General features: G+C 41.3%; 51 protein-coding genes, 1 tRNA gene and 2 pseudogenes (1 of these 54 only partly in view). 28 read left to right on the plus strand and 26 right to left on the minus strand.

Features of this window, described 5'->3' with window-relative positions; translation table 11 throughout:
* Positions 1-1,963: the 3' portion of a DMT family transporter gene (locus tag V7K45_RS10715; protein WP_335003130.1), read on the plus strand. 23 nt of this gene lie to the left of the window's left edge; only the last 1,963 of its 1,986 coding nucleotides appear in the window; its start codon lies beyond the left edge, outside the window; it ends in the stop codon at positions 1,961-1,963.
* 95 nt (positions 1,964-2,058) lie between these two features.
* Here the strand turns inward: V7K45_RS10715 and V7K45_RS10720 are convergent, their stop codons facing one another.
* From V7K45_RS10720 to V7K45_RS10730, 3 genes are all read right to left on the minus strand, one after another.
* On the minus strand, positions 2,059-3,621 hold the full coding sequence (locus V7K45_RS10720) for an ArnT family glycosyltransferase (protein WP_442941978.1): 1,563 nt from the start codon (positions 3,619-3,621) through the stop codon (positions 2,059-2,061).
* Positions 3,622-3,805: 184 nt separating this feature from the next.
* The gene (locus V7K45_RS10725; RefSeq protein ID WP_335003132.1) at positions 3,806-4,354 is read right to left on the minus strand and encodes a Uma2 family endonuclease; all 549 of its coding nucleotides are present in this window, start codon (positions 4,352-4,354) and stop codon (positions 3,806-3,808) included.
* A 426-nt stretch (positions 4,355-4,780) separates the two neighbouring features.
* Positions 4,781-6,163 (minus strand): DUF2252 domain-containing protein, encoded by a 1,383-nt coding sequence (locus V7K45_RS10730; protein WP_335003135.1) that lies wholly within the window; start codon positions 6,161-6,163, stop codon positions 4,781-4,783.
* Between the two features lie 176 nt (positions 6,164-6,339).
* Here V7K45_RS10730 and V7K45_RS10735 point away from each other — a divergent pair, with 176 nt between their 5' ends.
* Positions 6,340-7,020 carry a RibD family protein gene (locus tag V7K45_RS10735; protein ID WP_335003137.1) on the plus strand — a complete coding sequence of 227 codons (681 nt, stop codon included), beginning with the start codon at positions 6,340-6,342 and terminating at the stop codon, positions 7,018-7,020.
* A gap of 110 nt (positions 7,021-7,130) precedes the next feature.
* On the opposite strand, the gene V7K45_RS10740 is transcribed toward V7K45_RS10735, so the two are convergent.
* From V7K45_RS10740 to V7K45_RS10760, 5 genes are all read right to left on the minus strand, one after another.
* Entirely contained in the window at positions 7,131-7,481 is a 351-nt protein-coding gene (locus V7K45_RS10740) for a histidine triad nucleotide-binding protein (RefSeq protein ID WP_335003139.1), read from the minus strand.
* A 307-nt stretch (positions 7,482-7,788) separates the two neighbouring features.
* Positions 7,789-7,862, minus strand: a tRNA-Pro gene (locus tag V7K45_RS10745).
* A 50-nt stretch (positions 7,863-7,912) separates the two neighbouring features.
* A complete protein-coding gene (locus V7K45_RS10750; protein WP_335003141.1) occupies positions 7,913-8,278 on the minus strand; it encodes a DUF1818 family protein in 366 nt (121 codons plus the stop codon).
* Positions 8,279-8,340: 62 nt separating this feature from the next.
* Entirely contained in the window at positions 8,341-8,988 is a 648-nt protein-coding gene (locus tag V7K45_RS10755) for a hypothetical protein (RefSeq protein WP_335003143.1), read from the minus strand.
* A gap of 82 nt (positions 8,989-9,070) precedes the next feature.
* The gene (locus V7K45_RS10760) at positions 9,071-9,307 is read right to left on the minus strand and encodes a DNA-directed RNA polymerase subunit omega (RefSeq protein WP_094351515.1); all 237 of its coding nucleotides are present in this window, start codon (positions 9,305-9,307) and stop codon (positions 9,071-9,073) included.
* A gap of 150 nt (positions 9,308-9,457) precedes the next feature.
* Here V7K45_RS10760 and V7K45_RS10765 point away from each other — a divergent pair, with 150 nt between their 5' ends.
* The gene (locus tag V7K45_RS10765) at positions 9,458-9,877 is read left to right on the plus strand and encodes a fasciclin domain-containing protein (RefSeq protein WP_335003145.1); all 420 of its coding nucleotides are present in this window, start codon (positions 9,458-9,460) and stop codon (positions 9,875-9,877) included.
* 178 nt (positions 9,878-10,055) lie between these two features.
* Here V7K45_RS10765 and V7K45_RS10770 read toward each other — a convergent pair whose 3' ends face one another.
* Positions 10,056-11,522, minus strand: coding sequence for a glycoside hydrolase family 13 protein (locus V7K45_RS10770; protein ID WP_335003147.1), 1,467 nt, complete (start codon positions 11,520-11,522; stop codon positions 10,056-10,058).
* A gap of 641 nt (positions 11,523-12,163) precedes the next feature.
* Here V7K45_RS10770 and V7K45_RS10775 point away from each other — a divergent pair.
* Both V7K45_RS10775 and V7K45_RS10780 read left to right on the plus strand, forming a co-directional pair.
* Complete coding sequence (locus tag V7K45_RS10775) at positions 12,164-13,891, plus strand: S8 family peptidase (RefSeq protein WP_335003149.1); 1,728 nt, start codon at positions 12,164-12,166, stop codon at positions 13,889-13,891.
* A gap of 113 nt (positions 13,892-14,004) precedes the next feature.
* The gene (locus tag V7K45_RS10780) at positions 14,005-14,304 is read left to right on the plus strand and encodes a hypothetical protein (protein ID WP_335003360.1); all 300 of its coding nucleotides are present in this window, start codon (positions 14,005-14,007) and stop codon (positions 14,302-14,304) included.
* Between the two features lie 43 nt (positions 14,305-14,347).
* Here the strand turns inward: V7K45_RS10780 and V7K45_RS10785 are convergent, their stop codons facing one another.
* Positions 14,348-14,719 (minus strand): CU044_2847 family protein, encoded by a 372-nt coding sequence (locus tag V7K45_RS10785; RefSeq protein WP_335003151.1) that lies wholly within the window; start codon positions 14,717-14,719, stop codon positions 14,348-14,350.
* A 146-nt stretch (positions 14,720-14,865) separates the two neighbouring features.
* Here V7K45_RS10785 and V7K45_RS10790 point away from each other — a divergent pair, with 146 nt between their 5' ends.
* The 6 genes from V7K45_RS10790 to V7K45_RS10815 all read left to right on the plus strand — a co-directional run bounded on the left by V7K45_RS10790 (position 14,866) and on the right by V7K45_RS10815 (position 21,771).
* Positions 14,866-16,011 (plus strand): caspase family protein, encoded by a 1,146-nt coding sequence (locus V7K45_RS10790; RefSeq protein ID WP_335003153.1) that lies wholly within the window; start codon positions 14,866-14,868, stop codon positions 16,009-16,011.
* Between the two features lie 2 nt (positions 16,012-16,013).
* Entirely contained in the window at positions 16,014-17,702 is a 1,689-nt protein-coding gene (locus V7K45_RS10795) for a WD40 repeat domain-containing protein (protein WP_335003155.1), read from the plus strand.
* A 70-nt stretch (positions 17,703-17,772) separates the two neighbouring features.
* On the plus strand, positions 17,773-18,105 hold the full coding sequence (locus tag V7K45_RS10800; protein WP_335003157.1) for a hypothetical protein: 333 nt from the start codon (positions 17,773-17,775) through the stop codon (positions 18,103-18,105).
* A 562-nt stretch (positions 18,106-18,667) separates the two neighbouring features.
* A complete protein-coding gene (locus V7K45_RS10805; protein WP_292809625.1) occupies positions 18,668-19,957 on the plus strand; it encodes a glucose-1-phosphate adenylyltransferase in 1,290 nt (429 codons plus the stop codon).
* 158 nt (positions 19,958-20,115) lie between these two features.
* On the plus strand, positions 20,116-20,643 hold the full coding sequence (locus V7K45_RS10810) for an AAA family ATPase (RefSeq protein WP_335003362.1): 528 nt from the start codon (positions 20,116-20,118) through the stop codon (positions 20,641-20,643).
* A gap of 114 nt (positions 20,644-20,757) precedes the next feature.
* Positions 20,758-21,771, plus strand: coding sequence for a DnaJ C-terminal domain-containing protein (locus tag V7K45_RS10815; RefSeq protein WP_335003159.1), 1,014 nt, complete (start codon positions 20,758-20,760; stop codon positions 21,769-21,771).
* Between the two features lie 394 nt (positions 21,772-22,165).
* On the opposite strand, the gene dprA is transcribed toward V7K45_RS10815, so the two are convergent.
* Positions 22,166-23,281: a DNA-processing protein DprA gene (gene dprA / locus V7K45_RS10820; RefSeq protein ID WP_335003364.1), complete on the minus strand. Its 1,116-nt coding sequence runs from the start codon at positions 23,279-23,281 to the stop codon at positions 22,166-22,168.
* A gap of 393 nt (positions 23,282-23,674) precedes the next feature.
* Here dprA and V7K45_RS10825 point away from each other — a divergent pair, with 393 nt between their 5' ends.
* The gene (locus V7K45_RS10825) at positions 23,675-24,754 is read left to right on the plus strand and encodes an alpha/beta hydrolase (protein ID WP_335003161.1); all 1,080 of its coding nucleotides are present in this window, start codon (positions 23,675-23,677) and stop codon (positions 24,752-24,754) included.
* A 98-nt stretch (positions 24,755-24,852) separates the two neighbouring features.
* Here V7K45_RS10825 and V7K45_RS10830 read toward each other — a convergent pair whose 3' ends face one another.
* The 3 genes from V7K45_RS10830 to V7K45_RS10840 all read right to left on the minus strand — a co-directional run bounded on the left by V7K45_RS10830 (position 24,853) and on the right by V7K45_RS10840 (position 27,354).
* Complete coding sequence (locus V7K45_RS10830) at positions 24,853-25,542, minus strand: ElyC/SanA/YdcF family protein (protein ID WP_335003162.1); 690 nt, start codon at positions 25,540-25,542, stop codon at positions 24,853-24,855.
* Positions 25,542-26,198: a DUF2301 domain-containing membrane protein gene (locus V7K45_RS10835; RefSeq protein WP_335003163.1), complete on the minus strand. Its 657-nt coding sequence runs from the start codon at positions 26,196-26,198 to the stop codon at positions 25,542-25,544. The genes V7K45_RS10830 and V7K45_RS10835 overlap by 1 nt, the downstream gene beginning before the upstream one ends.
* A 331-nt stretch (positions 26,199-26,529) precedes the next feature.
* Positions 26,530-27,354, minus strand: a complete 825-nt coding sequence (locus V7K45_RS10840) for an SAM hydrolase/SAM-dependent halogenase family protein (RefSeq protein WP_335003165.1) — start codon at positions 27,352-27,354, stop codon at positions 26,530-26,532.
* Positions 27,355-27,463: 109 nt separating this feature from the next.
* Between V7K45_RS10840 and pirA the strand changes: the two genes are divergently transcribed.
* Positions 27,464-27,619 carry an arginine synthesis PII-interacting regulator PirA gene (gene pirA, locus V7K45_RS10845; RefSeq protein ID WP_292738868.1) on the plus strand — a complete coding sequence of 52 codons (156 nt, stop codon included), beginning with the start codon at positions 27,464-27,466 and terminating at the stop codon, positions 27,617-27,619.
* Positions 27,620-27,757: 138 nt separating this feature from the next.
* Here pirA and V7K45_RS10850 read toward each other — a convergent pair whose 3' ends face one another.
* Positions 27,758-28,486 (minus strand): Uma2 family endonuclease, encoded by a 729-nt coding sequence (locus tag V7K45_RS10850; RefSeq protein WP_335003167.1) that lies wholly within the window; start codon positions 28,484-28,486, stop codon positions 27,758-27,760.
* Positions 28,487-28,997: 511 nt separating this feature from the next.
* Between V7K45_RS10850 and crtD the strand changes: the two genes are divergently transcribed.
* The 3 genes from crtD to V7K45_RS10865 all read left to right on the plus strand — a co-directional run bounded on the left by crtD (position 28,998) and on the right by V7K45_RS10865 (position 32,593).
* Positions 28,998-30,512: a C-3',4' desaturase CrtD gene (crtD, locus tag V7K45_RS10855; protein ID WP_335003169.1), complete on the plus strand. Its 1,515-nt coding sequence runs from the start codon at positions 28,998-29,000 to the stop codon at positions 30,510-30,512.
* 202 nt (positions 30,513-30,714) lie between these two features.
* Complete coding sequence (locus tag V7K45_RS10860; RefSeq protein ID WP_335003171.1) at positions 30,715-31,821, plus strand: saccharopine dehydrogenase family protein; 1,107 nt, start codon at positions 30,715-30,717, stop codon at positions 31,819-31,821.
* A 382-nt stretch (positions 31,822-32,203) separates the two neighbouring features.
* The gene (locus V7K45_RS10865; protein ID WP_335003173.1) at positions 32,204-32,593 is read left to right on the plus strand and encodes a hypothetical protein; all 390 of its coding nucleotides are present in this window, start codon (positions 32,204-32,206) and stop codon (positions 32,591-32,593) included.
* Positions 32,594-32,732: 139 nt separating this feature from the next.
* On the opposite strand, the gene V7K45_RS10870 is transcribed toward V7K45_RS10865, so the two are convergent.
* Positions 32,733-34,028, minus strand: a complete 1,296-nt coding sequence (locus V7K45_RS10870; RefSeq protein ID WP_335003175.1) for a cation:proton antiporter — start codon at positions 34,026-34,028, stop codon at positions 32,733-32,735.
* A gap of 798 nt (positions 34,029-34,826) precedes the next feature.
* Here V7K45_RS10870 and V7K45_RS10875 point away from each other — a divergent pair.
* Together V7K45_RS10875 and V7K45_RS10880 are read left to right on the plus strand one after the other, a co-directional pair.
* Positions 34,827-35,096, plus strand: a complete 270-nt coding sequence (locus V7K45_RS10875) for a hypothetical protein (protein ID WP_069069307.1) — start codon at positions 34,827-34,829, stop codon at positions 35,094-35,096.
* Positions 35,097-35,635: 539 nt separating this feature from the next.
* The gene (locus V7K45_RS10880; protein WP_104909380.1) at positions 35,636-36,007 is read left to right on the plus strand and encodes a hypothetical protein; all 372 of its coding nucleotides are present in this window, start codon (positions 35,636-35,638) and stop codon (positions 36,005-36,007) included.
* Positions 36,008-36,081: 74 nt separating this feature from the next.
* Here V7K45_RS10880 and V7K45_RS10885 read toward each other — a convergent pair whose 3' ends face one another.
* From V7K45_RS10885 to V7K45_RS10900, 4 genes are all read right to left on the minus strand, one after another.
* Positions 36,082-37,221, minus strand: coding sequence for a glycosyltransferase (locus tag V7K45_RS10885; protein ID WP_335003177.1), 1,140 nt, complete (start codon positions 37,219-37,221; stop codon positions 36,082-36,084).
* Positions 37,222-37,284: 63 nt separating this feature from the next.
* A complete protein-coding gene (locus tag V7K45_RS10890; protein WP_335003179.1) occupies positions 37,285-38,454 on the minus strand; it encodes a glycosyltransferase family 4 protein in 1,170 nt (389 codons plus the stop codon).
* Between the two features lie 693 nt (positions 38,455-39,147).
* Positions 39,148-40,287, minus strand: coding sequence for an amidohydrolase family protein (locus V7K45_RS10895; protein WP_335003181.1), 1,140 nt, complete (start codon positions 40,285-40,287; stop codon positions 39,148-39,150).
* A 27-nt stretch (positions 40,288-40,314) separates the two neighbouring features.
* Positions 40,315-41,664 (minus strand): glutamine synthetase family protein, encoded by a 1,350-nt coding sequence (locus V7K45_RS10900; protein ID WP_335003183.1) that lies wholly within the window; start codon positions 41,662-41,664, stop codon positions 40,315-40,317.
* A gap of 172 nt (positions 41,665-41,836) precedes the next feature.
* Between V7K45_RS10900 and V7K45_RS10905 the strand changes: the two genes are divergently transcribed.
* The 3 genes and pseudogenes from V7K45_RS10905 to V7K45_RS32955 form a co-directional block, all read left to right on the plus strand.
* Entirely contained in the window at positions 41,837-44,197 is a 2,361-nt protein-coding gene (locus V7K45_RS10905; protein WP_335003185.1) for a hypothetical protein, read from the plus strand.
* A gap of 235 nt (positions 44,198-44,432) precedes the next feature.
* A pseudogene (locus tag V7K45_RS10910) lies at positions 44,433-44,829 on the plus strand (IS982 family transposase); the annotation flags it as partial.
* A pseudogene (locus V7K45_RS32955) lies at positions 44,825-45,010 on the plus strand (transposase); the annotation flags it as partial. The pseudogenes V7K45_RS10910 and V7K45_RS32955, both read left to right, overlap by 5 nt.
* A gap of 218 nt (positions 45,011-45,228) precedes the next feature.
* Here V7K45_RS32955 and V7K45_RS10920 read toward each other — a convergent pair.
* Positions 45,229-45,513, minus strand: coding sequence for a DUF2470 domain-containing protein (locus V7K45_RS10920; RefSeq protein WP_335003189.1), 285 nt, complete (start codon positions 45,511-45,513; stop codon positions 45,229-45,231).
* Between the two features lie 270 nt (positions 45,514-45,783).
* On the opposite strand from V7K45_RS10920, the gene V7K45_RS10925 reads away from it, so the two are divergent.
* Complete coding sequence (locus V7K45_RS10925) at positions 45,784-46,539, plus strand: metallophosphoesterase family protein (protein WP_335003191.1); 756 nt, start codon at positions 45,784-45,786, stop codon at positions 46,537-46,539.
* Between the two features lie 118 nt (positions 46,540-46,657).
* Here the strand turns inward: V7K45_RS10925 and V7K45_RS10930 are convergent, their stop codons facing one another.
* On the minus strand, positions 46,658-47,521 hold the full coding sequence (locus V7K45_RS10930; RefSeq protein ID WP_335003193.1) for a M48 family metallopeptidase: 864 nt from the start codon (positions 47,519-47,521) through the stop codon (positions 46,658-46,660).
* A 486-nt stretch (positions 47,522-48,007) separates the two neighbouring features.
* Between V7K45_RS10930 and V7K45_RS10935 the strand changes: the two genes are divergently transcribed.
* Positions 48,008-48,541 carry a DUF4330 domain-containing protein gene (locus V7K45_RS10935; protein WP_335003195.1) on the plus strand — a complete coding sequence of 178 codons (534 nt, stop codon included), beginning with the start codon at positions 48,008-48,010 and terminating at the stop codon, positions 48,539-48,541.
* Positions 48,542-48,667: 126 nt separating this feature from the next.
* Here the strand turns inward: V7K45_RS10935 and V7K45_RS10940 are convergent, their stop codons facing one another.
* Positions 48,668-49,564: an alpha/beta fold hydrolase gene (locus V7K45_RS10940; protein ID WP_335003197.1), complete on the minus strand. Its 897-nt coding sequence runs from the start codon at positions 49,562-49,564 to the stop codon at positions 48,668-48,670.
* A 615-nt stretch (positions 49,565-50,179) separates the two neighbouring features.
* Between V7K45_RS10940 and V7K45_RS10945 the strand changes: the two genes are divergently transcribed.
* Together V7K45_RS10945 and V7K45_RS10950 are read left to right on the plus strand one after the other, a co-directional pair.
* Positions 50,180-50,764 carry a hypothetical protein gene (locus tag V7K45_RS10945; RefSeq protein WP_335003199.1) on the plus strand — a complete coding sequence of 195 codons (585 nt, stop codon included), beginning with the start codon at positions 50,180-50,182 and terminating at the stop codon, positions 50,762-50,764.
* Between the two features lie 154 nt (positions 50,765-50,918).
* Positions 50,919-51,692: an armadillo-type fold-containing protein gene (locus tag V7K45_RS10950; RefSeq protein ID WP_335003201.1), complete on the plus strand. Its 774-nt coding sequence runs from the start codon at positions 50,919-50,921 to the stop codon at positions 51,690-51,692.
* A 182-nt stretch (positions 51,693-51,874) separates the two neighbouring features.
* Here V7K45_RS10950 and ftsE read toward each other — a convergent pair whose 3' ends face one another.
* A complete protein-coding gene (gene ftsE / locus V7K45_RS10955) occupies positions 51,875-52,618 on the minus strand; it encodes a cell division ATP-binding protein FtsE (RefSeq protein ID WP_335003203.1) in 744 nt (247 codons plus the stop codon).
* A gap of 263 nt (positions 52,619-52,881) precedes the next feature.
* The gene (locus V7K45_RS10960; protein ID WP_335003205.1) at positions 52,882-53,637 is read right to left on the minus strand and encodes a WecB/TagA/CpsF family glycosyltransferase; all 756 of its coding nucleotides are present in this window, start codon (positions 53,635-53,637) and stop codon (positions 52,882-52,884) included.
* Between the two features lie 423 nt (positions 53,638-54,060).
* Here V7K45_RS10960 and V7K45_RS10965 point away from each other — a divergent pair, with 423 nt between their 5' ends.
* From V7K45_RS10965 to V7K45_RS10975, 3 genes are all read left to right on the plus strand, one after another.
* Positions 54,061-54,780: a response regulator transcription factor gene (locus tag V7K45_RS10965; protein WP_194046450.1), complete on the plus strand. Its 720-nt coding sequence runs from the start codon at positions 54,061-54,063 to the stop codon at positions 54,778-54,780.
* Between the two features lie 163 nt (positions 54,781-54,943).
* Complete coding sequence (locus V7K45_RS10970; protein ID WP_335003209.1) at positions 54,944-56,617, plus strand: SpoIIE family protein phosphatase; 1,674 nt, start codon at positions 54,944-54,946, stop codon at positions 56,615-56,617.
* Between the two features lie 3 nt (positions 56,618-56,620).
* On the plus strand, positions 56,621-57,046 hold the full coding sequence (locus V7K45_RS10975) for an ATP-binding protein (RefSeq protein WP_094351551.1): 426 nt from the start codon (positions 56,621-56,623) through the stop codon (positions 57,044-57,046).
* Positions 57,047-57,185: 139 nt separating this feature from the next.
* Here the strand turns inward: V7K45_RS10975 and V7K45_RS10980 are convergent, their stop codons facing one another.
* On the minus strand, positions 57,186-57,617 hold the full coding sequence (locus tag V7K45_RS10980) for a ketosteroid isomerase family protein (protein ID WP_335003211.1): 432 nt from the start codon (positions 57,615-57,617) through the stop codon (positions 57,186-57,188).
* Between the last annotated feature and the right edge of the window lie 54 nt (positions 57,618-57,671).

Here is a 57,671-nt window from a genome sequence, read left to right on the forward strand (position 1 = left end):
GATAGCGATCGCTGCATTATTTCTAGGTGTAGGTGCCATATCTTTTGGCTCTATTTTTATGAAATTGAGCGAAATTGAACTCAGCCCCAGTGCAACTGTATTTAATCGCTTTTGGCTTGCTAGTGTGGCCTTCTCGATCTGGCATGGATACAAAGCAATACGGCAACGATTTTCCGTAGATAAACCTGTAGAACAGCAGTCTTACACCAGTCAGGATATGTTGCTATTACTAGGTGCTGGTATTCTTTGGGCTGCTACTTTAGTTTTGTTGGCTTGGTCGCTGACTCAAACTAGTGTTGCGATTTCTAGTGTGTTGCATAATCTCGCTCCCATATTTACTAGTTTAGGGGTATGGCTGCTATTTCGTAAGGGTTTTGAAAAGCAATTCCTGATTGGTATGGTCATCGCCCTTGGGGGAGCGATCGCTATTGAATTTGAGGAGTTGCAAATTGCTACAGATGAGGTTCAAGGCAGCTTGGCTGCGATCGTTTCGGCGGTTTTATTGAGTGCATACCTGCTGATCGTAGAAAAATTACGAACCAAATTTTCTCCAGCTACAATTCAATTGTGGATCTGTGCGATCGCGGCTCTAGCAATCTTCCCTATACTTTTGTTTACTCAAGATCGGCTTTTCCCCTCTACAGTCAGTGGGTGGGTGTGGGTAATTTTTCTGGCGCTGGTTTGCCAAGTTTTAGGTCATGGGCTTTTGACCTATAGCCTTGCTAGATTTTCCTCTGTGGTTGTCTCCTTGGTGCATCTGTTAGAGCCAGTATTTAGCGGCATTTTCGCTCTGGTAATTTTTTCAGAAAAATTAACTTTCTCCAATTGGATAGGTTTCACTATAGTTTTAATGGGTTTATACTTAGCCGTATCTAGCCAAGCTGCTATTAATTACCCGTTCCAGGAATCAGTCAACAATATAGTTAACACTTTCGTTAAAAGTATGACGATTAAACTGTCATTACTAAAGCAACAATTCTCCGAAACACCAGCTTTATTAGGAACTGTTTCATTATTGTTTGCCTTAATTCCCATATCCTTAGCACCATCTTTGACTAAATTGTGTCAACAAGAAATTGGTGCAAATGCTGTAGTATTTCATCGCAGTTGGATTGCAACAGTTGTCTTTGGTTTGTGGAATGGACTTGAGGCTTTCCGCTACCAACAGTCTATTGAAGGAGGCAGGAGTCAGGAGGCAGGGGGCAGTATTACTCCTGCCTTACTTGATAACCAATCCATAAAACAGAAGCTTTTTACAAGTCAAGAAGTGTGGCTATTGTTGGCAATGGGAACCTCGGCTGGAACCTATCTTCTATTATGGGCTTGGTCGCTGAGTCAAACTAGTGTTGCCAATGTGGCTTTACTGTCCAATTTGAATTCTTTATTTGTTGCTTTGGCTGGGTATTTATTATTCGGTCGGCGTTTCGACAATAGATTCGTGATTGGTCTAGTCATCGCTTTGGGGGGAGCGATCGCATTTGAACTCAATAAGGTACAATTTGCAACCGATCAAATATTAGGTGATGCATTAGCATTGCTAACTGCGGTTTTCATGGCTACGTGTATGCTGCTGATAGAAAGACTCCGAACCAGATTTAGCACTGCAACTATCATGCTGTGGCGATGTGGAGTGACAACCATGTTTCTATTACCAGTCCTCCCATTCCTCGAAGATAGACTATTCCCCTATTCCTGGATGGGTTGGTTTTTCATAATTTTCCAAGCTCTCTTTTGCCAAGTTTTGGGTCAGGGACTTTTAGCTTATAGCCTTAGCAGAATCTCTTCAGGCGTTGTCGCCGTCACGCTTCTTTTAGAACCAGTTCTAGCTTCCATTTTTGCTTGGTTTATTTTTGCAGAACAAGTAGGTTTATTTGACTGGGCGACTTTTGCCGTAGTTTTAATGGGTATCTATCTAGCCCAATCTAGTCAATCCATTGTTCAAGTAACAAACGAAGGATCGTAGCAGCGCTGATTTATCCAAAGTTGAATTTTAGAGAATATGTCTCTAAAGGATAAATTCATTCAGATGAAAAAAGTAAAATATTTTACATATTTAAGTTATGGTGAAATCAGTGTAAATCCTTGAGCCGAACCCATAATTTTACTACCGATTAAATTGATTTGCTGCAAAGCCCCATTGTCTAATAGCAAATAAGATTTATTAGATAACATTTGTTGTAAAGTTGGGACAGTTGCAGGAGTTACTTTACAATCGCAGTAAAAGTCTAAACTGGGACGCCCATAAGCAAAAGAAGTATAAATTTGTGTTCCTGTTGAAACATTTGCCCGAATTAATTGTGCTACTGGTTTAACTGGAAAAGCTTCATTTAATTCCCAGATCCATGATTGCGAACTCATTAACAGTACTAAAACTAAGTACATTCCAGAAAATAACACTGGAATAAAGTTGCGATCGCGTTGTCTAATTAGCCATGCTGCAATGCTCATACTTATTGCCAAAACAATGCTCATAACTATTAAAATAGGCTCTTTCTTTGCAAGAATAAAGTAAACAAAACCTCCTAAACCAGCAATAGCAATAATAGCTATAAATATTGTCAAACTTCGCACCTTAAAATGATCGTACTGCCAAATCTCGCTAAGTTTAGCACCAATTGCCAAAGCTAAAAATGGATACACAGGCATAACATACCAAGGCAGTTTAGTTCTCATTAAAGAGATAGCTGCTAAGTAAATAATTGTGCCAATAAGAATTAAGCGACCCCAGGTAGTATGACGTTTTTTCCAAGCTAGATAAAAACCTCCTGGTAAAAATAGTAGCCAAGGAAAACTATACTTAATTAACTCAATTAAATAATACCAAGGTGGCCCACTATGACCTTCAACAGATTGTGTCAGGCGATCGAAAGTTTGTGTTTGAAAGTTTACTTGGAAGAAAGTTTCGCCATAATGTTGCCATTGAGCCACAAACCAAGCGATCGCAGGTGCATTTCCTAAAAATATTCCCACTAATAAATAGGGACTTGTTAATAAAGCAAACTGCCGATCTGCAATCAGGAATAAAAAAGCGATCGCCCCTAGCGGCAAAACTATCATTCCTTTCGTGAGAGCGATTAACCCTAGACAAAATCCCACACCGAGAGCATATCGACGATTCTGACGTGCTTTTAGCAAACAAAACAGCAGCAGCAAGAAAAAGGTAATAGTTGTACCATCTAGCATTGCTAGCCTTCCGTGACGCACTACAGGCAACATCGTCAGGTAAACTAAAGCGCTAAACAGAGCTGGTAAACTTTGGTTAAAAAGCAAACATCCTACCAAGTAAAGCAAAGGCACTCCCAAGGCAGTTAATACTGCACCCGGTAGACGCGTTGTCCACTCATTCACACCTCCAATCGAGTAAGTCCAAGCAATTAACAAGTGCATCAGGGGTGGCTTATTATGATAAGGTTGTCCTCCCAAGGTGGGGTAAAGCCAATGCATTGAACCAAGCGGGGCACGCCAAATTTCACGGGCAACCTGTGCCACAGTACCTTCATCCCAATCTCGCAAAGGGGAGTTTCCTAAAAATATCAGCCATAGAAATAGAGATATTACCAGTATGCTAAATAACCATTCTTTTTCTCGGAATAGACGCATATTTAAAATCGGGATAATCATCTCAAACCTCACTAATTGTTAGATGATTTCCATCAGAAATCATTGCTAAATTTTGTAAGTATCTTGGATGAAGATTTGAGATTTTCTTCTCCTGAAATAGATACTCAGGCTGATAATACTCGGAATCCAATCGTAAATCTGATGGAAGTTGTGAGTAATTAACAATGCTCCAAACTGCCAAAGTTCAACCCTCCTTTTCTCGATCTGCGATCGCATAAGCGATGATTTGGGCATTTTCTACATCCACTACCCAGTATTCAGCAACGCCTAATTCTTCGTAGAGCGTAGACGCGAAGCGGCTTGTCGCCAGACATCGCTTTGTACCCAAGTCATCCAGCAAAGATGTTTTCGCAATCTCAATCACTAAATCTGGTGCAGGATAGCGATCGAGGTTGACAATTCCTGTACCAGCTGGGATAGTTTGGGCACGTTCTCTTAGGTAATACGCTACATCAGGCTGACAGTCCTGAACACCAGTTTTACGAAAGGTGGTTGTGTCTAAACCTGTCGCTAGAATCCCCTTAATGGTCGCAAATAAAGTTACAGCAAAAATAATTATCACATGGTCTTTACCATGAGCAAAACTAACTGGTGGCATCTCCAGCCTCATGTGCCCCTTATAGTAGTAACTCTTTGCCTTCTCGTTGAGCAAGTTAGCGATCGCTTGCTCATACTCCCGCCAAGAAGCACAAATCCATGTATCTGTCGGTAACTGGGTCTGAGTTTCACTCATCGTCTAACCCTTCTGCCAGTAAGCTATATCTCTTGTAACTCAAATTCTAAACTTCTGGCTCAACTCTTTAACCTCTGAAGTGCAACCTTTGAGTTCTGAGGCTGGATGATGAGGGTTAAAAGGCGATCGCTCTCAACATACTCCGCCAAAATGGTCATACTTCCATCACTACTGCTCAAAGATTTCTCTCTCATGATATTGACAAACTCTTATCCCTTGTGGAATGAAACAGCCCTGCCCTTTTTAAGGGAGGGGTTGGGTGGGGTGTTAGGGACTTTTGCAAGAGGTCGAATGTTTCTAGTAGTCTGCCAACCCAAAAATGCTAGGTGGAGGTTGGGTAAAGGGAAAAGGGAAAAGGTTAAGGAATTTAAACCCTTTACCCCTTCCCCCTTCCCCTTTACCCCGCAAAGTTCACTTGGCGAACTACTAGTAGAGTTTTACCCCTTGTTTATAAGCATCTAGAAAACTCCTGTAGTCATATTCGACTTGAGTTGCATAGTCCACTGCAAAGTTAAAAATTTCGTCTTTGAATACAGCTTTATTACCACTCACAATATCAGTCACTTCTTTGTCAACACTGATAGGAATAATCGCAGCATCATAGTCTCGATCGGAGATTGCATGGTTTTTGGCAACCACCTTCCCTGCGTACCCCATCGCATCCATGAATTTTGACTTGGTGGTTAACAACTTATAGTCAAAGTCCACTTGGTAGGGTGATTTTTCACGCACCATAAAGGGGATGCTACTGACAGTAGTATAGCCAACCAAGGGATCGAGATTGGATGACATCGCTTTCGTAGTGATTGTCACCCTTGCCCCTTCTTGGTTTCCGTAGACTGAACTCGGCAGCAAACCTGGAACTGCGATCGCAACTGCGCTACTGCCTTCCTGCTTCATCTCTAAAATGCGATCGTCGTCGGTTGCTGAACTTGGCCCCTCAATCAGCAAGTAATATCGGTACTTCCCAAGACTACCAACACCTGAGCTTAATTTAAGCCGAATATCTTTGAGAGTATAGTAACTGTCATTGTAGCGCTTACTGATAGGAATTGAGGCGATATAGCTGCTCATAGCCTCAGCAATATCAGAATAGGTGCTGCTGGATATAGGCTGGAGTTTTGAGGCTGTCTTGAAGACGCGATTGTTACTGTTATTTAGCACTGTGTACTTTTTTAAAAGCTTAGAACGGCTCTTATCTGATGCATTTTGAATCAAATCTTTGACTACACCGCTCGTATTGCTCGATTCTAAACGGTATGACAGTTCATCATTGCTTCCCTTAAAGTCGTTCATCTTATTGAGGTAAGCATCCAAGAAATTTCGCACAACATCCTCAGCATCAGTTGAATTAAAACCATTCTCTTTAGCTACCAACAGAATGGAGACTGCCATCCGTCGCAAGTCCCAAACGTAAGGGCCGAGATAGCCTTCATCAAAGTCGGTGGTGTCAAAAACGTTGTTGTCTTTGCTATCTCTTATCCTTCCAAGATTTTGCAGATGCATATCTCCTTCTAACCAGACGGCTGAGGTTGAAGAGTTTACAAATCCTGAACTTGGTAAGGTCTGCATATCACGATAAAAAATGTGAGCCGTTCCCCGATAAAAGGTGAAAAAGCTATCTTTCGCTGTCATCTTTTGCATTTTCGTTGCCAGTTCTTGAGGCAATTGAGAAGCAAAGGGATGATTATATTGGTAAATTTCATTCACCACCCAAGTCGAACGGGGAGTTGCAGCTTCAACTGGAGATGCAAACCCCAAAATTAAAATTAAGACAAATACGAAGATTGCAGATATGTGGTTAGGCATGATAGTTTCTGAGGCGTAAAAAACTCTTGTGTAGAGAGAATCATTCAACAACAGTTTTTTACCACCTTGAGCCATAGTTCACAAAGTAATTTAAAGCACAACGCAACAACTATTCACTCTCAAGTATGGAGAGGATTCAAAAAGGTAAAATTATAAAGAATCGTTACAAAATAATCATGTCAGCTATCCAAACAACCGTAGTTCTTGCCATGACGGCCGATGGAAAAATTAGTGCCGTAGATCCGAAAGCGCCCCGTGAACCCGATGTAGTCGATCTAGCACACTTGGAATATCAAGCCTCCCTTGCCGATCTTTTGCTGGTAGGAGCAGGGACAATTCGGGCTGAGGGGGGAGCCTTTACAATTCGCAATCGCGAACTGTTAGCAGCGCGTGAGGTTCGGGGTCAGTCTCCTCAGCCGATTACTTGTGTTGTTTCAGGTTCCCTAGACTTATCGCCGGACTTGCCTTTTTTGAGTCAGGACATTGAGCGATGGATATTTACCACACGCACTGCTTTAGAGCGCAGTTCTGATACAACAACTTTGCAAAAACTGGCTGAATTAATTGATTTGGGAGATACAGACCTGGACTGGGATCGGGCCTACACCTTGATGGCAGAGCGGGGTATTCACAAAGTCGTTGCTTTGGGAGGTGGCTCTTTAACAGCTGCTCTAGTTAAGGCAGGGCGAATTGACGATTGGTGGTTGACCATTTGGCCGATCATTTTTGGGGGAAAGCACGCCCCTAGCCCAGTGGAGGGAGAGGGTTTTCTTCCCAATGCTGCTCCTCATCTAGAACTCATAGAAACTCGTCAGGTTGGAAGTGATTTGTTTTTACACTACCGCACAGTCAAGTGAAAACGCGCTACCAGAATTAAGCACTATGAGCGTTGATATTAAAAAGCAGTGGAGCAGGGGAGCAGAGGAGAAGTTGCAGTAAGCTTTTCCCCTCTGCCTCCTGCCTCGCATCAACCAGGGGGCCAATCCAACTGCCGTCCTCCCAAAATATGCAAATGTAAGTGATCGACTGTTTGACCGCCGTCATCACCAGCATTGATCACAACTCGATAACCATTTTTTAGTCCAACTTCTTCGGCAACACGTTTAGCAGTTAACAAAAGATGCCCCAACACAGCATGATCTTCAGATTCAGCCTCAGCTAGTGTCGCAATGGGTTTTTTGGGAATGACGAGGATATGAACGGGCGCTTGGGGATGGATGTCTTTGAATGCTAGGGCTAAATTATCCTCATAAACAATATCAGCGGGAATTTCCCGACGAATGATTTTGCTGAAAATCGTTTCTGTACTTTCACTCATGCCAATTTACCTACTAATCTGCTAGAGATTTTATATTAAGTCCGCCTAATTACTTATCACTGACAAAATTTGATTGTGCGGGTATACCCCCAATACTTTTCGGATAAACCCAACAATCTCTTTTTTGATCTGGGGAAAGGTTAAGGGGTAAGGGGTAAAGGTAAATTCAAACCTTTTCCCTTTCCCCCAAAACCCGAAAAGTATTGGGTATACCCCTATTTACTGTTCGGTTCGGTTTTTTCAGGTAAAAGCTATGAAAAAACCTGCTAACCTTTTAAAAAGACTAGCAGGTATGGCTTATCATCAATCGGAGCGGCGGGATTCGAACCCACGACCTCCACTACCCCAAAGTGGCGCGCTACCAAGCTGCGCTACGCCCCGGTCAGAATTCCTATCATATAGCAAAACTGTAGGATAATCAAGAGGCAATTTTAAAAAACCTTAAGCATCCCACTAGCTTGTAGTAAATTTGGAACAGCAGAAGCATTCCATTTACCTTCTACACATCGCCCTGTATTCAAGATGAAGCGCAGACTGTAATCATTAGGATAGCCTTCTACTTCCATCCATAATAAATCGCTTTCGGCTTCACAAGTAATTTTTTCCTCTTCCATCAATTCAGTTGCAAGTTGCTTCATGGTGTCTGCTAGCTGTGCTAGTAGACGACAAAAATCATTTAACTCGGCTTCGGTTAACTCAATTGCCCAATCATCTGTACCAACTAAACCTTTAAACTCAGATGTATCGGGGTTCCAGCCAATACGCCAACCCGATCCGGTTTTGACAACGCGTTCCATAGTTTAGTTTTTTAAACGCAGAGGTACGCAGAGGTACGCAGAGGGGCGCAAAGGAAATTTTATCATTTTAGTAGTTCAGCACCTCCTCGTTGCGGTGGCTGTGGGCTAGTTGATGTAGTTGGACTAGGCGCGGTGTTGGAATTGGGGGGTACGGTGTTTTGGGAAGTAGGATTAAATATATTGACTAAGACTTGTACTAGGGCATCTCGCTGGCTGCGGGTGAGGCTCTTGATGGCTCTGCGATCGCCTTCTATCGGATTTTCCCGTAGTGAGTCATTCCCTGGATAGGTAGTATCATACATAATTTCATTTACACCCAGGTAATCAGCTAAAGTCAGCTTCCAATCTAAGCGATAAATGGGGGCCCGCCCTTTGGTATAAATGTGATATCTAATTAGGCGATTTGCTAAGGTGTTGGTTTCGGCAACTTTCCCATTTTCTTTGCTGATATACTTATTTTCCCGTGGGAAATCTGGCAATTGCTGATAAACTAGCTGCCAAACATCGCTAGGAGTGACTCTCTGAGCAGAAGCAGGTTGGATACTAAATAAATTTCTATGTATTGATTTATCCGCTCCTGAACCTAAAACAATTACACTCACTAGTATTAAGGTAAACAGTAGTGGTGTTAGCGGGAGCAGGGCGTTTCGCTTGTACTGAGTTGTGAGTTTTGAGAAAATTGATTTAAACAGAAATTTTTTCTTTTTCATAGAACAATATTTTGGGCGTTGCTGAGTGAAAAGATGAATTTGCCTGATTCAGAATTCAGCACTCAGCACTCAGCACTAAATCTTATAGTTCGCCGATAATTTCTGGTTGAGTTAATTCATCGGACATTTCGATTATTGCTCTTAGCACTGGCTTCATCATCGCATCTTCGTTACTTTCAAAGTCTTCGTAACGCCGACGTTTAGCACGATTTGCTACCTGAACCGTAATGCGGTATCGATTTGAGGCTGCACTAATCAGATCCTCAGCACGGTGCATAATTTGAGATTGAGTTGTCTCGAACTTAGAACGCTTTAGCATAATCAGTGGTTCTTAGGGTCATTCTCCAGTGTAACAGTACTAAATCAGTCTACTGCTGTCTGTTAAATCGCCAGCAACCTCTCTATTGATAGAGGCTAAGATATTTTAGTCACTTTATAAGTAACTTGTAGTATTAAATAACGCACCCTCATGGCTGACCTTGTGGAAACTGCGATCGCAGCGGGTAATTTCAATACCCTAATAAAGGCTGCTAAAGCTGTAAATTTCATCGAAACTTTGAAAAGCCCTGGTTCTTTCACGCTCTTTGCACCAACTGACGAAGCTTTTGCCAATCTGCCAGAGGGAACTTTAGACTCGCTACTACAAGATATCCCCAAGCTCCAGAAAATTGTGGCGTATCATATCGCTAGTGGGGATGTTAGGTCTGATGATTTGTTACAGATTAACGAGGCAGAGACGCTTGAAGGGTCAATTGTAGCCATTGAATCTGCCGACGGTAAATTTAAGGTAAATAACGCCAATGTCCTCAAAACAGATATTCTGGCAGACAATGGCGTGATCCATGTTATTGATGCAGTGTTAATGCCTGCAATGGTGGCAGGGAAATAAGGGCAGAGGGGCAGAGGGGAAAAACTGATTGCAACTTCTCTCCTACTCAAGACTTGTCGGGTTTTGGGGAAAAGGGACTCTTGTTAAAGGGGAAAAAACCTTATATATCGAGCCTTCCAATCCTTTTCCCCTTACCCTTTTCCCTTTAACCGAGCAGTATTGCTCCCCCTGCTTCCCCTCAGCCCCCAGTCCCCAGAATGCACCCACTGCGTGCGGGAATAGTCAATGACAACTGCTGAGTTTCTCCTTCACTATTCCACTCAACTTCAGCAGTGCCATATAAAAGTTTGTTGGGTTGAGTATGCAAAGTAGCGATATCTGCATTCGCTGTTGCCAAACTTGTGCCAGCGTTGAGGGCAATTATTAATTCTTCTGTCCCCAAAGTTCGCGCAAAGATATAAAGTTGTCCTTGAGCAAAGAGAACTTGATAATCACCTGTACGCAAAGCTGGGTAAGTGTGGCGGAGGGCAATTAATTGGCGGTGAGTATTAAAAATTTCTTGATTCCAGTTATTCTCTAAAGGAAAACCACGACGTGAGTCGGGATCTATAGCACCAGGTAAACCAACTTCATCACCATAGTAGATGCTGGGGGCGCCGGGAAAGGTGAGTAGCAGTAGAGTTGACAATTCTATACTGGCTATATCGCCGCCTGCAATGGTCATCAATCGGGCTGTATCGTGACTTGCGAGCAAATTGAGTTGAGTTAGCTGAATTTCCCAAGGGTAAAGTTGCAGTACTTCTTGGATTTTGGTGCCGTACTCGGCAGCAAATAAGGGTGGATAAGGTTGATAGTCGCGGCTTTGAACTTGTTCTAAGACTACGCGATCGCCTGCTGCAAAGGCAATTGTCGGCCCGGCAAATAGATAATTCATCACGCCGTCAAATTGCGTCCCATCCAACCACTCGCGGGAATCTCCCCACACTTCGCCCACAATGTAAGCTTCGGGATTGATGGCTTTGACGCGATCGCGAAATTCCTGCCAAAAACCAGGAGTTTTGATTTCAAATGGTACATCCAATCGCCAACCGTCGATGCCGAATTTAATCCAATATTCGGCAATTTCCATAATGTATTCTCGTACTTCTGGATTGTCGTGGTTAAATTCTGGTAAAGCCCGATTTCCCGCCCAACCCACGTAGTTGGCAGGAAATTCCCCATTATATGGTGAAAGGGGCCAGCCTTCTATTTTGAACCAATTTACCCAAGGTGAATGGGGGCCATTTTCTAAAACGTCGTGGAAAAAGAAAAAGCCCCGGCTGGAATGGTTAAATACCCCATCCAGAACGACTTTGATATTCCGTTGATGGGCTGCATCGAGCAATTCCTTAAAAGCTTCGTTGCCCCCTAACATCGGGTCAACTTGGTAATAATCGTGGGTATGATAGCGGTGATTGCTGGCGGATTGAAAAATGGGTGTGAAATAAATCGCGTTAATCCCTAAATTCTGGATGTAATCTAAACCCTCCATAATGCCCCATAAATCGCCACCTTTATAGCCTTGCAGGGTTGGCATAGAGTCCCAATCTTCCCAACGGGCTTCCTGCAATAACCGTTTGCGCGGCTGCTTGCTTCTGGCAAAACGATCTGGGAAAATTTGGTAGAAAACAGCGTGCTTCACCCAGTCTGGTGTTTGAATTTGCATGAATAACTTTTTGTATGTTTAGAAGCGATCGTTGCAAATATTAGCTTCTTTATGGCTCTTACTTATGATAGAGAATCTGTCATTTCTCAGTATTCATTAGTGATTTAGCCTTTTTCATGCTGTTTTATACGCAAATGTTATCAGTCTTAACTATTTTGCCTACAATTTGTTTTAGTTTTTAACAGTTCATCTACACAGACTCGTCACTGATTGCATTCTGAGTCTTCAATTATTCTTTAATAATTTTATTTATTACTTAATTATTCTTAATTTCCTTTTCTTCGCTTTGTCCGTAATTATTTCGGCAGACAATGGATTAGTTTAATAGCTTCATAAAAATTACCTGTTACCTCAGATTTAGGTAATTCTTAGATGCAACCGATTGAAGATATCTCAGGAACCACAGAAAATTACTATGAGGGAGACGTAATTTCAGAATATGAGTTATGAATTAGCAATTGTCTTAGGAATAACTCCTACCTCCTAAGCTTATTTGATGTTATCTATAAAATAAATAGATAACTATAGTCGCATCAAATAATCGAAGCTAAAAAGCTACATAGTCTGCGTTAATCCTAGAGCGACTTACCTGCTAGAATCACTACTTTGTTGACAGCAACTCAATTTAATTTAAGGTAAAAATGAGACACGAAAAACTTTCTCCTGGACTACTTTTGGCCTATCAAGACTATCAAAATGAAGGAGATCGAGCTTTAGTTACACATAAGCGATCGCTTGGCATCATTGCTCACAAAAGTCCGGTTAAGCCCACTAAGAGCGTCGTTTTTATCTACTGCGAGCCTGATGCAGACTTAAGTTATCTATCACAATATAATATTGAAGTCAATCAAAACTCTGGGAGTGTGCGGACAGCATTCTTACCAATAGATAGTTTAGATGTCTTATCTGAAGAAGATGTGATTCGGCGGATTAAGCCATCACGCAAACTTCATTTGAGGATGGATACTGCAATGGGCACAGTCAAACTGCCGGAATTTAAGAATCAAACCGGACTGACTGGAAAAGGAGTAATCATCGGCATTATAGACAGTGGCATCGATCCGAAACACCCCGCCTTTGCTGGACGAATTTTACACATTTGGGATCAAACACTGCCAGGGCCAGGAGTCACAGAGGGCGGCTATGGGGCTGAATTTACGGGAGCGCAACTGACAGTTTCTCAAGATACTGGCGGTCATGGTACTCACGTTGCTGGCATTGCCGCTGGTGCTGATGCTAGTTATGGCGGTGTCGCACCAGAAGCAGAATTAGTTGTCGTCAGGTCAGATTTACAGGATGCCCACATTGCAGATGGTGTGCGTTATATTTTCCGAGTTGCTAGGGAGTTGGGACGCCCAGCAGTGGTAAATCTCAGCTTGGGCGGACACGCTGATGCTCATGATGGTAGCGACTCCTTATCCAAAGTTATCGATGCCGAAACTGGCCCTGGAAGAATTGTTTGCTGTGCAGCGGGTAACGAAGGAAACGATAACATTCATGGACAAGCGACCATACCCAGTGGACGCACTCGTGGTATGCGCTTTAATGTTCCTTTGAATCAAGTAGGCATAGTTTGGTTAAATGCTTGGTATTCCAAAGATAGCGAATTAGAAGTATCTGTGCGGAGTCCTAACGGTTTTGTCACTCCCTTCCAAAAAATCATTACTCAGGGTAATGCCGCCCAAGATTACCAATTACCAGATGCACGGGTGCAATTAGCGACACCAGCACCAGATCAAGCCAACGGCGACCATAATTTCTTTGTGCAAATACGCGGTATTGACCCCTCGCCAGTCATGGGAGGTATTTGGCAGCTGCGAGTCCGCAACACTTCTTCAACTGACACATGTTTAAATGTGTGGACACTAGATGATAGTTCATCAGTCTTTTTTACAGGTAAAAGTGTGAAAGATGCGTTAAAAATTGGTTCGCCGGGAGCCGCTAGCAGTGCAATTACAGTTGCCGCCTATACTACTAAAACTAAGTACATAGATATTGATGGCCAAGTGCGAGAAATGGGCTTAGAATTGGATACTATTTCGGAATTTAGTAGTGAAGGGCCTCTACGCAATGATGGACAGAAACCCGATGTAGCAGCACCAGGAGCGATGATTGTTTCCACACTTTCCGCCGATGCAAATTTTGACCGCTCATCGATGATTAATTCCAAGTTTGTGGTTCAGGCTGGTACGAGCATGGCGACACCGTTTATAAGTGGGTTAGTAGCACTGCTGTTGCAGCGAGATCCTAAACTCGATCCGGCTGCTGTGAAAGACTTATTACGTAAAAATAGTGCAATTCCCGGCAAACCCGCAGGCATATTTGATGATAAATGGGGTTATGGAGTAATTAACGCTTTGAATCTGTAATTAGACTGAAAAAGGCGGATATTATTTCTGTACAAGGGTAGGTAACAACAACCTATAAATTTGATAGCTTAGGGTAGGCAGAAATGTCTACCCTATTTACCAAGGAATTGCTGATGAATTATCAGAAACTAGATGCCGCTCTTGCTACAGCGCTAAATGATGTTCAAAATTCAGAAGAAACTAGTTTGGCAGTTTTTATCCATACTGAACCAATTTTAAACTCTGCTGCAACTGCTGTTTTAGAAAGCTTTGGTGTCAGTGGTGTTAGCAGTGGCAAAGATATTTTCACAGCAACACTTTCACCAAATGCCATTTCCCAGTTATCAGAGCAACCTTGGGTGAAGTATTTGAAGCGATCGCAGCAATTACATTTGGTTAATAGGAGAATAAATACACCAAAGTTGGGCGTTTAGTAGGCATTACCTACCCTTGCACTGTACAGATAATTTTTTGCTGTTACTGTGAATCAGGTTTTGGTTTTTCTGGAAACTTACACTTCACTTGAATTTCCAGATTACTTTCAGCAGAGCCTTCGGTAATGTAAGGAATGCCGGCCTTCCCACCCAGCTTAATACCAAATTTAAGACTTACCTCTTCAATCTCAGCAGTATTGAAGTCTTTAAAAGCACTAAGAGCATAGATAGTATAAGATCGAATCATTTGCCGAGCTTGTTGCATCCGAGCGATCGCATCTGTTCGTACATCCTTGTATTCTATGCCATCATCCTCTTCCTCAATTTCCGAAGTTATTTCGGTGGCTATGACGTTAATCTCAATCTGCTCAATCTCCCCGTCTGCTTGGAAAAAGAGTTGTTGTACTTCTGACATAAGCTACCTCGGTTAAAGTTTTGTAACGTATCTGAATAAATTTCAGTTTACTTGCGGAAAAATAACAGATGGTGTTGTTATTAGCAACACAGCCATCATTGTGTCTGTCAAAATTATCTCGCATTTACCAACCCAAGGTGTGTTAAATGGCACGATATGCGCTTGTTATTGGCATCGCCGAGTATGTCAGCCCATCATTACCGCGTTTGTCGAAGACTACAAATGATGCTGAGGCGATCGCGCAACTTCTAGAACAATATGGTGATTTCCAGTCTGTACAAAGACTACCACAGCGCTGGAACAAAGATAAAAACGGCTATGAAATGGCAACGCAAAAAGTTACTGGCGCTCAACTTGGCCAAGATTTGAGAAATTTTTTACTAGAGCAAGCTGCTAATAATGAAGCGCTAATTTATTTTAGCGGACATGGTTTTACCATTTCCGATAATTTGGGACAACAAAAAGGATATTTGGCAAGTTCCGATTGTCAGATTGAATTTAAGGACAATGAAAATGTTGAACAAAAATATGGTATTCCTCTGGATAGCCTTAACGACTTAATTCGAGATTCGCAATTGAGTAGTTTAGTGATGCTACTCGATTGCTGTCATAGCGGCTATTTTCTAGAAAGACAGTTAATAGAAAGAACTCTTAACGCTTTTAGTTCGCAAAAAGATTATTACTTAATTACAGCTTGTCGTGGCTTTGAACGCGCCGGAGTAATTAAGAGTGAAGAATATAGTATTTTCACAGGTGCAGTTGTTAAGGGATTGGCAATAGAAAATGTAGGTAGTAGTAGGCGAATTAGTGGCGATCGCTTGTTTGATTTTGTCAGCAATGAACTTAAAGGCTCGGTACAGGAGCCGATTCGGATGGGTTGGGGACGTTCCATTACTCTGGTTACTTATCCCCAATTAGATATTCCCACAGGCGAAAAAGTTGCTTTCAATCAGGAAAATCCTTATCGGGGACTTTATGCCTTTGAATCAGAGCAAGCGCAGTATTTTTGTGGACGAGACGAAGCAGTTCGCACCCTAATTTCGCGTTTAGCAGAGAGTCGATTTTTGGCTTTAATTGGCTATTCAGGTAGTGGTAAATCTTCTTTAGTCAAAGCGGGTTTGTTACCGCAACTGAAAGGCGATCGCCTTCCTGGAAGCAGTGAATGGGCGATCACATCTTTTACACCAGGAGAACATCCTTTAGGTAAACTAGTTGATATTTTGACTCGACAACAGCAGCAAAATAAACCGCATCTATTTCAGATTCCCCACAACAACTGCAACGGGTTGTAGGATTGCTGGCAGGTTCTCAACAACGTTTAATTATTACTGATGAAAATACGATTGAAGTTGCTCATGAAGCACTTTTATCTGAATGGAAATTATTAAATACTTGGATTGCTGAAAATCTAGAAAATATTCGTCTCAGTCGCTCTTTAGAGCAAGATTGTCAGGAATGGCAACAAAGGTTTGATAAATCGGATGATGCACTGTTGGCAGGTGCAAACTTGGCCGTAATTTCTGAGTGGGTGAATAAGACTCAGCCAAGACTTACGCCATTAGAAGCAGAATTTTTACATAAGAGTTTGGAGAGACGCGATAGAGAAATTCAAACAGAATTAGAGCAAGCAAAAAAACTTCAACGAGAAGCAGAAGCCAAAGCCAAAGCTGAATTACAAAGAACTAGATTTGCGATCGCTTCTGCAATACTTATAGCCTTATGTGGGGGATTGGGATTTTTTGCATGGAAACTTAGCATAAAGAATAGCCTGAAGGATAAGTTCGTTTCTGGAGCATTAATTACATCACCTGAGCTACTTTTGCAAACAGGGAATCAGCTTGAGGCGATGATAGCAAGTATACAATCACTTAAGCAATTCCAAGATTTCGGCATAGATAGCGCTGACACACTCAAGCGACTCAAATCAGTAATTGATGGGGTACAGGAGCGTAATCGTTTAGAGGGACATCTAGATTCTGTCACCAGTGTAAGTGTCAGTCCTAGAGAGCCACTTATCGTTTCTGGCAGTAAAGATAAAACTGTGAGACTTTGGAAACTAGATGGTACTCCAGTTAAAACCCCTGCACCTATGAAACATGATGCTGCTGTCTGGAGTGTGAATTTTAGTCCTGACGGTAAGTATATAGTGTCTGGTGGTGATGATAAAAAAGTTAAACTCTGGAAGAAAGATGGTACTTTCCTCGATTATCTTAGAGAAGATAAAAATATCTATTTTGTCAATTTTAGTCCTGATAATAAAATAATTTCTACTACGGAAGATGGCACTGTAAGGTTATGGGAATATAATTCATCAAAAATTATACAAAAACCTTATAAAACCATCCTAGGAAATGGCAAAGATAGAATTTGGAGTGCAGAATTTAGTCATAATAATAGTGGTGAAAACATTGTTACTGCTTCCGATGATGGAAAAATTAGAATATTCAGCAAAGATGGTACTCTTGTTTCTACTTTACGAGGACATACTGCATCAGTAAGTTATGCAGCTTTTGGTCTTAATAACGATACTATTATTTCCTCTAGTTACGATAATACGGTTAGAATATGGCAAAGGCAAAATGACAAAAAAACGTGGTCAGATATAAAAAATATAGATGCTAATAATCCTTACAAAGTCAAGTTTAGCCCAGACTATACAACGATTGCTGCTACTAATATTGACGGAAATATACAACTATGGAAAGATGCTCAAATGACTCAACAATATTTTATAGGAAGACACAAAGATAGAATCATTGATTTGAGCTTTAGTAAGGATAGTAAATGGATTGTTACTGTTAGTCGCGATCAAACTATAAGGATATGGAGTTTAGATGCTCATTCTGATAATACATTCCAGACAAATACTGCTAATTTATTAAAAAAAAGCTGTAGTTGGCTATCAGACTATTTAAACAATAATGCTCAAGCACGCAAAAAATATCTTGATATTCGTAATATTTGTAAAACAGCTAAAAAATAACTAATCATTAATATTAAAAAATACATAATTTAGCTGTATAATGGTGATGAGAAATATAAGGATTTAAAAGATGGAAAACTTAGAAGCTAATTCCAAACCCATCCACCCTGAAAGTGAGAATCCTGGAAGAAATAAGACCAACTCCCAAGGCTCTGAAGGAGACCATGCACCCAATCACCCTAGTCACCCTGAAGATCCACAGTTGCTACACTTGATAGAAGCCGAAGAACATAAATCTATTATGTCTGCATCTGTGTCCAATCCACCTGAAGAAGACGAAACTAATAACCCTTATCTGGTACTAGATGATAGAATTAATATCCAGAAAACCAATCAGATTTATACAGCACAAGCTGCTCAAGAACATGGACCTACTAACCCTGGCCCCCCTTCAAAACCATAAATAAAATGAAAGGGATTAACCACAGCATAAATATCAATTGTCTGATTCAGTAAACTCTTCTCATACTTTTTTTTTGACGAAATTTTATTGCCTAGAGGATGTTTTAAAAGTATTTAGCTATGATTTTAGCCACTTTATTGATCCCCTTTAAAAAGGAGGGAAACAGAATCAAAGTTTCCCTTTTTAGAGTAATTTAGGAGGATCTAAAAGTCTTTGATACATCATTAGCAACTTTTAAAACATCCTTTCAACTAACTCTAAGCGATCGCCTGAATCCGTAATTAGCAAATGGGTTATTAGCAGATGTCTTGAAAGTTGCATTTTTTGAGCATAACCTGAAATTTAGTTATGTCTCTCAGCCTGAGGATAGTCTAGCGATCGCACCCCATTCTTGACACCAATTAATACAAATGTTCTATATTTTCTCCTTATCAGCCCCACTATCTATCACCAGTAGCATTTTGTAAAATTCATCCCAAAGAATCAGACGATCCCCCTTACCTGTAGTGGCAGACAGTCCTAAACTGAGAGTGAGAGTTGAAAGGCAGTCGGGAGAAATTTTGTGAAAAAAGTATTATCAATCATCCTTGGTGGTGGCGCGGGTACTCGGCTTTACCCACTAACCAAACTACGCGCTAAACCAGCAGTACCAGTAGCAGGGAAGTATCGCCTAATCGATATCCCTGTCAGTAACTGTATCAATTCCGAAATATTCAAAATCTACGTCCTGACACAATTCAACTCAGCTTCCCTGAATCGTCACATCGCCCGTACCTACAACTTTACTGGCTTCAATGAAGGCTTTGTGGAAGTGCTAGCTGCACAACAAACACCAGAAAATCCCAACTGGTTCCAAGGTACAGCCGATGCTGTACGTCAGTACTTATGGTTAATGGAAGAATGGGATGTAGAAGAATATCTAATTCTCTCAGGCGATCACCTTTACCGGATGGATTATCGCCACTTTATCCAGCGCCATAGGGAAACGGGGGCTGATATTACTCTCTCAGTTATCCCCATCGATGAGCGCCGCGCCTCAGATTTTGGTTTGATGAAAATCGATGACTCTGGTAGGGTAATTGATTTTAGCGAAAAACCTAAAGGCGAAGCGTTAACCCAAATGCAAGTTGATACAAGCGTACTGGGATTATCAAAAGAACAAGCCAAGCAACAGCCTTACATCGCCTCAATGGGGATTTATGTCTTTAAAAAAGATGTTTTGTTCAAGTTGTTGAGAGAAGGTATAGAAAGGACTGATTTCGGTAAAGAAATTATTCCAGATGCCTCTAAAGATTACAACGTTCAAGCTTACCTTTTTGATGATTACTGGGAAGATATTGGAACAATCGAAGCATTTTATCATGCCAATTTAGCGCTGACTCAGCAGCCCCAGCCACCTTTTAGTTTCTACGATGAAAAAGCACCAATTTATACCCGCGCTCGGTACTTGCCTCCGAGTAAACTATTAGATTGCCAAGTCACAGAATCAATTATCGGTGAAGGTTGCATTTTGAAAAATTGCCGCATTCAACATTCAGTTTTAGGAGTGCGATCGCGAATTGAATCTGGTTGTGTCATCGAAGAGTCCCTACTCATGGGTGCAGATTTTTACCAAGCTTCTGTAGAACGCCAATGCAACGTAGAAAAAGGTGATATACCTGTAGGTATTGGTACTGACTCGATTATTCGCGGTGCCATCATTGATAAAAACGCTAGTATCGGTCACGATGTCAAAATTATCAATAAAGATAACGTGCAAGAAGCTGACCGAGAAAGTCAAGGTTTCTACATTCGTAGTGGCATCGTTGTCGTGATGAAAAATGCTGTAATTCCTGATGGAACGATCATTTAATAGTGCTGAGTTGTGAGTGCTGAGTTATGAGTTATGAGTTATGAGTTATGAATAAAAATTCTAATCACTCTTCATTCCTAACTTCTAACTCCTCACTCTTAACTTCCTACTCAGCACGGGCTGAACGCCCCGCTACCGCTCACAGCACTCAGTACGGGCTGAACGCCCCGCTACCGCTCACAGCACTAATTTTGCTGATTGGTCTTCCAGGAAGCGGGAAGTCAACTTTGGCAAAACAACTACTGACAGCATCCCCCCAAATGGCGCTAATTTCTACAGATGCCATTCGGGGGCAATTGTTCGGTTCCCAAGCCGTTCAAGGGCCGTGGCTACTGATTTGGCGCGAAATTGAGCGGCAATTTCAACAAGCTATTTCCACAACTAATACAGCTATTTTTGATGCCACCAATGCCCAGCGTCGCCATCGTCGTGAAGTCATTGCTTTAGCCCGTAACTTGGGCTTTACCCACATTAGGGGAATTTGGGTGGATACACCAGTTTGGCTGTGTTTGGCACGGAATAAAAGGCGATCGCGCCAAGTTCCAGAAGAAATTATTTTGCGGATGCACCGTCAACTCCGCGATGCTCCCCCAAGTCGGGAAGAAGGATTAGACAGCCTCAACCGCTTATCAGAAAAATTGGAGTACGGGAATTGCGATTCCTTGGTGAGCGAGAACCACACTTGATTTTCTATATTTTTTGTTAATTTGAAATCATATTCTTTTTGTTTGGCACTATACCAGGCAAATTAAACATCTCTCTTCTAAAACATAACGGGAATTTCTATAGGAGGCTGGTAGATGGCTGCAACCGACTTCAAGGACTATTACGCTATTTTGGGAGTCAGTAAGACTGCCAGTTCAGAGGAAATTAAACAAGCCTTTCGCAAACTAGCCCGCAAATACCATCCTGATGTCAACCCAAACAACAAACAGGCAGAGGCACGCTTCAAAGAAGTTAGCGAAGCCTACGAAGTTGTATCAGATCCAGATAAACGCAAAAAGTACGACCAATTCGGTCAATATTGGAAACAAGCTGGTGAAGGTTTCCCATCTGGTGGTGCTGCTCCCGATATGGGTAACTTTGACTTCAGTCAATACGGCAATTTTGATGAGTTCATTAATGAGTTGCTAGGACGCTTTGGTGGTCCTCCTCCTCGTGGTGGGGCGCGCCAAAGTCACGCAAGAAGTCACTCTTACCGCACTTCTCCGGGTACCTCAACTCATTTTAGCAGCAGCTTTAATGATTTTGGGTTTCAAGATGGAGGTGTAGGTAGTACCCAGGATAGTGAAGCTGCGATCGCTCTAACTTTTGCTGAAGCATTTAATGGTGTTAAAAAGCGCTTCAGTTTAGGTAATGAAACAATAGATGTCAACATTCCATCTGGGGCTAAAACTGGTACTCGCCTACGGGTGCGGGGCAAAGGTCAAATTAACCCCATGACTCAACAACGGGGAGATTTATACTTAAAAGTCGAACTTCAGCCACACACCTTCTTCCAAATGGAAGGCGATAACTTGGTATGCGAAGTGCCAATCACACCAGATGAAGCGACTCTAGGAGCGTCTATTGATGTACCCACTCCCGATGGTTCGGTGAATGTCAAACTACCAGCAGGAGTGCGTTCTGGTCAATCTCTACGTTTACGTGGCAAAGGTTGGCCTCTCCCCAAAGGTGGACGCGGCGATCAGTTGGTGAAAGTGGCGATCGTTCCACCAAAAGACCTCAGCCAACAAGAGCGGGAATATTATGAAAAAATCCGGGCTATACGTACTTATAATCCCCGTAGTCATTTGAACAAATTTAGGCTTTAATCAGCAAAAAGAGAATCCCTATAATTGAAATCTCGTCATTACTCACATTTTGGTGACAGTCAAAGTATTATGCTAAACCACATCCTATCTAGAACTTAAGTTCTGCGGCTTTGAGCTACTGTTCACTCAAGTGGACTTAAATCATGTTTGGATAAGTGCTTAACCGAACTTGAGATGAATTGTTGTTTAGTCCAGTTAAGAGAACTTGAACTATTAGCCTTGGAATTGTATTTCGAGGCACAATAGCAACTAAGCTAAAGATAAAAAGATGTGGGTAATGACAAATAATAAGAATTAAGGGATTTTTTTGCGATCGCCCAAACAAGTAATTGCCATAAATCTGATGATTAAATTACGAAAAATAAATCTAAATAATGTTGTTATCTTTTAATTTTTAATTTTTTTGATACCGCATACCTGGTAGTTGCGAAATAAAACCCATAAGTTCCAACTGTAACAAAGCACTGGAAACTGAGCCAGCAGCCATGCCAGTTTGTTGGACAATAAGATCGAAGGGTAAAGCATCACTTGCCATCGCATCCATTACTGTTTGCAATTCTGGCGATAAAGTTGGCATTAACTGTTCTGGTGCTGTAGAAGCTTCAATTGCATCAATTTGTGGTATTGCTCCTAGCATTGTTAACAGTTCGTCTAATTCCTTAAGAATGAAGGAAGCTCCCTGACTCAGTAACTTTAAGCATCCTTGGGATGGATAATCGTCAAGTCTTCCAGGTAATGCATAGACATCTCTACCGAATTCATTTGCATAGGTAGCAGTAATTAACGCACCGGATTTTAATGGCGCTTCCATTACCAGGATGGCGCGGCTTAAACCCGCAATAATGCGGTTGCGACGGGGAAAATGAGTCCGATCGGGTGGGGTTTTTGTGGGGTACTCACTGACGACTAACCCAGCCGTCAAAATTTGCTTGTACAAATCCCGATTTTTATGCGGATAAATGACATCTACGCCAGTTCCCAAAACTGCGATCGTGCGTCCACCTGCTTTCATAGCGGCGATGTGGCTTTCGGTGTCAATTCCCTCTGCCATACCAGAAACGACTGTAAAACCATTTTTAGCCAAAGCTGTACTAATTTGGCGAGTCCAACGGATACCATATTCTGAGGGTTGGCGGGTTCCGACAATCCCAACCATTGGTTTTTGTCCGAGATTTTCTTGGAGTTCGACTTCACCGCGATAGTACAAAATTGGCGGTGGACTCGGAGTTTCTAGCAGTAAACGGGGATAATCTGCATCTGCTGGCGTCCAGAAATGAGAGTTTTCCTGCTGGTGCTGGGTGAATAGTTGTTCTGGGTGCAAACGCGATCGCTGTTGTACTACTTTTTCTAATGTCTGAAAACCAAAACCCTCTACTTCTCCTAACTGTACCTTAGTAGCGTTCCAAGCTGTTGCCAGCGTGCCAAAATGCTGTTGCAGCCGTCGCAGTAATACTGGCCCAATTCCGGAAATTTGTGCCCAAGCTAGCCAATATGCGCCTTCTTCTACCACCGTTCTATCCTCACGCCACTGGATTGAGTATTCCCAAATTAGGGTTGGCTGTTGATGGAGTAGCAATACGGTTCGGATAAGCATTTTTCACTTTCCTTGTTGTCTGGGGAATGGGTTTGCGGGTAAGGGGGAAAGGATGTATTCAAAACCTTTTCCCTTTCCCCTTTCCCCTTTAACCGAACCGTATTGGATGGAGTAGGGGCGATACTGTGCGGTTAAGGCAAGAGACGCGATGAATCGCCGTCTCTACAAAGACCTCTTTCCCAATTCCCCTTGACTTTTGACTCTTGACTCTTGACTATTAACTATTGACTATCTATCTTCTTATCTTCTGTGATGAAATATTTCTATCGTCTTCTAATAAGCCTATCTGGGTGCTTAATATTTTTACTGGTGCATAGTGGCCTTGGTTTGTTGCCTAGTTTGGCAGCCGAAAAAGTTACCGCTAGGTACGGATTGTTTGAGCAATCGATCCCGGTGGCAGATATACGCAACTATGACAAGACACAAAAGGTTTCTAGCGATCTGAAATCTTTTCTAGATCGCCTTAGCGCTAAAGAGAAACAGAAATTTCAAGAAGCCCTTCAGGTGAAAATGTCGCTTGATATTGTGGCTTTAGATAAGCTGGTAAACACAGGAATGGGCAAGCAAATTTTATCTTTTGCATCCGGTGCGATCGCTCGTCGCGATCGAGCCAGTATACAAGCAGTACGATCTGCCCTGATCGTCGGAGCAAAATCACCGGAAGGTCTAGGAATAACCAGCTTTCTAGAAGCCTATCCCAGTAATCAACTAGTTATTGACGTGTCAAAAATTCAGAAGCTAGTCGGTATGGCAAATTCCTCTGATAGTTCTGCTGATGCGCCGCCGAAAGATGATGTCAGTTCTTCACCTTTAGGGAAAGTTGCCCTACAATATCAAACACTCGCCGCCCAGGATAAACAGTTCTCAGGTTGCTTATTTGGCGATTCTATTTCGGCGGGACTTGGCAATACCCTTGGAAATGGCACTTTTAATTTTGGGTTAAATGGCCTGAGTACAATCTCATTACTAGAACAACTGAAAAGTTTAATTCCTACCAAGGTGAAATGCGAAAAAGCCATTATTGCCATCGGTGGAAATGATGCTTTGTATAAAATTAGTGATGAGTTATTTAGCAAAAATCTCCAAGAGGCGATCGCACTTATCCGTACAATGGGAACTAAAGAGATTTTTCTAATTCCGGCTTTTTATTCGACAGTGGCAGCAAGCTCAGATCCAACTGTAGCAGCCCCACTGAAGAGAGTTGAACAAATTAATGTTCTGATTAATCAAGTTGCTGAAACAGAAAAAGTACCAGTCGCCGCAGCCGGACTAGCACCATTATATGAAAACAATGTTCTTAAAGAAAATTTCACCAGTGATGGCGACCATCTGAATGCAGAGGGTTTGAAAATTTATCGGCAAGCATTATTACAAATCCTGGGTAAGTAATACAATTTGAATTTTGGATTTTGAATTGACTGAAAAATCCAAAATCTAAAATTCAAAATTCAATGGCTGCCGCAGCCAATATTTCTGCTGTATTACTATTAGGCTTTCCAATTCAAAAACCGTGCATATAGATAAGCTATACCTTCATCAAGAACCGTCCGCACGCCTTCGCTAGAATTCCACCATTTGTTTGGATTATAATCTTGTGTTGTCGCAGCAATCACACCAACATTAATTTGAGGGTTAAGTATTTTTTTAAAAAGAAACCAACTCCTACGGGCATGAACGTCCAAGGAAAAAAGATTAATAGATTCTATCTTTAAATTTGAATTGGATAGCCAACGCTCAAATTCAGCAGCAGATGCGTAACTACGATCCTTAACCACAAAAGGTGTCGGAACGGCTACTACTTTTTCTGCTTCTAAACCGAGTTTTATGAAGGTGTCAGCCGACACGTCTGCAAAGTTCTTGTATCCGGTAAGATAACTTCCTTTTCCTAATGTACCTCCGGTAGTAATTATTTGATGATAAGAACCATTTTGAAATTCAGTCAAAGCTTCTTCTATAGCGTAATCTGGTAGCCATCCTTCAACAACTAATACTTCTGCTGATTGGATCGGGGAAGTTACGGCAAGAAATGAGTGTACATGAGTAAAAATGAAAAATATTAAATAAACAATCAAAGCGATCGCAATCGCCCACCCTTGAGCCGTAAGTGTCCACATTTCTTGGCGTTTGATTAGTTTGATTTTGGGAAATTTTTGACACCGACGATTTTTTATCCGCATTAAACCTTAGCTAAACGTTGTTCTTTCAAGTAGGTAAACACAGATTTATCTCCAATATCAGCAGGAATTGCTTGGACTGTCTTGCGCAGGGCAAAGACTAAAAATAATATCGCCCAAGTTCCTAATAAAATACTTTCTCCCTGGGTTGGTAAAATTCCTACCAAATGTCCTAATAATAGTAGAGGTACAATTGGGGTTAATACTTTGGTTTCTAGGCGATTGAAGCAAAAAGCTTCTTTAAAATAAATACCTGTCAAAGCTACGAAGATAAAACCAACTCCAAATAAGGTAATTGGCTGATTGTAAACAGTAAGAGCTAAAGGTTCACTACTAGCGATCGCCAAAATCACTGATGCGATACTACCAATCGCCCAAAAAACTTGCAACGTTCGGTGCAGTGATGCCATATAAATATGGATGGTAAACAAACTTACACCAAGAGCGAGGCTGAAACAAGCATATAGAGGTGTCAGTAAAGTTACAACAGTTGGATTATTGTTGAGTAAAATCAAAGCGCTGCCGATGGCAAAGCTCAGTGCTGCTACCATTAACCCAGCACGATAGATAATTACGCCAGTGCGATCGCTCTGAGTAATTGTAAATTCCCCAAACTGACCTTGATAAACTTCTGGTGCAGAGAGTGTTTGTGTAGTCATAGCTAAGAATATAATTATGATTCTCTAGTAGAGTACAACAGGAAATTGCTCAAGGGTTACTTTTATTATTATGAGCAATAAGGCGAACTTCATGTCACCATTCCTAAACTTACATCTTTTAGCAGTTGCTTTCTGGAAATTTTTGTTGAATTGGCACTGCCGGCGGTGAATGAAAATGCTTGTTTTTAAGTGGTGTGTAGTTGCCCATCCTCCTTTTTATATCTAGAATTTTCCCCTTTTTTTGACTTTCCAACAAATTACCAACAGGCACTTTGCAGCCTGGTAATTTTTCACTGTCTTAACTTTAGCAAGATTCACTGGTCTGATTGTCTTAAAAAAACAACACTTCTAACGGATCTTGTAAATTAATCTGTAATTGTGAGCGAGCATCTCCGCAATTAATGGCAATTTCTACCCAGCCGTGACTGCCAACTAAGGCTATTATCTCTCCCACTTTCACCTCACTGTAAGTTTCACAGCCTGGTACACTCAATCCAGCAACTTGCACATACCAACTTTTGCCTTGCACGTAACTGGCTGGAATATTACTCACTAGGTTGCCGAAGCGATCGATATATTGAATACAACCTACTACACCAGTGGTTGTCTGCTTGCAGTTGCCTATATCCAGGTTTACCAAACTTGCTGGATCGATTTCTTGTCCTAACTGTTTGAGGGGGACACCACTAGCAAGATTAGCTGCCACTGGTGCAAAGATATCCCTACCGTGAAAAGTCTTGCTTGGTTGAGGAGTGCGCCAATAATTAAGATTTGTAAGTTCGACGGCTGCGTAGGCGTAGCCCGTCGTAGACATCGCAGGACTTTGACTGAGTATCCCGCTGAATATACCATTATCTGGCCCGACCAAAAACCCTTGAGCAAATTCTACTGCGATCGCCCGTCGCTTGCTTCCTACACCTGGATCTACTACCGCCAAATGCACTGTCCCAACTGGAAAATGGGTATAAGCATTCATTAGGCTAAACCTGGCTGCGGCGATGTCTTGCGGCGGAATTTGGTGCGTTAAGTCTACCACCGTCAGTCTGGGGTTGATTTGGGCTATGACTCCCTTCATTATCCCTACATAAACATCGCGATCGCCGAAATCGCTCAGTAAAGTCACAAGGGGCTGTCGATCTATCTGGTTATTAGACATATTTTGGTAAAAATATATAAAAAATATATTTTCTGTAGCAACAGCTACAAAATGTGTGCTATGTTAAGAATACAAGACATAAATTGAAAAATTAAAGCAGGTAATCACTATGAGTCAAAATAGACTACAAAGTTTGAGCAAATCACGAGAAACTCACAGAGCGAATATTCAAAGAAGCCTAGAGCATCGCTTGGAAATAGCCAGAGCAAAAGGCGACGAACAGCTGATTCGTCAACTGGAAGCTGAAATGAGGTATTCCAGCTAAATCAAGTTTTCATTGTTCATAGTTTTGTTGTGTAACCCGCTACGGCGGGTTTTTTCTTTTTAGATAGGGAGTTTCCTGGCAATTTCGCTCTGACAGCGTTTTGCAATTAATTGAATTACCCCACTTCCTACACCATCCTCACGCTCCTGGCTCAACACCCAAGGCTCGTAACTGTGCTGTCAAGCGTTCAACGCGTTGCAGGGCAGTTTCTTTAGCTTCTCGCTCTTGTTCGGCTCGTTCTGCACCAGTAGGAATCACATTACCTTCAGTGTCACACCACCGCAACCAAACATCCTGCTTACCTTCATACGCACCTTCCCACAAACATACACCTAACTCAACTTCAGTCAGCCATTGCTCGCTTGTGGGTATATATTGCCGCCCTCGCAACTCATACATCTGTAGAATTTCGCCACCAAGTTGCTGAGTTGGGTCAAAGATAATGTAGTACATTACCCGCATCCTGGCATACTCTAATAATTTTCGCCCTGTTTCATTGCCTTCTCGATTGGAGACAATTTCAATTACTACCTCTGGCGGTTTGCCAAACTCCCAAAAGAAATAGGAGCGATGTTTTTTTTCCCACCAGTTTTCTGCTATCTGTACATCTAGGCTCAAAAATACATCAGGCACAATCGGCGGTTGCTTACCAGTGGTAAATAAACCCACATTGGCAGCAACGAGAAACCCTTGGGCATTACTTGGCCCGTTCCAAGAACTATAAAGGGTTTCTGTTAGTAATCTTTGTTGTTTTTCTGATGGTAAATTATCCAAGGGTTCATCGTCTTCTGTCACCAGAAGACTAACATCTGGTAACAAATCTTCTGGTAATAACCCAGCGTCTGTCAAGGTAATAGATTCACTCATAAGAAATACTGGAGATAGTAGCTTAATTCTATTGTGGCAGCAGCATCAACTCCCTTCACCCTAATTAAGTACAACACAAAAATCCCGTGCAGCAGTTTTGAGGGAGGATAAGGTTAGCACTTCCATTTTTTAAATAGCCAAAGTTAATTGTTGCCAACCAGATTTACTCAATTCAAAGTTTGTCTGACCAATTCTTTTGCACACCCACTCTAAAGGAGAGAATAATAGACCTCTTGCAAAAGTGCTTTTTGCAAGAGGGGGAAAAGGGTAAAGGTTAAAGGAGAAAGGGACTTTTGCAGAACCTTTTTCCCTTCCCCTTGCCCCTTATCCCCAGAGGGGACCCCACTTTCCCCTTTTCCCGACAAATGCCAAGAAGTCTAATGGAAGTGAGTTCAAAACTGCACCGAAGCGAGAACCACTATAGCCGCCATCGCACCCTTCGACCCTATTAAAGTCAGGATTAAGGTAAAATTATAAGTAAAAGTATTAAGAATTTTAAAGAAACTAATCAATGTCCAGCATTGCTATTGACAAAAGTAACTCTCATGTCGTCGTAATCGGTGCGGGAATAGGTGGACTGACTGCTGGAGCATTATTAGCTCATAGAGGTTACAGCGTCTTAATTTTAGATCAAGCCCTCGTACCAGGAGGTTGTGCTTCGACGTTTAAACGCCAGGGATTTATCTTTGATGTGGGAGCAACTCAGGTGGCGGGGTTGGAACCAGGGGGAATTCACCACCGGATTTTCTCAGAATTGTCAATAGATTTGCCACAAGCAACTCCTTGCGACCCTGCTTGTGCGGTGTATTTACCTGGGGAAACCACACCCATCAGCGTTTGGCGCGACCAGGAGAAATGGCAAGAGGAACGACAAAAACAGTTTCCTGGTAGCGAACCATTTTGGCAGTTGATGGCAACTTTATTTGATGCTAGTTGGGAATTTCAAGGACGCGACCCGGTGCTACCACCGCGGAATTTATGGGATTTGTGGCAGCTAACTCAGGCGGTGCGTCCGAGTACATTAATTACCGTACCCTTTACCTTGTTTACGGTAGGAGATGCTTTACGATTATGTGGATTGGGAAATGACCGACGGCTGAAAACTTTTTTAGATTTGCAACTAAAGCTATACTCTCAGGTAGATGCAAATGAGACAGCATTACTTTATGCCGCCACAGCGTTGAGTGTATCCCAACTGCCCCAAGGATTGTTTCACCTCCAGGGAAGTATGCAAGTATTAAGCGATCGCTTGGTACAATCCTTAGAGAGAGATGGCGGTAAACTGTTGATGCGCCACACAGTAGAAGAAATCAAGGTAGAAAACGGTAAAGCTACTGCTGTTGTTATTAGAAATCAGAAAACTGGCGAAGTTTGGACAGAAGCAGCCGACCATATAGTTAGCAACGTCACCGTACAAAATTTGGTGCAGTTGTTAGGAGAACAAGCGCCATCTGGTTATAAAAACCGGGTAGAAAAACTGCCCCAAGCATCGGGTGCTTTTGTAGTTTATTTGGGTGTAGATGCCAGCGCGATTCCGCCTGGGTGTCCTCCGCACCTGCAATTTATGTACGATGCTGATGGCCCCATTGGCGAGAATAATTCCCTATTTGTTTCCGTCAGTCATCCCGGAGACGGCCGCGCACCGGAGGGTAAGGCGACAATTATTGCTTCTTCCTTTGTCGATCCTGCACAGTGGTGGCAGACTGATGATTATGAAGGACTAAAAGAAAAGTTTACCCAAGAAGCGATCGCTCGTCTTGCCCAATACTTTTATCTCAAACCAGAAACGATTATTTATCAAGAAGCAGCAACACCCCGCACCTTTGCCCATTTCACAGCCCGCGATCGCGGTATAGTTGGTGGCATAGGTCAAAGGATTCCCACCTTTGGCCCCTTTGGGTTCGCCAATCGGACACCAATCGAGAATTTGTGGTTAGTTGGTGACTCCACCCATCCAGGGGAAGGTACTGCTGGGGTGAGTTACTCGGCGCTAACGGTAGTTAGGCAAATTGAAGCGCAAATGTAGTATTTGGTAAAGTTAGTCATGAAGAGTTTGTAGTAAGGACTTTAGTGCTTAGAAAATAACAACTAAAGTCCTTGCTACAAACTTGTTTACAACTATTTAGATAGAGCAGAAATTTTCTTAAATACTATAAATCATACTTACAACCGATGCCAGACAGGACGCAAAACTGATGAAATAAGGTTAGTGTTGCGAATTTGGAGTAATGACAGACAGCGTTTTAATTCTTGGAGGAAGAGGGCGGATTGGTAGCAGTGTTGCCGAGGATCTAGCTACCCATACGCAAGCAAAAATTACGATTACTGGACGTTCTGCGGAGTTTGGGAAGGCTGTAAGCTTGTCTTCGGGGGGACAAGTGCAGTTTTTGATATTAGACTTGGTAGAAGTTGACAAGTTGCGGGATGCGATCGCAAACTCTAATTTAGTCATCCATTGTGCCGGGCCATTTCACTATCGAGATACTAATGTTCTCGAAACCTGTATTGCTGAAGGCGTTAATTATCTAGATGTTAGCGACCATCGGTCTTATACCAGCAAAGCTCTTAATTATCATGAAAAAGCTGCTGCTGCTGGCGTAACGGCAATTATTAATACTGGCATTTTTCCTGGTATTTCTAACAGCATGGTACGCCAGGGAGTTGAACAATTCGAGCGACCAGAAAAGATCCATTTAAGTTATTTAGTTTCTGGTTCTGGTGGTGCTGGCATTACAGTGATGCGGACAACTTTTCTAGGGTTGCAGTATCCTTTTGAGGCTTGGATAAATGGAAAATGGGAAATAGTCAAGCCTTATAGTGAAAGGGAGGTAGTTGAGTTTCCATCTCCATATAGACGCAGTGGAGTTTACTGGTTTGATATGCCAGAAACCTTTACACTGCCCCATGCATTCCCATCAGTGAAAACTGTAATTACCAAGTTTGGCTCTGTTCCAGATTTTTATAATCATCTAACTTGGATTGCGGCACACGTTTTTCCCAAGTGGTTAATGCAGCGTCGTTACATGATTGAATTTCTGTCTCATGTTAGCCATTCAATGACAGATGTCACTAATAATTTTAGTGGAATTGGAGTAGCAGTTCGTTCTGAGGTGACAGGGCAGAAAAATGGTGAGACAGCCGTCTTTTGTTCAACTGTAGTGCATGAAAATACAGCGGTGGCTTCTGGTTACGGTACAGGTAGTATTGCCCAATTATTGTTAGAAGGTAAACTCAAAAAACCAGGAGTTTTTCCTGTAGAAGAAGCATTACCAACAAATTTATTTGAAGAGGTAATGCAAAGCCGAGGAATTAAAATTAATCACAGTTGGTCATAAGTATCTATCGGATAAAAAAGTAAAAATATCAGTTTACTTGAGTAGATTTGAGCTATTAGTCCAGAATTCAAGTTCTGGACGATATGTTAGTAAGGACGAAAATGTGGGATTATAACGATTCTGATTTTTAAGAGGCACACGGTTAAGATTACACAACCTTTGTGCTACTACTAAATCATTTGTGAACAATGAAATCTGCAACTTTTTAAAGGAAGTCGCGGATTTTAGTCTTGTGAATAAGATTACTATAATTAAAAATTAATATACCTTGAGGTAGAAGAAAGAACTGTACCTAAACACTTAGGATGCCTTTGAGCCTCAGATATTGAGTCTATCTTATACCTCAAAAGGCTCATAACAAAAGATTAGGAGATTTTTTTTCATGCAAAAAATTCTATTAAGTTTAAAACAAGCATTACGTTCAAGCTTTTTGGTTGTTAGCTTGATGGTTTTCATCAGCTTGACAGGTTCCTTTATTTTTGTTCAGCAAAGTAGTTATGCAACTACTCTTGAAGAATTAAAACTAGTACCCCCAGAGTATAAACCAAATTCTGAAGAAAAAATTAATCGTGCTAACGAATACGATCCAGGTGTTGGCATTCAAGAAGAAGACAGACAAAAAGCTTATGAGCAAGCAATCAAAGATTCAAAAAATCTTACTACTATAGAGAAGACTTACGAAAGAAATTTGAAGGCTGAACAAGAACAAAATCCCCCAGAAACTTTTGGTGAAAAAGCGAAAGGAGTTATTGACAAAGTGACAGGTAAATAGGGAATATAAACCTAACCTAAACCTCTTTCCTACAAAAAATGGGAATTTAAGACTAAAACCGCCTCTCAAATTTAGAGTAAGGTTCAGAATATTAAACTGTAGCGACTTTCAAGACAGTCGCTACGGACAAAAAAGGTTTTTACTCAAATTCATCTATTGTAGTGGGAGTAGTCTTTCTCTTATTAGCGAAGTTGCGCTCATACCACTTCATTAATGGAGTTGCGCTAATTCCATGCACAATTACCGAGGCTACAATGGTAGTGTAAGTTATCCAAGCAATTTGTTCGGCTGCTTCACCTTTCAAGCCATGACCAAAGGCATAAGCTAGATAATATAAAGAACCAACACCGCGAATACCAAACCATCCAAATAACCACCGAGTTTCTGGGTGGAAGGTTCGGCGGCGTGAATCTAGAGGACGTTTACCTATTGTGCTAATCCAAACTCCTAAAGGTCTGATAATCAAGAATAACAAAATTATTACTAACACAGATTGCATAGCATAATTAAGCATTGGTTTCAATAATAATATTGAACCTAATAGTAAAATTGTCCCAACTTCCAGCAGTTTTTCAATTTGCTCAACAAATTCTAATTGTTCTATCGGCTTTTCAGAATTTCTGTAACTGCGTTGGACAACTAACCCAGCAACAAATACCGCTAAAAATCCATAGCCATTAACCATTTCTGTTAATGAATAAGTTATGAGAATTGTGCTGATAGCAATAAAATCTTCCATTAACTCATCAGCAGGACGGCGTTTTTGAATTTTTTTCTCAATCCAAACGAGAGATTTGGCAACAACAATTCCCATAACAATACCAGATGCGATCGCCCATATTAAATCAACTGTAACCCACTGTTTAAACCAGTTACCCCAGTTGTCATCTTCTAAGGCATGAATGCCAAAATAAACGAAGGGAAAAGCTAAAGCATCATTTAATCCACCTTCAGAAGTTAAACCAAATCTCAACTCATCTTGGTCTTTTGCACTGGTCAGTTGTACTTCTGATGCTAATACCGGATCGGTAGGTGCAAGAATTGCTCCTAATAAAATTGCTTCTCCCCAATTCATCCCTAAAAACAATTTACCCACAGCAGCCAGAGCAAAAATTGAAATTGGCATCAAAAATACAATCAATCGCACCGTAATATCCCAAACCCCCAACTTTAGAGGCCGAACAATTCTTAAGCCACAACTAAATACAGAAATAATTACTACTAGTTCTGTTATTTTCTCCAGCAGTTCACTGTTAAAAACATCATCTCGACGTAATTGAATCAGCCCAAAGCCATAGGGTCCTAGAAAAATACCAACCACTAGGTAGATGATGGCAAAAGAAAGGGGTAAGCGACTAATCCAACCTGACCCTAAAGTTACCATCAGCAAAAGTAGACCAATCACAAATAGGTCAATAATATAGGTATCTACCATATAGCGATTTACATAAATATAAGGTGTTGCTTTGTAAGCTTAGTTGCAATAGCTTTGTATTAGAATTTACCTATGGGCAGATTTTCTGGGATTAGGAATTCAAAGTACATCACCAAATTGGAGAAGAAGGGAATAGATAAATTTGGCGTTGGCTTTGCCCATCGTAAAAATAGCACTTTGATTATTTGTTAAAAGTCCTTTAACTAATTGGATGTAGCACGGGAATATAGTTAAAACACACCTATACGCTTTTACGAATGGTTGATAAACTAAACAACATCTAATTGAAAATTTATATAACTCTTGTGGCGTAGGCCAAAAAGTCTACGTTAATTATGTAAGTTAAATGTGGAACGGCTTAATCGTGTCCGGTTAACGACTTATGATTACAGCTATTTTCAGGTAAATAGACCACGCGGTAAGGGCACAAGGCCTTCATTGGTATAAACTTAAGCCGAAAACTATATCAGATAGGCGTTTTGCAAATCCCTCACGCCCTCACCAAGCGGGTTTAGCGTTAGGTTGACACCTATGCAAGACCTTGTGCCCTTACGACAGGTGTGGTTCAAATACATGAAAACTGCTGTAAGACAGGAGAGGGGAGGGATTTTTGAGCTTTCCGCATAGATTAGGGAACATAACTAATTAGCTGGACGTAATATATTTCCTACTTTCTGACTTGGATATCGCCCATTTTAGTACAAATATACTATAATAGGTATAGCGTCCACAAAGCCTAGCCAAATGCATAATGGCTCTGTGAAAACCTTCTGGAAGATGGATTCAAGGGTTAGTTCGATGATGAAGCATTATATTCTCAACCTCAATCCGACTGCCAAGCATGAATGGGATCGGTGTATTTTACGTGACCCGCTGACTGCCAAACGCCCAGACATTGCTAAACTCATTGCTGAAGCAGTTGGTGCTGATACAGGTAGTTATTTAGTCAGCGTGAATATTGAAGTTCAAGTTTTGCAGCAAGCGGCAGTACCTCAAGCCGAACAACTCTCGCTTTCATTTCCAGAGGTGAGTGTGCCCTCACAACCACAACTGCGGGAAGCAGCTTGAGCTAAAGTGCAGAATTTAGCAGAAAATAATAAGCCTGCATAAGCAGGCTTACTTTGTTGGCCGCAGACTTCAGTCTGACGGCTAAATAAGTCATAGGTATATGGGCGGACTTAATCTTCAAAAGCAAAATTAATTGGTGTTATTCAAAAAACATCTTCAGAAATTAATGATAATCTACATTCATTTTTACTTGTTTGTCTAAAGCTAATTTCAAAAACTTAAAAAGTTGGCTCATACAGAGTACAGATAAAGATGAATGAGGTTTAACTTTAAAACTTTTTGAGCGTTTATTTTAACTTTTTTTCGGGAAAATTTAGGGAAATGACTGTAGATAATTAGTGGAAAATAATTGGCATACCTGCACTTCAGACATCCCTTATCCTCCCCGAATTCAATATATTTGGACTATAATATATATATAGCTTCTACCAAGCTGAGTTAAGTGTAAAACTGCTCTGTGACAGCCTTTTGGTAAATGAATTCAAGGGTTAGTCTTATACTTAAATACTACATTATTGACCTTAGAGGAAAATTATTAAATGATGCAACTGAGTCATTATCCAGCTGCGATCGCACAAGCTGCTCAACGGGCTAATGAAATAGATTCTCAGTTGATGGCAGTGCAGCACCAAGTTAACCGATTTGAAGGCAATGCAGACCGCACCGCCGCCTTTGAGATGGATTTGAAAAATGATGCTCAACGCAAGGCTCGTCGCTTTGAGGTGCTGCTTGTGAATCAGGAATATCAAAAGGCAATAGACACTCAAATTCGATTAACTGTCGATAAAGCAAATGCCATCGCTCATTTGGAATATCTGCGTAACCAGTTTAGTGTAGCTAAGTTGGAAGCAAGATTAGCGATCGCTCAACAACTTTCTGATTTTGAGTCTCGTGAATTAGTTGGTTTGTAATTACAACCATAAACCCCAGATACGAATCTGGGGTTATCCAAATAAAATCGGTGATTGTCAGATTAGGGAAGTAATTATAATCTGTGGGACAGCAGTTGGAAAATTTGCTGATTAATAGTTGAAATATCAAAACGCTGACTAGCACTAATCCTGGCATTATTGGCTATAGTCGCAGTTATTTCCGTCTCCTGTAAACAAGTGATAATTACTTGTGCAAGTTCCTGGAGTTTTCCTGGTGTCACTAAAAAACCATTAAGCCCATGTTCTACTAACTCCATTGCACCCCCAGCTTTGGCTGCAACTACAGGTTTTCCACATAGCATTGCCTCTATAATCACTCTCCCAAAAGGTTCTGGCGAAGTAGATGTATGCGCCACCAAGTCACAAGCTGCCATTAACTGGGGAATATCAGAACGAAATCCTAAGAATTTGACGCGGTTTTCTAATCCCAGTTCATTAACTTGTTGGTGTAACTTTTGGACATAATCTTGTTCGCCAAACAGTGCATCACCCACTAAAATTGCTATCACATCATGCGGACATTTAGCAAGGGCATCAATTAAAACATGCTGCCCTTTCCAAGGTGCAAGTCGGCTAAAGTGTCCAACGACAAATTTTCCTTGCAATCCTAACTGTTGCTGTAATTGTTTAATATCAGACTCATCAGTTTGATAATTTTTTGGATTAAAGCCGTTATAAACAACTTCGATGATATCTGGGCGTCCTCCTGCTTGTACAAAGGCAGTTTGACTAGCTTGAGAATTAGCAATTACTAATGATGCAAAACGATTAGCTAAGTTAACAGCAATGCGAAGATTAGTTTGGCTAAAATGTTCTTGGGAAAGAATATCATGTAAATGATAAACCAGAGGACGACGACTGAAAAAACTTGCCAACGCTCCGACAACTAATGCTTTTTGGGTGTTGGCATAGATTAAATCGTATTCATGCGCTTTTTTAACTACCTTAGTAATCAGAGGTGCAAGTTGTCCCAAACTCTTGAATCCTTGTAGCAAACTGCTTTCTTTGCGAACTTGGATTGCTTGAGTTGCGAGAACCTCTACTGGGATATGATTTTGTTGTAGTAAATCTTTAAACGATCCATCTGCAAATAAACCTACTAAAGCGCGATCGCCATAAGGTTTAGCAATATCTATTAAACATAATTCGGCACCGCCTGGTTTACCGCTTTGGTCTAAAAAAAGAATTTTCATAAAACCTCTAATTTATCTAATTTGACCCACGCAGCAACCATAAAATCTATTACAATAACTTATTTAAGCTAATAAAACATTCCGTACTTGTTGGGCGATTTGATTCCAGTCGTAGTGTGTGGTGGCATAGTGGCGACAGTCCGATCGCGAAGGTATGGGGATATTACCCAAAAGCACTTGCTCTAATTTTTCAGCAATAGCTAAGGCGTCCGTTGAAGTAGTAATTAAATCGGGTGAAAATTCTGATAAAATTTCTGGCATTCCCCCAACTGGAGTACATAAAACAGGAGTACCACAGGCTAGAGACTCAACTATTACTAATCCAAATCCTTCAAAAGATTGACTAGGCATAATAGTTAATTCAGCAGCTTGATAAGCTATAGGTAATTGCTCATCAGGCAGAAAACCTAAAAATTTAACGTTGTCAGCTAGTCCTAATTCTGTAGCCTGTTGTTGTAGTGCAGCTTGGATGTGACCACGACCTGCGATCGCTAGCCAAACATCTGGTATTCTGGGCTTAATTATAGCTAGAGCTTGCAATAATTTGTCAACTCCGGTTCGATGCACTAAGCGGCGTGATGTAAATATAATCCGGCGATTACTAGGCCAACCTAGCTTTGCACAAGCTTCCTGAGGTGATAAATTTGGTTGAAACCAATTAGTATCAACTCCACCGGGAATAATATTAATTTTGCTCCACGGTACTTGATATTGATCGTGTAAAATTTTACCAAAAGCTTTGCTCAAAACAATGAAGCGATCGCAACGATTATAAGTGTTTTGTTCTATTAGCCAATGCTTGATTAAAAGACTGAGGTTTTTATTAACTACCTCTTGCTGACTTTCCGAAGCCCAAGGGCCATGAAAGTTAAAAGTAACTGGTACTCCCTTTGGTAAAATATCTAAAATCGGAAAGCTGTATAATGCAAAGTGCAAATTAATAGCATCTGGTTTGCTGATTCTTGTTTTCTGGAAGTTCGTGCGAATTGACCATAATCTCTTCCAAATAGCACTATCGGGACTCGCCAAGTTAGTCAGCTTAATAGGCGAATTTATTTCAGTCTCTGGTAGACCAACTCCGCATAATTCAATCTGGTCTTGATTTGCCGCTAATTTATGAGTTAGTTCGTAAATATACCTTTCTAATCCTCCGGGACTTTTGGGAAACCAGCCTAATCCCAGAGTGAGAATAGATGCAGATGATGAAGTAAAGTTTTCTGGTTTATTTTCCATTAATGTATTTCCTATAAATATACTAAAATAGGCGCACATCTGTGCGCTTTTACATCTGTATCTAAACCTGAATCAATAGAATTTATAAATACACATTCCCAATAATAATTTTTGTATAGAAAATCAATTTATAAACTATTTATATATCAACGTCAACAAGGAATAAAACCTGTGTTTTTATTAACTAGATCGCACCGAGATAGCTATATATGATACCTATTAACTCAAAAATGTGAATGCTATATATAGAGAGATAAAAGCTGCTGTAAAGTAATAAATCTAGAACATTTTTGTATTAATGCTTACCATTTTGATTTAAAAATAAGTAAATATTAATACCTTAATTCGACTATATCCATTTTTGTCGCGATGCTATAGCTTAAGCTGAAACCTTTGTGGGAAGCGAGGTTTACTTGTTTAAGTTTATCGATATCTGTGATGTGGAAAAAGTATTTACCAAAAATCTAGAATTTTTACCGGATAAAGAAAACTAAGTTATTAATTTTGGATAAAGTCGAGCTTAAATAATCTTTTAAAGATATTAACTTAAAATTTCAAGAATCAGGGCAGCTATATAAAGCTTATGTAAAATAAAAAATAATTTGTTGCTTATATATCGCTCTTCAATCACTCTTTTCAACGAAAAATCCCAACCAAATTTGAAAGCAAGAGTGATTGAGGTAATAAATAATGCTAACGCTTAGTACTTGTTTCGTGTGTTGATTGATAGAGAACTAAAGCGTTTTCACGTAAAATTGCTAAAGAAATGGCCTCAGCTTCAGCTACAGTAATGTCAGAATCTGTAATTGCTTGCTCTAGCACTTCCCCTAAAACCTGGCGACCCCATTTTGCACCCAAGTAGTACAATTCTGGAATTGAGTGGGCATCAGAAGAATACATCAATTTAGTAGTGGGAGTTAATTCTAACATCTGCCTGATTGCTTCCCGCATTCCAGATACGCTTAAAAAGGGTATTGCCAAACCGAAATCTAGATAAACTTGGGGATATACAGAAGCTAAATAACCAGCCTGCTGCATATAAGGATATGAAGCGTGTAGCAATACTATTGGTACATGGCGATACTGTGGTAACTCTAGTAAATATCGCAGATTTAGGGGATTAGCCAATCGTAAATCTAAATCGGGATCGCCGTAGCCAGTATGAAATTGCACTGGTAAGCGGTATTTTGCTGCTACTAATAATGCCTGTTGTAACAGAAAATCAATTAGCGGTTTATCTGTCAGTCGCAAAGGTTGATTGTGCAGTTGTTGCTTGAGGTTGTCAAAGTGATCCGCCGCCACCTCATAAGTTACCGATTGAATATCCAAACCACTCCGATAACAGACAATACTTTTAAAAGCTACTACTCCCAGCGGTGGGGGATCGAGTTCACTGTTGAATCTGGCTAGGAAAGTAGCAAAATCAGGAGATTGCCCAATTAGCTGTTCTGCTAATAGTTCTAATCTCAGAATCCTTCGCACAGGAATAAACCTTTCATGCCACGACAGAGGTAGGATAGTTTCTGGCTGCAAACCATCATCTAAGTAAATCGCCTCTAGGTTAGCAGCCCGAAAATAAATCTGCGTTAGTTCTTCTAATCCTAGACTTTCTCGCCGTGCCAAAATTGCTGTTTCTTCAGCTTCGCAGTTCAATAAAGCAGCAATATCGCGCAAGCTACGCCGATAAAAGAAGGTATGACGGGCATGGTAGTTGATGATTTCAGGTTCGTAGCCTTCAGTAAAGGCAGCCGCATAAGGAGACTGGGCAGCTACTTCTGGTTTTAATATGTTGTGGGCGTGTTGGTCAATTAAAGGAATATCAGCCAGATTCATTTTTAGTAGGGAGTAGAGAGTGGGGTGCTAGTATTTTTCTAATAATGTTTTTACTTCTGCCGTTAATTCCCAATCTTTCATTGCTTGCCACTCTGCTTGACGCACTGCTAAGAACGCTTTGGCTAACTGGGGATTTAAAGCTGTTAATAGGATATCGTCTTGCTGGAGGTGAGCGATCGCTTGCCCCAAATTATTTGGTAATGGGTCTATTTCATTAGCGCTGCGTTCTTCAATTGATAAATATCCGGGGTCTTGATTTACTGGGTTTGGTGGCGTGAGACTGCGCTGTACACCATCAAGTCCGGCTGCGATCGCCGCTCCTAAAGCTAAGTAAGGATTAGCTGAGGCATCTACAGTTTTCAATTCAAAGTGGCTGGGACAGCCCAAAGCAGGGTTACTAGGGACTCTAACGGCTGCCTCCCGATTATCTAATCCCCAACAACGGAAAGCACCACTCCAACTATGAGGAAGAATGCGGCGGTAAGAATTAGTACTCGGTGTAGTTAGTGCCATCAGTGCCGGCAGATGGTGTAGGATACCAGCGATGAATTGTAATGCCACCTCAGAAAGACCATAGACACTCTGAGGATCGGGTAATAGATTTTTCTCCCTATGCCAAAGGCTCAGATGGATATGACAACCACTACCAGCTGCATCCGGGAAAATTTTGGGTAAAAATGAAGCGATGAGGTTGTGGCGGTGGGCGATCGCTCTGACAGTTTCTCGAAAAGCAATTTGCCAATCAGCTGCTTGTAAAGCATCCGTATAGCGCATAGAAATTTCCTGCTGACCTGGGCCTGATTCAGGATAATACTGTTCGACAGGTATACCTTGGGCAATTAGTGCATCAGCGATTTCATCAATTACTTCGCGGTGGAGATCCATTGCCTGAGTTGAAGCAAAAACTGTGGAGTCAGCCGGAATGATGCCATCAGGTGTTTGCCGTAGTAAATAAAACTCATTTTCAAAGGCTGCTCGTACTTCCCAACCAGTTGATTTAGCTGCCGCAATCATCCGCTTCAAGAAGTTTCGCGGGCATAATCCCCAAGCAGCACCATCTAGTATCATATTGCCCATGACACGAGCATGGCCAGGACTATAAGGTAAAGGCTTGAGGCTATACCAATCTGGCACTAAGCGAATTTCACCTACTGGCCCTAAATTTGTTTCTGGCACAACTGCATCATACATTACGGGAATTCCCTGCTGCCCTACAGAAATACCTACTCCATGTTCAAAGTAGTGAGCTAACATTCCCAGATGCACAGCTTTGCCACGGATAATATTAGCATTATCGCACCAAAGAACTCGCACAAATTTAACATCAGCTTCTTCAAGATATTTTCGTATTTTTTTAAAGTTATTTTTTTCAGCCATTGTTAGTTATTTTTATTTTTACTCGATTATTTTCTCATAAAAGTTATGGCAGAGTGATATCAGATGCCGTGTCCATACATAGACCAGATCTTACCCACTTCAAAATAGTTATATTTTTTTACGGATTTTATAAACAATGATTGTATATAAATAATTAAAACCTGAAAATTATATGATAAATAAATTACTGACGCAGTTAAAAAAACTCCGTCAAAAGCTCAATCAGCACATCAAAAAATTCTCTAATACTAGATATTTTAAAAAAAATAAAACGTTAAAATTTTTACTCGGTCTAACTATTGGAGTCATTGTTACTACCCTTGGAATTACAACAGACTGGGCGAACAATGGAACAGGCCCGCTTACAAATAATACTATTGGCAGTGAAAAGCTGCGGGGAAAAAACAGTACTGAAATACCCACATTTACTGACAAAATATCACCAATAAGTAATACTATTGGCATTGAAAATCTGCGGGTACAAAACAATACTGAAACACCCGCGCTTAACTACAAAACATCGTGGATAGGTAACACTATTGGCAGTGGAAATCTGCGTGTACAAAACAATATTGAGGCCATGTATGTTGCTCCTGATGGCACAGTTTATACCAACAGCCATTGGGATGAGGCGGCAATGGAGGCAGGAATATATAAAGATGGTAAGGTTATTGCTGCCCTTGGGGATACTCACGGCTGGAGTCGTGGCGGTGGCAAAGCTGTAACCGCAAATAGTAAATATGTTTACATTGCCATGACTCAAGGTTCGAGGGGCGATACAAAAGAAGATTATCCACCAGAAGGAACAACTTGGTATAGCGTTAGACGCTATGACTTATCAGGAAAACCTGCGCCGTTTCCGAATGGACGTGGTTGGGATAAAAGTATGTTGATTACCAGTACTAAAAGTGAAGTGACTGGATTAGCAACTGTGGAAAACGAGTTGTATGTGAGTGATTCTGCGGCTAACCGGATTCGTGTTTATGATACTGATACAATGAAGGAACTCCGCAGCTTTGCCGTTACTAATCCGGGAGCAATAACTATCGATCCACAAAAAAATTTGTGGATTATTCAAAGTAAAAATGGGAGTAAGCCTGCTAAGATTCTCCATTATTCCCAAATTGGAAAGCAATTGCCCCAACAGATTGCAGATATTGTTGAACCAACAGCGATCGCTATTAATCATCAAGGTAAGCTGTTAGTAGCAGAAAATGGCCCGCGTCAGCAAATGTTGACTTATGACATCAAAGATCGGCCAGTACAGGTGAGTAGTTTTGGTTCTAAAGGCGGTATCTATGCAGGAGTTGCTGGTGAAGTTCGAGATTTGAAACTTTACGGACTTACCGGAGTCGGTACAGATGCTTCCGGCAATATCTATATAAATAGTAATGGTTTCAACAAATCAGGAACAGATTTGCGGAAATTTTCGCCATCGGGAAAACTAATGTGGCGATCGCTGGGATTGATCTTCGTCGATAATGCAGATGCCGATCCTAAAACTGATGGTGTAGATTTATTTACCAAACAAGAACACTATCTGATGGATTACAGTAAGGCTGCTGGTAAGCAGTGGACTTACAAAGCTTACACCTTAAATCCTTTCAAATATCCTCAAGATCCCCGTCTGCATACATCGCCAGATGGAACCTTTGTTCGCCGCATCCAAGGGAAGCCGTTTTTGTTCCTCACAGATATGTATAACAGCTTTCTGCAAATCTATCGTTTCAATCCCGCCACAGATGGTAAAGTTGCCATCCCCGCCGGGATGTTTGTTGGTACTAATAGCGCAGATAAACCATTTATCACCGGAAATTGGCCACCGCATCAACCAGAAAAAGGGGAATGGATCTGGCGCGATCGCAACGGTAATGGCAAATTTGAAAAGAACGAATACGATCGCAGCAAAGATTATCCTTATCTCGGCGGTTGGTGGGTAGACAGCAAAGGAGATGTTTGGAAAGCTTTGCGAACAGAAGATGGCATTCGACATTATCCTTTACAGGGAATAGATCCTAAAGGTAATCCCATCTACAGCTATAGTTCGATGGAAAAGCAAACTACTCCCAAAATATTTAACGACTTGCGGCGGATCGAATATTTCCCTGAAACAGATAGTATGTATTTGTCAGGTTTTACGGGAGATCGCCCTGCATTTAGTGACGATGCTGGAGTTGCTGGATCTGAGATTGCCCGTTTTGACAATTGGAGTAAAGGAAATCGTACTCCTAAATGGCGGATTGTAATTCCCTACGACAGCACCGGGAAGCGTGAAGTGTCTACAGCAGCAATCAGTGTGACTGAAGACTATGTATTTGCCGTGACAGTAAAAACCGCAGAGGTATATGTCTACAATGCCAAGACGGGAGCGCAAGTACAAAAGTTAAAACCAGGCCCAGAAGTTGGCGGTGAAAGTGGCTGGATTGATATACCCTACGGTATTCGCGCTTTTCGGCGTTCCAATGGTGAGCATCTGGTATTTGTAGAAGAAAATTGGAAAGGAAAAGTGATTATGTATCGGCTGGCAGGATAATACCATTTTGGATTTTAGACTTCGACTACGCTCAGTCGAACGATTTTAGATTTTGGATTGTGAAACATCCATTGGATAAATGTTTCAGTTTTCCATCTGTCGCAATCATTTTTCACGCTTGGTATAAGTATTTACAGCAATTACGACATAACACAACGTGAGTTCGACGGGTTGAAAAAAGCCCAAAAAAAAGCTGAGACTAGAATTAGAACAAAAAATTAAGGGTGTCTCAGCTATGTCCACAATTGTATCTCGCCTAGATGTAACCCAGATTTTCTGCGATGTAGACGATTTTTGTTCGTCATGGGAAAGGATGTGGGAACAAGTACCACAGCTACCGTCAATGATTGGAGAGCGTCGCAGCACTTCCCGGATGCATTTATCGGAGGTGATGACAATTGCGATCGCCTTTCATGGTTCGGGCTACCGAACATTCAAAGAGTTTTATACGCTGCATGTACTGCCGGGTTGGCGTGGCGCATTCCCAAATCTGGTCAGCTACACCAGATTCATTGAATTGATGCCGTGGTGCAAGATGTGAGTTGTGTTGTTTTTTGCATACACGCACAGGTGAAGTTACAGGAATCAGTTTTATTGATTCTACGCCAATAGAAGTTTGTCATCGATGTCGTTGAGTCGGTTAATGATCATCTGAAAAACCTGTGCCAAATTGAACATTCTAGGCATCGAAGTGTTTTCAACTTTTTGGTCAACTTGATAGCTGGTTTAGCTGCTTACACTTATTTGCCTCAAAAACCCTCACTTGATATTTATCCCAAAGACTTACCTGCCCTTCCTCCTGCCGTTTTTTAGTTCATCGAACTCACGTTAACACAGCTTTCAATACTGCTCGGTTGAGAATTTTAAACTGGAATTTGGTTTTGGGAAAAAGAGAAAGGGGGAAGAGGTAAAGCTATGGAATTTTCCCTTCCCCTTTAACCTTTAACCTTTCCCCAGTTTAATATTGCTATATGTACAAAAATATGCGATTAAATGTATCGCAGATTTAGTGTAAATTATTTTGTCATTTCCTATTTAGCCTTCACCCGCGCCTGCTTCACCATTGCAATCAAAGTTTGATGAGCATCTTCCGCGTCTACTAAAACACGATCGAATTGAATGCGAACTGGTACAGCTTCCCCATTTACTTGCGCTGTTAAATCCATACCCTGTGCATCAATTGACAGCATTTCGGCTGCGTTCGCATCTGTGACACCACCAAAAGCTTTAGCATAAATAACTACAGCATCAGCATGATCGTCATTCATGTGCTTGCAGATGCGCGAACTAATTTCAGCAGAAAAACCATTAGACATTGTGAACTTAAAAGTGATGAATATAGCAAGAGCCTAAATTCTCAGCTAAGTAGTTTAAATTAGCAGAAAAAGCTAGTCTTACGCCATCGTTATTATAAGTTATATCTGAAAAACAACTGCTGTTGTATATATTTGATAAGTTAAGTTTATTACTCGTACAAAAATTAAATTAAAATAAGCATTATCCAGTATTTTTACCTTTCATTGCGGAAAGCAGACAGCGTAAACTGTAGCAGAAGTATTAGCCAAAACTATTGCAGCTAAGAGACAATGAGCGAAACTAGCCCCAGACGAATTGTAATTGGGGATGTGCATGGACACTATGAAGGTTTAATGACACTGTTGGAGGCGATCGCCCCCACGTCAGAAGATCGAGTCTATTTTCTGGGAGACTTAATCGATCGCGGCCCTCACAGCGCACAAGTAGTTAATTTTGTCAAGCAAAATAACTACTCATGTTTGTTGGGAAATCATGAGCAGATGTTACTAAGCATTCTGACAAATGAAAGGACTTCCTCCTCGACGATGCAAGCATGGCTGTTTGGTGGAGGACAAGCTACCGTGGCCAGTTACCAAGAGGCTCCAATTCCTGATGACCATCTGGATTGGTTAAAAGCTTTGCCTACATACCTTGACTTGGGAGATATTTGGTTAACTCATGCTGGTGTTGACCCTTCCAAGTCGGTGGCAGAACAAACTGCCGATGAACTGTGCTGGATACGAGAGGAATTTCACAGCATTGAAAAACCCTACTTTCCAGATAAACAAATTATCATTGGTCACACCATTACCTTTACCCTACCAGGTGTTTCTCCTGGTAAACTGGCCCAAGGAAAGGGATGGCTAGACATAGATACTGGTGCTTATCATCCCCGGAGTGGCTGGTTGACTGGACTAGATGTCACAAATCAGTTGGTTTATCAAGTCAATATCTTTAAAAACTATACTCGTACCCTGCCTTTAGAAGAGGTTGTAAGTACAGTCGATCCAGCCAAAATTAAAGTCGATCGGCGCAATCGGAATTGAGGAATATTTGAAATGAGGGGAAGTGGGGAGTGGGTGGACAAGGGGACAAGGAGGACAAGGAGGACAAGGGGACAAGGGGACAAGGGGAGAAAATAACCATGCCCAATGCCCAATTTCCTCAAGACTTCGTTAATGGTCGAATATTTGCTTTATAACTAGCATTATCTAAGCCAGATTTTCCATTACTAGGTTGAGCGTTAATTGCACGTTTGAGGGCATCAATGCGATCGCTGGTTCCGGGGTGTGTACTCAAAAATGTCGGAGTGGAACCACCCTTTTTCAGCAGCTTTTGCATAAAAGAGACCATTGCTGACTGGGCATAACCAGTACGTGTCAAAGTTCGTAGTCCCCTTTGATCGGCCTCAAATTCATTTTTACGGCTGCGTGGTAAGTCTCGCGCTATCTGTACACCAATTTGCACTGCGGAATTTCGATCTAAGCCAGCCGCCGTTAATAGACCACTTTCGAGGGCTTTTTGCTGCATCTGCTTGACTACGTGTTTCCCGCCAATATGACCAATTTCATGAGCGAGTACACTTGCCAGTTCCGCTTCATTGTCTGCGGTTTTCAGCAAACCCGTGTGGACATATACATAGCCGCCTAATGTCGCAAAGGCGTTAATAGAGTCATCCTGAACTATCTGAAAAGTATAGGGGAGATCGGGGCGATCGCTATTCGCTGCTAAACGCCGACCAACTTGCTCTACATAACGATTCACTTCGGGATTGCGGTAAAGTCGGACTTGACTGCCGACCAATTCCTGATTAATCTGCTTACCAAGATCAACTTCTTGATTAGGAGATATATTAGAAAGCTGAAATGCCTGAACTCCTTGAAGTAAAAGAGGCAAGAAATCTAAAGTTCTTCCAGGCAAGGGTGTACTCAGGCACAGACTCAGGGCGACTACCACTGAAATTAGGGGATAAAACCAGCGACGCCGCCATACACGGTAATTTGCAGCAAAACCTTTCCAATTGAACATAATACGCTTTGAAGATTATTTTGGAAGAACATAAAATGAGGGGACAAATTATGAGACGGATTTAGAATATTCTAAGTTGCATTCTTAACTCAATATCAAAGGAGTTGTTATACAGATAATCTTGACTCAAATCTACCGAACTGCGGGAGGCTAGAGATTCTCTCTAGAGATAGGCTTAAACACTAGATTTTACTTTCTAGGCGCGTGAGTATTACAGCAGAATTCAGAATTCAAGAGTCAAACACGCTTGATATATGGGTAACAGACTTAGCTTGTGTACCTCACTTTCCTTGAAATCTGCTATAACAGGTAAAATTTTCAGGGTTAGCTACTGGCTCTTCGGAAATTACGAACTCGTGATAAACTGTCGCATAACTGCAACCCCTTGAATACTTTGAGTTATTACCAAATAGGGAAAATTACTGTTTCCATCGAAAACTTTCTGGCTACAATCCATTACTTCGCTATTACCTCGGAAAACTTTTTATGGCTATTTTAGATTCAAAAGGTCGCTTGTTTGGCAAAATTAATCTCCTCGATTTAGGTGCTGCGCTGGTAATTCTGCTAGTTATCTTTGGCATCTTTGTTTTTCCTGGCACTTCTGGTTCTGTTGCCCAAGTTGGCGCGAAAACAGTACCCATAGAAGTAGACTTAGTAGTTCGTGGTTTGAATGTACGCGACCCGGAAAAATTAATCGACAATGGTTTAAAAAAAGGTGGGAAAACCAATGTGATTATCCGCAATCAGCCTTACGGACAGATTGAAATTAAATCCATTCAACAGCTACCTAGAACAGTCAATGTTTTCCAACCTGATGGCACTGTTAAAGAACTGCCAGATCCCAAGAGCAATAATTACAGTACAGATTTTCTTTTGACTTTAGATGGCAAAGCCCAAGTTACTGAAAACGGGCCAGTTTTGGGTAACAGTAAAGTTAAAATTGGGATGCCATTTGAGTTAGAAGGCTTTAACTACAATTTCAATGCAACTGTCATTGATATCAGATTGCAAGACAAATAATATTATCACTTTTGTTGATAATATTTTCTCTAGAAATCTTATTAAACATCTGTGAAAAAGAATGTAGAGACGCGTTAGGAAAGCAAGGCAAAAGCCCAGTCCAATTTTGCGTCTCTACTACTCATGTTAATTAAGCAAAGGCAAAAATTTGCGAATTAACCCGATTGTCACTGCTGGCAATTCCAACTGTGGTGTCAATCCGACATCTTCCAACTGTTGAAAAAATCGGATTGCTAAGGGATTAATTTCAGCAAGGCGGCGACCAATTGAGGGGCCTGTAAATTGCGACTTTTGTCCCCAAATAATCGCGGTGGGAGTGGCTAATTGTTGAATGTAAAGGGATAAATCAAAGCACAAATCGCCACGAACAAAGGACAGTGCTGCATACTCAGCATTAGGCTGTTGGGCGGATTCTAGATAAGCATCTACAATTTCTTGGTAGACTCGATTGGATTGAGCAAATTGCCGTTGTTCTAAAAAGCTCCGAATACCACTACTAGTAGCAATTCCAGTACTGTAAAGTAAACGATCGACAATGGGAACGCTAACTAACTGGGCAAAAAAACTCCGGGAATAGTCTTCGCCAAAGTCAGAAAGTCCGGCGGGAGTAGTAAGAATTAAAGACTTGAATAAATCAGGACGATCTGCTGCTACTCGAATTGTAAATGCTGCGGTCAAAGAAGAAGCGATCGCTGTTACTGGCCCAGTACAAGTCTGCTGGAAAAACTCCCGAATCGCGGTCAAATAATCCTCAATTTTATAATTCCGTGCTGGATGTTCAGACCTACCCCAACCGAGCAAATCTGGCGCAATGACCCGATATTCAGCCGCAAAAGCTGGATAAACTTTCGACCACTCATAAGCAGAAGACCCACCACCAAAGCCGTGCAGAAATACCAAAGTTTCGCGATCGTCTTTGGCAGTCACATCATCCTCCCAAGGCGCTCCAGCAGCAGTATAATATACCATTCTACCTAGTGAGGTATCTATAGAGCGTTGTTCAAATCCTAGTGGTTGAAACATAAGTCTTTTTTTGTTGACTGTAGTGATTCGTTGGCAAAAGTAATATAAAATACCTGGGGCGCAGGCACACAAAGAGAAGATTCGATAATCTCTCCACCTCCCCTTTCGTCACCCTAGATGTTTACCACACTCAGTGCTGAGTAAATTAACAAGCACTTAATATTTGTGTACTTAGGAAGAGCAACGTCCTTTGTAGGCAGTCTTTTAACTCAGTACTCTTCATGTGTCTAGTTCAAACTCCCCACTCATTGTTATTATCAGCGAACCAATCACTCTCAGACTTCTGGCTAGCGTCAGATTAAGTAGAGATAAAATTACTGGATTACGTGTAAAGATTTGGTGCTTTTTTTCATAAAAATAAAGTAGCTGAACGTTGAAATTACTGTTTTATAAGGGTTTTTCATGGTAGCGAGAATTGCTTCGGCGTGAATCCAGCATAAGTTTTTATGGTAGTCTATCAAAAAACCGATAAATAATTTTGAGCGTCAACACGTTAACAATAGTTAAAACGCTTATTTGAATAAGCTGTTAATTCTACTTATATATGTAGAAACAATAGCTTTTGATGTATAACTAATCTGATTTTTTATCTAGATAATAGTAAGGCGGGATGTCATGGTAAAGCAGGCTACTCTTCAATCAAATAAACTACCAACGATTGAAGACGCTAAATTTGCGCTTGACAACTTGAATATACAAAACGAAATTAAAGCTTCAGCTAGGCGGGGTCAGGTTGAGCCAATTTTTGATGCTGCCAAACTTACTGTACCTACTTGTATTTGTTTAGACTTAGAAGACTTAAAGTGTTTTGAAGCAGTAGAGCGCCAATACGAACGTTGGGGAGTCATTTTTGACAATTGTCTAGCAATACAGCCATCAAATCCAGCATTTCCAACCTATTCAGGGCTAATAGTCTTAATGGGAGCGCCCAAAAGCGGATTTTTAGAAGCTACTTTCTTGCGTCCAGTGAACTCGGTTAGCGCCTTTGTCACTAGTTCGCAACGGCTAGTGCTTTCCGCCTACGATCGCGATCGGCAACTACTCGCTCAAACTGCGCTACCAGGCTCTAATCTTGCCAATTCCGACTCGGCAATTTCCCCCAATACCTTATTATCTATAAATGTGAATAACATTCACAGCGTTACCTTTTGTACTTTTGATGGGCAATTCACCCTTGATAACTTTCGTTTTTGTCTTTAACTAAGACTTACGTACAAAATGCCCTTGCTCTGAGCGATTGAAAATGGTATGTTAATTGGCGCTGTGGGCATTTTATGGTTTGAGCCTTCATTCTTTCTTCATCCATAGTAAAACTTATACAATAGGTAATTTCATAATCAAGTAGGTAAACACTGTGGCACAGGCTTCGTCTTCTTGGCAGCAATTGATCAACCAAATCCCCAACTGGAAATGGTCGCTTCCAAAATTCAAGACAAAGGGAGCCATAAAGCAGCAAACATTTAAACGTTTCTCTGGCCCTGGGGGCTTTCTTGGTTTCCTGACAATTATCATTGCCATGTTGTTGTGGAACTGGAAACTGCTACTGGCTCTTTTGATCGGCATTGGAGTAATGGTATTGGTTTACTCAATGCAAGAGTGGGACTGGCAATTGCGCTGGTCTAAAATACGTAAGTTCTTAAATAGTTCAAATCGTCGGTTAGTTTTAGCAGTCATAAGTGGTGGTATTGCTACTGTCAGCACTTACATGGCAGCGGCAATATGGGTCGACTCTCACAGTCACTGGATTGCTGCTGGTGCGATCGCGCAAGGTGTGGGAACCCTGTTAACTTTAATTTTATTGGTATGGCAAATTGTTAACTTCTATGAAAATCGAGAAGAAGACCACCTCGATCGGTTATTGATGAATTTAACAGAAAAAGATCCATTGAAGCGGTTGATTGCTCTAGGTCAACTAAGTAAATTCATCAGCCGTAAGCGAGTTGACTCTTCAGTGCAGCAAGATATTGTCCAATGCTTGCAACTCCTACTCAGTCGAGAGGAAGAAGTTGTAGTGCGAGAGGCAGCTTTTAAGAGTTTACAAGCCTGCGATCGCCTACAAGCGCTACCCCCGAAAACAGCAGTACCTTTCGTACCCGTATCATCAAAAGTCAAACACCACGTTTATTAGTTATTTGTCCTTTGTCCTTTGCAAATGACCAATGATCGATACAACTCTTGGAAAGGCTGCACTTCTCTACGAGACGCTGCGCGAACGACTACGCTCTGTTACCACGCCAACGACTACGCGGTAGTTGAGCGCAGTCGAAACTCAGTACAAGTGACCAATGACCAATTACTAATGACAAATAACTATTTTCGAGACAACGTTCCATTACGAACTTGTACTACCGGATGATTGCACCTGCGTACCAATTGTTCATCGTGGGTGGTAACAATCACCGTAGCCCCAAAGGAATTTAACTTCTGGAGAATCTGGATTACTTGCCAGGAATTATCTGGATCGAGATTTCCAGTAGGCTCATCGGCCAACAGTAGGGGTGGTGTACCAACGATCGCACGAGCAATACTCACCCGTTGTTGTTCTCCCCCAGACAGTTGATCTGGAAAGCAATCAGCTTTACTCAGCAAACCTACTAGCTTTAAGGTTGGTTCTAAACGTCGTTGAATTTCTTTACGGGTATACCCTTGAGCTTGCAGCACAAAGGTGACATTTTCTGCTACTGTTCGTTGGGTAATTAGTTTGTAGTCTTGAAACACAATACCAATTCGTCGCCGCAATAATGACAAGCGATCGCCCCGCAAATCCGCTACATTACATTCATCAACAATTACTTCTCCCTGTGTAGGCAACTCGTGGCCATACAGCAGTTTCAAGAGCGTTGATTTACCAGAACCACTTGGCCCCGTGATAAACAGAAATTCTCCCTTTTTTACCTCAAGGTTTGCATTCAATAAGGCGTGAGCGCCGTTAGCATAAGTCTTAGTTACAGATTGCAATTGTACCTTTGTAGTATTGCTACCGTGCTGTTGAGTTTCACTGTCCTCCCCGCGAACGGAAAAGTCTTTCTTAACTTGAGTTGTTAATACTGGCATTGTTAAATTTTCCTCATACCCACAACCAAACAGTTTGCCTGCTTAAATGTGACATTCTCCCCAAAATAAGGATTCCCAGGTTTCGCTTGGGAATTTAAATTTCAACAAAGAAAATTTAAAATTTTTTCAAGACTTTAATACTAACTAAGTAAGAACACCCAGAACTCAGCATTGAGAATTCAGAACTCTTAACTAATTGCACTCAGAACTCAGCACGGGCTAAACGCCCCGCTACCGCTAACAGCACTCAGCACTCAGCACTCTTAACTAATTGCACCCCTTGCTGTCAAACGATAAACAAACGCTTTCACAGCAAACGCTGGCAAAGCCAACATCCGCCGCCAGCGCCAAGGTTCTTGATAAAGGCGATACAACCATTCCAAATTATTATTTCCTAACCAGGCGGGAGCGCGAGTTTTAGTTCCCGACCAAATATCAAAGCTGCCACCAACGCCAATCCAAATTGCTTGGGGACACAAATGGCGGTTTTCGGCAATCCATAACTCTTGGCGTGGCACTCCCAAACCAACAAAAATTACTTGTGGCTGCAATTGAGCCAGAGTTTGTCGCAATTGTGCTTCTTCTTCTGGAGAATGGTAGCCTGAGTGAGTGCCGACTATATTCAAATCTGGAATTTGCTGCTGCCAAAAATCTGCCGCATTTGCGGCCACTCCCGGCGCTCCTCCATAGAAAAATATCTTTGTCCCTGTCTTCTGTTGCCCAAGTGCTTGCAAAAGTTTTTCTGCTAATTCAATCCCTGGAAACCGCTGCACTTTTTGCCATAACAGCCATCGTAAATACAGAACAACCCCAGCTCCATCTGGAATCACCAGTTCAGCATTTTTAATCACCTGAGCTAATAATTGATTTTGCTCTGCCTGCATAGTCATTTCTGCATTGAGCGTTACGACATGAGTTCCTCTGCCTGTGTGCAGGCATTCTAACAACCAGCCTGGATAGTCAGCCATCACATGAACTGGTATTCCCAACACTGAAAATGCTTGATTGCCGTTAGACATAGCCTATTCTTAAGTAATACTCACACCAGATTTTGCATGAATGTTAAGTTTATCAAATTTTTTTATATTAGAACTTAGGCAAAAAAGATTCCCCTTTGCCCTTGAACGAGAGTAAGCATAATTAAACTAAATAGACATAAGAGTGAACAAGAATGTATATACGTAGCAAGGCTGCGTATATATAAGGGTTTTAGAGAACACATAATTAATTTCACTTCTCTGTCTATTAATCTTGGGCGCTTGTACTTGGGCTGAACCAGTCCAACTTTTATTGTTAAAGTGTAATATTCACTCAGTATAAAACGCTCAACTCGCAACTCTGGTTCCGGGAATAGAAGCCCCCACTATACTGCTTGCAGTTAGTGTGGGAGTATGTCACGAAACTCGACTTTATGGTTATAGTGTAACGGGCTGAAGTTGGCTATGAGTAAAATTCGTATCGCTCTGATTGAAGATCATGACCTAACTCGTGTGGGTATTCGTACAGCACTACAGCAAAAGGATGAAATTGAAGTTGTAGGTGAAGCTGCTAATGCTGCTGATGGTCTAAAAATGTTAAAAATGCTACAACCAGATATTGCCATTGTCGATATTGGTTTACCAGATAAAGATGGCATTGAGTTAACACGGGAGGTAAAATCTACTACTAATGGCCAGCAGCTACTTACAAAAGTCTTAATTTTGACGCTGCGGGATAACAAAGAAGCGGTGTTGGCAGCTTTTGCCGCTGGTGCAGACTCTTACTGTATGAAAGATATCAAATTTGATAATTTGCTGGAAGCAGTACGAGTAACTTACAATGGCAACGCTTGGATCGATCCAGCGATCGCTCGGATTGTATTACAACAAGCGCAACAAAATCCTCAAAAGTTGGAATCGGCTTTGGTCGATTCTAAGACTATTGCTCCTAACCCAGATTCTTTTGAGAATTTGGAAGAAATTCAACCTTACACCCTGACAGAAAGGGAATTGGAAGTGTTACAGTTGATTGTCGAAGGTTGTAGTAATGCAGTAATTGCGGAAAGACTTTACATCACAGTTGGCACTGTTAAAACTCACGTTCGCAATATTTTGAATAAGCTATGTGCCGATGACCGTACCCAAGCAGCAGTCCGCGCCTTGCGTTCTGGGTTAGTTGGATAAATTTAATTTTGGTGTGGATCAATTGAGGATAATCAAGGGAAACTCACAACTTTGAAAAGTTATATTTTCAAAGTGAATGGCTTCTCTGGTTTTCTCTTATTTATTAGGTGGGATAAACATCCTGTTATCTCGCCATTCAAATATATAAAAACAAAAGTCAAATATGGCTGAGATTGGTACGGACAAACTTAAGCTCATGGTGGTAGATGACGAGCCAGATAACCTAGATTTACTCTACCGCACTTTTAGGCGAGATTTTCAAGTATATAAAGCCAATCATGCCTTTGGTGCTCTGGAAATGTTGGATCAATTTGGCGAAATGGCGGTAATTATTTCTGACCAAAGAATGCCAGAAATGAATGGGACTGAATTTTTTAGTCGCACCGTAGAGCGCTTTCCAGACACGATTCGGATTTTGTTAACTGGTTTTACTGATGTCGAAGATTTGGTAGATGCGATTAACTCCGGTCAGGTATTCAAGTACATTACCAAACCCTGGAATCCAGAACGGCTGAGAAGCTTAGTTGAGCAAGCTACTGATACGTATCGCCTAGTTAAGAAGCGCACCCAAGAATTACGTCGGGCCCTACGGCGAGAATCTTTGTTTAATGCGGTAACAACAGCAATTCGGGAATCTTTAGACTACGATAGTATGCTGCAAAAAATTGTCGCAACTATTGGAGAAACATTTGAAGCTACCAGTTGCTTACTCAAACCAGTAGAAGGCGATCGCCTCACACAAGACGAGTTTTTCTACAGCGATCCGAAATCTGATGTATTAGATTCCTTCTTCGACTCCAGTGTTTTAATCGAAAAGGTGCTGGAAACCCGTCATTATCAACTTGCTCAAGATATCTATAACGGTAATCCTAGTCACCACCTAGTTGTGCCACTTAGCTACCATCAGCATCTGTTGGCTGTGCTAACCCTCCACCAATGGGGACGCGATCGCCCTTGGGAAGACGAAGACATCCAACTAATTGCAGGTGTTGCCGAACAAGCAGCCTTAGCTCTCTCCCAAGCAAAGCTCTACCAACGCCTCCAAGAAAAGCAACAGCAGATTCACACTGAGTTAGAGGTGGCTCGCCAAATTCAATACAATCTGCTACGCCAAAGTTTACCTGACATTAAAGGTGTAAAGGTACAAGCTTGCTGCTATCCGGCGCGTGAAGTAGGAGGCGATTTTTTTGAAGTTTTTGTCCATCCTAAAGGCGACTTGTGGTTGGCAGTGGGTGACGTTTCTGGCAAGGGCGTCCCAGCAGCTTTATTTATGGCTAGTATTATTTCAGTTTTGCGCCGAGAATTATCTCAAGAGACACCAGCAGAGCCGAATGTGGTCATGCAAAACCTTAACCACGCTCTCAGTGAAGATTTAATTAGCAATAATTATTTTGTCACTCTTGTGTTAGCTTGTTATACCCCTAGCACTAAGGAACTGGTCTACACTAATGCCGGTCATATTTATCCAATATTATGGTCGCGTTCCTCGACTTTAGCTGAAAATCCCAATTACCTGAAAGTTCGCAGCGTTCCTTTGGGGATTTTACCTAAGTGGCAGGCACAGTCTGGTCGCTTGGTTCTCGCTGCTGGAGACACATTGTTACTAGCCAGCGACGGCATTACAGAAGCAATGGTATCAAATAATCCTGATTCAACAGTAAAAACTGAGGTTGGGGTTGAGTCAGTAAACCGTTCGATGCTGAATCAAGATGGTCTTTGGCAACTCTTACAACAAGAGCAACAACCACTTTCTCTTAACCATTTACTAGCTCGCATCCAGGCAGATAATCACGTTCAAGAAGACGATCAAACTATACTTTCACTGGAGATTTTGTAAGTCATGAAAAGTGAGCTTCATGTACCAAGCGACTTGAATTTTCTGAATATTGTTGAAAACTGGTTGTTGGGATGTTTGAAAATTCAACTAGGGGAATCTGTGGATTGGTCGCGGCAATCGAGTCGTTTGAGATTGGCTTTAGTGGAAGCCTATTCTAATGCAGTCCGTCACGCCCACAAAGACCAACCGAATTTACCCATCTTACTGCGTTTAGAAGTGAAAGACCGGGATTTTGCCTTAGAAATTTGGGACTACGGCGAAGGCTTTGACATGTCTAACTACTACGCTCCCAACCCGATGGAAAAGCAAGAAGGTGGTTATGGTTGGCTGATTATGAATCGTCTCATGGATAAAGTAGATTACAAATTGCAGGTTAATGGTGCCAACTGTCTGAAGTTAGAAGCTACTTTACCCGAATTAGTCCAATAGAGAAAAAGTTACTATTTTTCAAGCCATGCTATTTATGAGGAAGAATTCAGAATTCAGGAGTCAAAATAAAGCTATGAATCCTGTGTGACTGGGTGATAAATATTGGTTTAAAACTTTGCCCTTTGTAGTTATTGGCTACTTAATTTTCACGACGTAAAGTAAGTAACTCTTTGGGGGAAGCTAAAAGTTTGATTCTAGTATAAGAAATTTGCCGTTGTTGGTTGAGGATAAATAGCCACAAGACATTGACACTACACCACGAAGTTTGTGCTTTGCCTGTTACCTGGACTTGGATATCACCATTTTCTAAAGTCTCGGCTATTCCTGTGTTCGGGTAAGCTTTGATGTTTTGACCTTCTTGTTTTAAGTAGGCTGCGATCGCATCTGTCCCGACAATATCAGATTCAAATGGCGGACGCATCACACCATCTATCGCAAATAAGGCAGCAGTTGCCTCAAATTCTCCTGCATTTAAGGTTTCAAAATAATGCAGTACGCTTGATTCTGTAATTCCCTCAATCTGGAATTCTTCTTTAAACTGCGCTGGCGATATAAATTCAGCAGAGGTCATAAAATTACCTGTATTATGGTGTCTGAATATTAATTTCAATACAAAAATAAGTAA

Origin of the sequence: Nostoc sp. (assembly GCF_036917375.1) — a bacterium.
Lineage (GTDB): Bacteria > Cyanobacteriota > Cyanobacteriia > Cyanobacteriales > Nostocaceae > Nostoc.

What these genes read in the sequence shown, in the direction of transcription:
- V7K45_RS10720 (WP_442941978.1), bottom strand. Translation starts at nt 3,621, where the DNA reads ATGATTATCCCGATTTTAAATATGCGTCTATTCCGAGAAAAAGAATGG.
- V7K45_RS10725 (WP_335003132.1), bottom strand. Translation starts at nt 4,354, where the DNA reads ATGAGTGAAACTCAGACCCAGTTACCGACAGATACATGGATTTGTGCT.
- V7K45_RS10730 (WP_335003135.1), bottom strand. Translation starts at nt 6,163, where the DNA reads ATGCCTAACCACATATCTGCAATCTTCGTATTTGTCTTAATTTTAATT.
- V7K45_RS10735 (WP_335003137.1), top strand. Translation starts at nt 6,340, where the DNA reads ATGTCAGCTATCCAAACAACCGTAGTTCTTGCCATGACGGCCGATGGA.
- V7K45_RS10740 (WP_335003139.1), bottom strand. Translation starts at nt 7,481, where the DNA reads ATGAGTGAAAGTACAGAAACGATTTTCAGCAAAATCATTCGTCGGGAA.
- V7K45_RS10750 (WP_335003141.1), bottom strand. Translation starts at nt 8,278, where the DNA reads ATGGAACGCGTTGTCAAAACCGGATCGGGTTGGCGTATTGGCTGGAAC.
- V7K45_RS10755 (WP_335003143.1), bottom strand. Translation starts at nt 8,988, where the DNA reads ATGAAAAAGAAAAAATTTCTGTTTAAATCAATTTTCTCAAAACTCACA.
- V7K45_RS10760 (WP_094351515.1), bottom strand. Translation starts at nt 9,307, where the DNA reads ATGCTAAAGCGTTCTAAGTTCGAGACAACTCAATCTCAAATTATGCAC.
- V7K45_RS10765 (WP_335003145.1), top strand. Translation starts at nt 9,458, where the DNA reads ATGGCTGACCTTGTGGAAACTGCGATCGCAGCGGGTAATTTCAATACC.
- V7K45_RS10770 (WP_335003147.1), bottom strand. Translation starts at nt 11,522, where the DNA reads ATGCAAATTCAAACACCAGACTGGGTGAAGCACGCTGTTTTCTACCAA.
- V7K45_RS10775 (WP_335003149.1), top strand. Translation starts at nt 12,164, where the DNA reads ATGAGACACGAAAAACTTTCTCCTGGACTACTTTTGGCCTATCAAGAC.
- V7K45_RS10780 (WP_335003360.1), top strand. Translation starts at nt 14,005, where the DNA reads ATGAATTATCAGAAACTAGATGCCGCTCTTGCTACAGCGCTAAATGAT.
- V7K45_RS10785 (WP_335003151.1), bottom strand. Translation starts at nt 14,719, where the DNA reads ATGTCAGAAGTACAACAACTCTTTTTCCAAGCAGACGGGGAGATTGAG.
- V7K45_RS10790 (WP_335003153.1), top strand. Translation starts at nt 14,866, where the DNA reads ATGGCACGATATGCGCTTGTTATTGGCATCGCCGAGTATGTCAGCCCA.
- V7K45_RS10800 (WP_335003157.1), top strand. Translation starts at nt 17,773, where the DNA reads ATGGAAAACTTAGAAGCTAATTCCAAACCCATCCACCCTGAAAGTGAG.
- V7K45_RS10815 (WP_335003159.1), top strand. Translation starts at nt 20,758, where the DNA reads ATGGCTGCAACCGACTTCAAGGACTATTACGCTATTTTGGGAGTCAGT.
- V7K45_RS10830 (WP_335003162.1), bottom strand. Translation starts at nt 25,542, where the DNA reads ATGCGGATAAAAAATCGTCGGTGTCAAAAATTTCCCAAAATCAAACTA.
- V7K45_RS10835 (WP_335003163.1), bottom strand. Translation starts at nt 26,198, where the DNA reads ATGACTACACAAACACTCTCTGCACCAGAAGTTTATCAAGGTCAGTTT.
- V7K45_RS10840 (WP_335003165.1), bottom strand. Translation starts at nt 27,354, where the DNA reads ATGTCTAATAACCAGATAGATCGACAGCCCCTTGTGACTTTACTGAGC.
- pirA (WP_292738868.1), top strand. Translation starts at nt 27,464, where the DNA reads ATGAGTCAAAATAGACTACAAAGTTTGAGCAAATCACGAGAAACTCAC.
- V7K45_RS10850 (WP_335003167.1), bottom strand. Translation starts at nt 28,486, where the DNA reads ATGAGTGAATCTATTACCTTGACAGACGCTGGGTTATTACCAGAAGAT.
- crtD (WP_335003169.1), top strand. Translation starts at nt 28,998, where the DNA reads ATGTCCAGCATTGCTATTGACAAAAGTAACTCTCATGTCGTCGTAATC.
- V7K45_RS10860 (WP_335003171.1), top strand. Translation starts at nt 30,715, where the DNA reads ATGACAGACAGCGTTTTAATTCTTGGAGGAAGAGGGCGGATTGGTAGC.
- V7K45_RS10865 (WP_335003173.1), top strand. Translation starts at nt 32,204, where the DNA reads ATGCAAAAAATTCTATTAAGTTTAAAACAAGCATTACGTTCAAGCTTT.
- V7K45_RS10870 (WP_335003175.1), bottom strand. Translation starts at nt 34,028, where the DNA reads ATGGTAGATACCTATATTATTGACCTATTTGTGATTGGTCTACTTTTG.
- V7K45_RS10875 (WP_069069307.1), top strand. Translation starts at nt 34,827, where the DNA reads ATGATGAAGCATTATATTCTCAACCTCAATCCGACTGCCAAGCATGAA.
- V7K45_RS10880 (WP_104909380.1), top strand. Translation starts at nt 35,636, where the DNA reads ATGATGCAACTGAGTCATTATCCAGCTGCGATCGCACAAGCTGCTCAA.
- V7K45_RS10885 (WP_335003177.1), bottom strand. Translation starts at nt 37,221, where the DNA reads ATGAAAATTCTTTTTTTAGACCAAAGCGGTAAACCAGGCGGTGCCGAA.
- V7K45_RS10890 (WP_335003179.1), bottom strand. Translation starts at nt 38,454, where the DNA reads ATGGAAAATAAACCAGAAAACTTTACTTCATCATCTGCATCTATTCTC.
- V7K45_RS10895 (WP_335003181.1), bottom strand. Translation starts at nt 40,287, where the DNA reads ATGAATCTGGCTGATATTCCTTTAATTGACCAACACGCCCACAACATA.
- V7K45_RS10900 (WP_335003183.1), bottom strand. Translation starts at nt 41,664, where the DNA reads ATGGCTGAAAAAAATAACTTTAAAAAAATACGAAAATATCTTGAAGAA.
- V7K45_RS10905 (WP_335003185.1), top strand. Translation starts at nt 41,837, where the DNA reads ATGATAAATAAATTACTGACGCAGTTAAAAAAACTCCGTCAAAAGCTC.
- V7K45_RS10920 (WP_335003189.1), bottom strand. Translation starts at nt 45,513, where the DNA reads ATGTCTAATGGTTTTTCTGCTGAAATTAGTTCGCGCATCTGCAAGCAC.
- V7K45_RS10925 (WP_335003191.1), top strand. Translation starts at nt 45,784, where the DNA reads ATGAGCGAAACTAGCCCCAGACGAATTGTAATTGGGGATGTGCATGGA.
- V7K45_RS10930 (WP_335003193.1), bottom strand. Translation starts at nt 47,521, where the DNA reads ATGTTCAATTGGAAAGGTTTTGCTGCAAATTACCGTGTATGGCGGCGT.
- V7K45_RS10935 (WP_335003195.1), top strand. Translation starts at nt 48,008, where the DNA reads ATGGCTATTTTAGATTCAAAAGGTCGCTTGTTTGGCAAAATTAATCTC.
- V7K45_RS10940 (WP_335003197.1), bottom strand. Translation starts at nt 49,564, where the DNA reads ATGTTTCAACCACTAGGATTTGAACAACGCTCTATAGATACCTCACTA.
- V7K45_RS10945 (WP_335003199.1), top strand. Translation starts at nt 50,180, where the DNA reads ATGGTAAAGCAGGCTACTCTTCAATCAAATAAACTACCAACGATTGAA.
- ftsE (WP_335003203.1), bottom strand. Translation starts at nt 52,618, where the DNA reads ATGCCAGTATTAACAACTCAAGTTAAGAAAGACTTTTCCGTTCGCGGG.
- V7K45_RS10960 (WP_335003205.1), bottom strand. Translation starts at nt 53,637, where the DNA reads ATGTCTAACGGCAATCAAGCATTTTCAGTGTTGGGAATACCAGTTCAT.
- V7K45_RS10965 (WP_194046450.1), top strand. Translation starts at nt 54,061, where the DNA reads ATGAGTAAAATTCGTATCGCTCTGATTGAAGATCATGACCTAACTCGT.
- V7K45_RS10970 (WP_335003209.1), top strand. Translation starts at nt 54,944, where the DNA reads ATGGCTGAGATTGGTACGGACAAACTTAAGCTCATGGTGGTAGATGAC.
- V7K45_RS10975 (WP_094351551.1), top strand. Translation starts at nt 56,621, where the DNA reads ATGAAAAGTGAGCTTCATGTACCAAGCGACTTGAATTTTCTGAATATT.
- V7K45_RS10980 (WP_335003211.1), bottom strand. Translation starts at nt 57,617, where the DNA reads ATGACCTCTGCTGAATTTATATCGCCAGCGCAGTTTAAAGAAGAATTC.